Source organism: Rhodococcus sp. NPDC058521 (assembly GCF_042719695.1).
In the GTDB taxonomy this organism is placed as follows: domain Bacteria; phylum Actinomycetota; class Actinomycetes; order Mycobacteriales; family Mycobacteriaceae; genus Rhodococcus_F.
In genome coordinates, this window is sequence record NZ_JBHXNL010000007.1 from 1 (window position 1) to 57,036 (window position 57,036).

Annotated in this window: 54 protein-coding genes, 1 tRNA gene and 1 pseudogene (1 of these 56 only partly in view); 20 read left to right on the forward strand and 36 right to left on the reverse strand. The window is 64.2% G+C overall.

The features are described from left to right. Window positions 1–184: 184 nt before the first annotated feature. From ACFWO3_RS12850 to ACFWO3_RS12865, 4 genes are all read right to left on the reverse strand, one after another. Entirely contained in the window at window positions 185–1,561 is a 1,377-nt protein-coding gene (locus ACFWO3_RS12850; protein ID WP_378577896.1) for an FtsX-like permease family protein, read from the reverse strand. Further along, the gene (locus tag ACFWO3_RS12855) at window positions 1,558–2,319 is read right to left on the reverse strand and encodes an ABC transporter ATP-binding protein (RefSeq protein WP_378577898.1); all 762 of its coding nucleotides are present in this window, start codon (window positions 2,317–2,319) and stop codon (window positions 1,558–1,560) included. Before ACFWO3_RS12855 ends, ACFWO3_RS12850 begins: the two co-directional genes overlap by 4 nt. A 109-nt stretch (window positions 2,320–2,428) precedes the next feature. Beyond that, the gene (locus ACFWO3_RS12860; protein WP_378577900.1) at window positions 2,429–3,103 is read right to left on the reverse strand and encodes a response regulator; all 675 of its coding nucleotides are present in this window, start codon (window positions 3,101–3,103) and stop codon (window positions 2,429–2,431) included. Continuing rightward, entirely contained in the window at window positions 3,100–4,338 is a 1,239-nt protein-coding gene (locus tag ACFWO3_RS12865) for a sensor histidine kinase (protein WP_378577902.1), read from the reverse strand. Before ACFWO3_RS12865 ends, ACFWO3_RS12860 begins: the two co-directional genes overlap by 4 nt. Before the next feature lie 231 nt (window positions 4,339–4,569). Here ACFWO3_RS12865 and ACFWO3_RS12870 point away from each other — a divergent pair, with 231 nt between their 5' ends. The 7 genes from ACFWO3_RS12870 to amaP are packed head-to-tail and all read left to right on the forward strand — an operon-like array spanning window position 4,570 to window position 7,468. Beyond that, window positions 4,570–5,034, forward strand: coding sequence for an Asp23/Gls24 family envelope stress response protein (locus ACFWO3_RS12870; RefSeq protein ID WP_378577904.1), 465 nt, complete (start codon window positions 4,570–4,572; stop codon window positions 5,032–5,034). 43 nt (window positions 5,035–5,077) lie between these two features. After that, window positions 5,078–5,389 carry a hypothetical protein gene (locus ACFWO3_RS12875; protein ID WP_378577906.1) on the forward strand — a complete coding sequence of 104 codons (312 nt, stop codon included), beginning with the start codon at window positions 5,078–5,080 and terminating at the stop codon, window positions 5,387–5,389. Beyond that, the gene (locus ACFWO3_RS12880) at window positions 5,386–5,667 is read left to right on the forward strand and encodes a hypothetical protein (protein ID WP_378577908.1); all 282 of its coding nucleotides are present in this window, start codon (window positions 5,386–5,388) and stop codon (window positions 5,665–5,667) included. Before ACFWO3_RS12875 ends, ACFWO3_RS12880 begins: the two co-directional genes overlap by 4 nt. A gap of 56 nt (window positions 5,668–5,723) precedes the next feature. Continuing rightward, on the forward strand, window positions 5,724–5,903 hold the full coding sequence (locus ACFWO3_RS12885) for a hypothetical protein (protein WP_378577910.1): 180 nt from the start codon (window positions 5,724–5,726) through the stop codon (window positions 5,901–5,903). Beyond that, complete coding sequence (locus tag ACFWO3_RS12890; protein WP_378577912.1) at window positions 5,896–6,300, forward strand: Asp23/Gls24 family envelope stress response protein; 405 nt, start codon at window positions 5,896–5,898, stop codon at window positions 6,298–6,300. The genes ACFWO3_RS12885 and ACFWO3_RS12890 overlap by 8 nt, the downstream gene beginning before the upstream one ends. Beyond that, window positions 6,297–6,896: a DUF6286 domain-containing protein gene (locus tag ACFWO3_RS12895; RefSeq protein ID WP_378577914.1), complete on the forward strand. Its 600-nt coding sequence runs from the start codon at window positions 6,297–6,299 to the stop codon at window positions 6,894–6,896. The genes ACFWO3_RS12890 and ACFWO3_RS12895 overlap by 4 nt, the downstream gene beginning before the upstream one ends. Beyond that, on the forward strand, window positions 6,896–7,468 hold the full coding sequence (gene amaP, locus ACFWO3_RS12900; protein ID WP_378577916.1) for an alkaline shock response membrane anchor protein AmaP: 573 nt from the start codon (window positions 6,896–6,898) through the stop codon (window positions 7,466–7,468). The genes ACFWO3_RS12895 and amaP overlap by 1 nt, the downstream gene beginning before the upstream one ends. A 49-nt stretch (window positions 7,469–7,517) precedes the next feature. Here the strand turns inward: amaP and ACFWO3_RS12905 are convergent, their stop codons facing one another. The 9 genes from ACFWO3_RS12905 to ACFWO3_RS12945 form a co-directional block, all read right to left on the reverse strand. Then, window positions 7,518–8,465 (reverse strand): exopolyphosphatase, encoded by a 948-nt coding sequence (locus ACFWO3_RS12905; protein WP_378577918.1) that lies wholly within the window; start codon window positions 8,463–8,465, stop codon window positions 7,518–7,520. Then, the gene (locus ACFWO3_RS12910; protein WP_378577920.1) at window positions 8,462–9,004 is read right to left on the reverse strand and encodes a DUF501 domain-containing protein; all 543 of its coding nucleotides are present in this window, start codon (window positions 9,002–9,004) and stop codon (window positions 8,462–8,464) included. Before ACFWO3_RS12910 ends, ACFWO3_RS12905 begins: the two co-directional genes overlap by 4 nt. Beyond that, the gene (locus ACFWO3_RS12915; protein ID WP_378577922.1) at window positions 9,001–9,720 is read right to left on the reverse strand and encodes a septum formation initiator family protein; all 720 of its coding nucleotides are present in this window, start codon (window positions 9,718–9,720) and stop codon (window positions 9,001–9,003) included. Before ACFWO3_RS12915 ends, ACFWO3_RS12910 begins: the two co-directional genes overlap by 4 nt. Window positions 9,721–9,738: 18 nt before the next feature. Beyond that, complete coding sequence (gene eno, locus ACFWO3_RS12920) at window positions 9,739–11,025, reverse strand: phosphopyruvate hydratase (RefSeq protein ID WP_378577924.1); 1,287 nt, start codon at window positions 11,023–11,025, stop codon at window positions 9,739–9,741. Between the two features lie 162 nt (window positions 11,026–11,187). Further along, window positions 11,188–11,916, reverse strand: a complete 729-nt coding sequence (locus ACFWO3_RS12925; RefSeq protein ID WP_378577926.1) for a lytic transglycosylase domain-containing protein — start codon at window positions 11,914–11,916, stop codon at window positions 11,188–11,190. Between the two features lie 77 nt (window positions 11,917–11,993). Continuing rightward, window positions 11,994–12,836 (reverse strand): MazG family protein, encoded by an 843-nt coding sequence (locus tag ACFWO3_RS12930; protein WP_378577928.1) that lies wholly within the window; start codon window positions 12,834–12,836, stop codon window positions 11,994–11,996. Window positions 12,837–12,840: 4 nt separating this feature from the next. Beyond that, window positions 12,841–16,419 (reverse strand): transcription-repair coupling factor, encoded by a 3,579-nt coding sequence (mfd, locus tag ACFWO3_RS12935; RefSeq protein WP_378578331.1) that lies wholly within the window; start codon window positions 16,417–16,419, stop codon window positions 12,841–12,843. A gap of 212 nt (window positions 16,420–16,631) precedes the next feature. Then, window positions 16,632–17,786 (reverse strand): acyl-CoA dehydrogenase family protein, encoded by a 1,155-nt coding sequence (locus ACFWO3_RS12940; RefSeq protein WP_378577930.1) that lies wholly within the window; start codon window positions 17,784–17,786, stop codon window positions 16,632–16,634. A gap of 107 nt (window positions 17,787–17,893) precedes the next feature. After that, window positions 17,894–18,445 carry a YdcF family protein gene (locus ACFWO3_RS12945; RefSeq protein ID WP_378577932.1) on the reverse strand — a complete coding sequence of 184 codons (552 nt, stop codon included), beginning with the start codon at window positions 18,443–18,445 and terminating at the stop codon, window positions 17,894–17,896. A gap of 146 nt (window positions 18,446–18,591) precedes the next feature. On the opposite strand from ACFWO3_RS12945, the gene ACFWO3_RS12950 reads away from it, so the two are divergent. After that, window positions 18,592–20,241: a hypothetical protein gene (locus ACFWO3_RS12950; RefSeq protein WP_378577934.1), complete on the forward strand. Its 1,650-nt coding sequence runs from the start codon at window positions 18,592–18,594 to the stop codon at window positions 20,239–20,241. On the opposite strand, the gene ACFWO3_RS12955 is transcribed toward ACFWO3_RS12950, so the two are convergent. Continuing rightward, the gene (locus ACFWO3_RS12955) at window positions 20,211–20,789 is read right to left on the reverse strand and encodes a hypothetical protein (RefSeq protein ID WP_378577936.1); all 579 of its coding nucleotides are present in this window, start codon (window positions 20,787–20,789) and stop codon (window positions 20,211–20,213) included. The two genes, ACFWO3_RS12950 and ACFWO3_RS12955, sit on opposite strands and share 31 nt — an antisense overlap. A gap of 56 nt (window positions 20,790–20,845) precedes the next feature. Here ACFWO3_RS12955 and ACFWO3_RS12960 point away from each other — a divergent pair, with 56 nt between their 5' ends. After that, window positions 20,846–21,937 carry a glycosyltransferase family 4 protein gene (locus tag ACFWO3_RS12960; protein ID WP_378577939.1) on the forward strand — a complete coding sequence of 364 codons (1,092 nt, stop codon included), beginning with the start codon at window positions 20,846–20,848 and terminating at the stop codon, window positions 21,935–21,937. On the opposite strand, the gene ACFWO3_RS12965 is transcribed toward ACFWO3_RS12960, so the two are convergent. The 3 genes from ACFWO3_RS12965 to ACFWO3_RS12975 are packed head-to-tail and all read right to left on the reverse strand — an operon-like array spanning window position 21,926 to window position 26,452. Continuing rightward, the gene (locus ACFWO3_RS12965) at window positions 21,926–22,969 is read right to left on the reverse strand and encodes a glycosyltransferase family 4 protein (protein ID WP_378578333.1); all 1,044 of its coding nucleotides are present in this window, start codon (window positions 22,967–22,969) and stop codon (window positions 21,926–21,928) included. The genes ACFWO3_RS12960 and ACFWO3_RS12965 overlap by 12 nt on opposite strands. 7 nt (window positions 22,970–22,976) lie before the next feature. Then, a complete protein-coding gene (locus ACFWO3_RS12970; RefSeq protein ID WP_378577941.1) occupies window positions 22,977–24,941 on the reverse strand; it encodes a glycosyltransferase in 1,965 nt (654 codons plus the stop codon). Then, a complete protein-coding gene (locus ACFWO3_RS12975) occupies window positions 24,938–26,452 on the reverse strand; it encodes a flippase (RefSeq protein ID WP_378577943.1) in 1,515 nt (504 codons plus the stop codon). Before ACFWO3_RS12975 ends, ACFWO3_RS12970 begins: the two co-directional genes overlap by 4 nt. A gap of 86 nt (window positions 26,453–26,538) precedes the next feature. Here ACFWO3_RS12975 and ACFWO3_RS12980 point away from each other — a divergent pair, with 86 nt between their 5' ends. Next, the gene (locus ACFWO3_RS12980; protein ID WP_378577946.1) at window positions 26,539–27,606 is read left to right on the forward strand and encodes a glycosyltransferase family 4 protein; all 1,068 of its coding nucleotides are present in this window, start codon (window positions 26,539–26,541) and stop codon (window positions 27,604–27,606) included. On the opposite strand, the gene ACFWO3_RS12985 is transcribed toward ACFWO3_RS12980, so the two are convergent. After that, window positions 27,566–28,435 carry a WecB/TagA/CpsF family glycosyltransferase gene (locus tag ACFWO3_RS12985; protein ID WP_378577948.1) on the reverse strand — a complete coding sequence of 290 codons (870 nt, stop codon included), beginning with the start codon at window positions 28,433–28,435 and terminating at the stop codon, window positions 27,566–27,568. The two genes, ACFWO3_RS12980 and ACFWO3_RS12985, sit on opposite strands and share 41 nt — an antisense overlap. Continuing rightward, on the reverse strand, window positions 28,432–29,082 hold the full coding sequence (locus tag ACFWO3_RS12990) for a GNAT family N-acetyltransferase (RefSeq protein ID WP_378577950.1): 651 nt from the start codon (window positions 29,080–29,082) through the stop codon (window positions 28,432–28,434). Before ACFWO3_RS12990 ends, ACFWO3_RS12985 begins: the two co-directional genes overlap by 4 nt. A 116-nt stretch (window positions 29,083–29,198) precedes the next feature. Here ACFWO3_RS12990 and ACFWO3_RS12995 point away from each other — a divergent pair, with 116 nt between their 5' ends. Together ACFWO3_RS12995 and ACFWO3_RS13000 are read left to right on the forward strand one after the other, a co-directional pair. Beyond that, window positions 29,199–29,894, forward strand: coding sequence for a hypothetical protein (locus ACFWO3_RS12995; RefSeq protein ID WP_378577952.1), 696 nt, complete (start codon window positions 29,199–29,201; stop codon window positions 29,892–29,894). Continuing rightward, a complete protein-coding gene (locus ACFWO3_RS13000) occupies window positions 29,895–31,358 on the forward strand; it encodes an O-antigen ligase family protein (protein WP_378577954.1) in 1,464 nt (487 codons plus the stop codon). It begins immediately after the preceding gene. Here ACFWO3_RS13000 and ACFWO3_RS13005 read toward each other — a convergent pair. The 3 genes and pseudogenes from ACFWO3_RS13005 to ACFWO3_RS13015 all read right to left on the reverse strand — a co-directional run. Then, window positions 31,242–32,510, reverse strand: coding sequence for a hypothetical protein (locus ACFWO3_RS13005; RefSeq protein ID WP_378577956.1), 1,269 nt, complete (start codon window positions 32,508–32,510; stop codon window positions 31,242–31,244). The genes ACFWO3_RS13000 and ACFWO3_RS13005 overlap by 117 nt on opposite strands. Continuing rightward, window positions 32,507–33,847, reverse strand: a complete 1,341-nt coding sequence (locus ACFWO3_RS13010) for a glutamate-1-semialdehyde 2,1-aminomutase (protein WP_378578335.1) — start codon at window positions 33,845–33,847, stop codon at window positions 32,507–32,509. The genes ACFWO3_RS13005 and ACFWO3_RS13010 overlap by 4 nt, the downstream gene beginning before the upstream one ends. Before the next feature lie 111 nt (window positions 33,848–33,958). Further along, a pseudogene (locus ACFWO3_RS13015) lies at window positions 33,959–34,960 on the reverse strand (class I SAM-dependent methyltransferase); the annotation flags it as partial. Between the two features lie 68 nt (window positions 34,961–35,028). Here ACFWO3_RS13015 and ACFWO3_RS13020 point away from each other — a divergent pair. Then, on the forward strand, window positions 35,029–35,607 hold the full coding sequence (locus ACFWO3_RS13020; protein ID WP_378577958.1) for a dTDP-4-dehydrorhamnose 3,5-epimerase family protein: 579 nt from the start codon (window positions 35,029–35,031) through the stop codon (window positions 35,605–35,607). On the opposite strand, the gene ACFWO3_RS13025 is transcribed toward ACFWO3_RS13020, so the two are convergent. The 4 genes from ACFWO3_RS13025 to ACFWO3_RS13040 are packed head-to-tail and all read right to left on the reverse strand — an operon-like array spanning window position 35,604 to window position 39,385. Then, window positions 35,604–36,635, reverse strand: coding sequence for an NAD-dependent epimerase/dehydratase family protein (locus ACFWO3_RS13025; RefSeq protein ID WP_378577960.1), 1,032 nt, complete (start codon window positions 36,633–36,635; stop codon window positions 35,604–35,606). The genes ACFWO3_RS13020 and ACFWO3_RS13025 overlap by 4 nt on opposite strands. Continuing rightward, window positions 36,635–37,288 (reverse strand): PIG-L deacetylase family protein, encoded by a 654-nt coding sequence (locus tag ACFWO3_RS13030; RefSeq protein ID WP_378577962.1) that lies wholly within the window; start codon window positions 37,286–37,288, stop codon window positions 36,635–36,637. Before ACFWO3_RS13030 ends, ACFWO3_RS13025 begins: the two co-directional genes overlap by 1 nt. After that, window positions 37,285–38,076, reverse strand: coding sequence for a glucose-1-phosphate cytidylyltransferase (locus tag ACFWO3_RS13035; RefSeq protein WP_378577963.1), 792 nt, complete (start codon window positions 38,074–38,076; stop codon window positions 37,285–37,287). The genes ACFWO3_RS13030 and ACFWO3_RS13035 overlap by 4 nt, the downstream gene beginning before the upstream one ends. A gap of 10 nt (window positions 38,077–38,086) precedes the next feature. Next, on the reverse strand, window positions 38,087–39,385 hold the full coding sequence (locus ACFWO3_RS13040; protein WP_378577965.1) for a class I SAM-dependent methyltransferase: 1,299 nt from the start codon (window positions 39,383–39,385) through the stop codon (window positions 38,087–38,089). Window positions 39,386–39,704: 319 nt separating this feature from the next. On the opposite strand from ACFWO3_RS13040, the gene ACFWO3_RS13045 reads away from it, so the two are divergent. Then, window positions 39,705–41,219, forward strand: a complete 1,515-nt coding sequence (locus tag ACFWO3_RS13045; RefSeq protein WP_378577967.1) for a sugar transferase — start codon at window positions 39,705–39,707, stop codon at window positions 41,217–41,219. 7 nt (window positions 41,220–41,226) lie between these two features. Here the strand turns inward: ACFWO3_RS13045 and ACFWO3_RS13050 are convergent, their stop codons facing one another. From ACFWO3_RS13050 to ACFWO3_RS13060, 3 genes are all read right to left on the reverse strand, one after another. Then, window positions 41,227–42,351: an acyl-CoA dehydrogenase family protein gene (locus ACFWO3_RS13050; protein ID WP_378578337.1), complete on the reverse strand. Its 1,125-nt coding sequence runs from the start codon at window positions 42,349–42,351 to the stop codon at window positions 41,227–41,229. 243 nt (window positions 42,352–42,594) lie between these two features. Next, window positions 42,595–43,230 carry a ScbR family autoregulator-binding transcription factor gene (locus tag ACFWO3_RS13055; protein ID WP_378577969.1) on the reverse strand — a complete coding sequence of 212 codons (636 nt, stop codon included), beginning with the start codon at window positions 43,228–43,230 and terminating at the stop codon, window positions 42,595–42,597. Window positions 43,231–43,404: 174 nt separating this feature from the next. Next, window positions 43,405–44,004 carry a TetR family transcriptional regulator gene (locus tag ACFWO3_RS13060; protein WP_378578339.1) on the reverse strand — a complete coding sequence of 200 codons (600 nt, stop codon included), beginning with the start codon at window positions 44,002–44,004 and terminating at the stop codon, window positions 43,405–43,407. 237 nt (window positions 44,005–44,241) lie between these two features. On the opposite strand from ACFWO3_RS13060, the gene ACFWO3_RS13065 reads away from it, so the two are divergent. The 4 genes from ACFWO3_RS13065 (at window position 44,242) to ACFWO3_RS13080 (ending at window position 47,721) form a co-directional block, all read left to right on the forward strand. After that, a tRNA-Gln gene (locus tag ACFWO3_RS13065) sits at window positions 44,242–44,312 on the forward strand. A 59-nt stretch (window positions 44,313–44,371) separates the two neighbouring features. Beyond that, on the forward strand, window positions 44,372–45,844 hold the full coding sequence (gene glmU, locus ACFWO3_RS13070) for a bifunctional UDP-N-acetylglucosamine diphosphorylase/glucosamine-1-phosphate N-acetyltransferase GlmU (protein ID WP_378577972.1): 1,473 nt from the start codon (window positions 44,372–44,374) through the stop codon (window positions 45,842–45,844). Continuing rightward, window positions 45,841–46,821 carry a ribose-phosphate diphosphokinase gene (locus ACFWO3_RS13075; protein ID WP_378577974.1) on the forward strand — a complete coding sequence of 327 codons (981 nt, stop codon included), beginning with the start codon at window positions 45,841–45,843 and terminating at the stop codon, window positions 46,819–46,821. Before glmU ends, ACFWO3_RS13075 begins: the two co-directional genes overlap by 4 nt. A 210-nt stretch (window positions 46,822–47,031) precedes the next feature. After that, a complete protein-coding gene (locus tag ACFWO3_RS13080) occupies window positions 47,032–47,721 on the forward strand; it encodes a hypothetical protein (protein ID WP_378577976.1) in 690 nt (229 codons plus the stop codon). Window positions 47,722–47,728: 7 nt separating this feature from the next. Here the strand turns inward: ACFWO3_RS13080 and ACFWO3_RS13085 are convergent, their stop codons facing one another. Both ACFWO3_RS13085 and ACFWO3_RS13090 read right to left on the reverse strand, forming a co-directional pair. Beyond that, window positions 47,729–48,586, reverse strand: a complete 858-nt coding sequence (locus tag ACFWO3_RS13085; protein ID WP_378577978.1) for a hypothetical protein — start codon at window positions 48,584–48,586, stop codon at window positions 47,729–47,731. After that, window positions 48,586–48,996: a DUF2628 domain-containing protein gene (locus tag ACFWO3_RS13090; protein WP_378577980.1), complete on the reverse strand. Its 411-nt coding sequence runs from the start codon at window positions 48,994–48,996 to the stop codon at window positions 48,586–48,588. The genes ACFWO3_RS13085 and ACFWO3_RS13090 overlap by 1 nt, the downstream gene beginning before the upstream one ends. A 551-nt stretch (window positions 48,997–49,547) precedes the next feature. Between ACFWO3_RS13090 and ACFWO3_RS13095 the strand changes: the two genes are divergently transcribed. After that, window positions 49,548–50,534, forward strand: a complete 987-nt coding sequence (locus ACFWO3_RS13095; protein WP_378577982.1) for a hypothetical protein — start codon at window positions 49,548–49,550, stop codon at window positions 50,532–50,534. Between the two features lie 67 nt (window positions 50,535–50,601). Next, window positions 50,602–51,483, forward strand: coding sequence for a cyclase family protein (locus ACFWO3_RS13100; protein WP_378577984.1), 882 nt, complete (start codon window positions 50,602–50,604; stop codon window positions 51,481–51,483). A gap of 22 nt (window positions 51,484–51,505) precedes the next feature. Here the strand turns inward: ACFWO3_RS13100 and ACFWO3_RS13105 are convergent, their stop codons facing one another. The 5 genes from ACFWO3_RS13105 to egtB all read right to left on the reverse strand — a co-directional run. Then, window positions 51,506–52,657: a PQQ-dependent sugar dehydrogenase gene (locus tag ACFWO3_RS13105; protein WP_378578341.1), complete on the reverse strand. Its 1,152-nt coding sequence runs from the start codon at window positions 52,655–52,657 to the stop codon at window positions 51,506–51,508. 207 nt (window positions 52,658–52,864) lie between these two features. Then, window positions 52,865–53,728 (reverse strand): PRC and DUF2382 domain-containing protein, encoded by an 864-nt coding sequence (locus ACFWO3_RS13110; RefSeq protein ID WP_378577986.1) that lies wholly within the window; start codon window positions 53,726–53,728, stop codon window positions 52,865–52,867. 359 nt (window positions 53,729–54,087) lie between these two features. Beyond that, window positions 54,088–55,059 carry an L-histidine N(alpha)-methyltransferase gene (egtD, locus tag ACFWO3_RS13115; RefSeq protein ID WP_378577988.1) on the reverse strand — a complete coding sequence of 324 codons (972 nt, stop codon included), beginning with the start codon at window positions 55,057–55,059 and terminating at the stop codon, window positions 54,088–54,090. Next, window positions 55,056–55,802, reverse strand: coding sequence for an ergothioneine biosynthesis protein EgtC (egtC, locus tag ACFWO3_RS13120; protein WP_378577990.1), 747 nt, complete (start codon window positions 55,800–55,802; stop codon window positions 55,056–55,058). Before egtC ends, egtD begins: the two co-directional genes overlap by 4 nt. Beyond that, window positions 55,803–57,036 carry the 3' portion of an ergothioneine biosynthesis protein EgtB gene (gene egtB, locus ACFWO3_RS13125; protein WP_378577992.1) on the reverse strand. The gene runs 71 nt beyond the window's last position, so the window shows 1,234 of its 1,305 coding nt (coding positions 72–1,305); its start codon lies off the right edge, out of view; its stop codon occupies window positions 55,803–55,805.

Below are 57,036 nucleotides of genomic sequence, written 5' to 3' on the forward strand. Positions count from 1 at the left end.
CTCAAACGCGCCGTCGCCCGCGAGATCTACCAACTCCTGACCCACCGAACGACACCCCAACCCGCCCTTGACGAAACATAGGAGCATCACCGGTTGCGCCGAGCAGAACCGGTGTGACATTGGTCGGGGCCGGGGGCGGAACTGCGGTCGATATCAATTGGTCAGGCTCCCCTCACGTCTTCCGTCAGAGTTCAGCGAGTGCGACCACGGGCGAAATGGTCGTTGCCCTCCGCGATGGTGCAAGTGAGGCAATCGACGCCAGCAACGCCGCACTCAGCACGGTCGCCACGAGCAGCATCCAGGGCACTGTCGGTGCCACAATCGCCTTCTCGCTCACACTCGCGAGAAGTGACTGAGCTGCCACCCACCCGTAGGCGGTGCCCAGGACCAGCCCGAACCCCACCGACGCGATCACCATCTGCGCGCTCTCGAACACCACCATCGACCGCAACTGCTTCCTGGTGAATCCGAGAGCACGCAGCAACCCGAGTTCACGAGTGCGTTGCAGGACACTGAGCGACAAGTTGCTCACCATGCCGACGCCGGCTATTACCCCGGAGAATCCGACCAGTCCCGTGAGCACGCCGGTGGTGATCGTGAGCGCCCGACCGAGTTCTTCCTCGCTGAACGTCTCGACGAGCATCGACTCGTACGTGGACATGGCGACCGCAAACATCACCACCAACGTCACTCCGATGACGAGTCCGACCGCGGTACGAGTACTTCGTTCCGGATAGCGAAGGGCGTTGGCCGACGCCAGTCGCGCGGCCGGCGAACGCCCGAACAGGTTGCCGGACAACCGAAGGGTGCCCGGAATGATCCGGTGTGCGCCCACGAGGATGCCGGTGAAGGATGCCGCACCGCCGAAGAACGCAATCACGACGCCGAACGGAGAAACCAACCCGACCAGCACGCCGAGGGCGAGCATCAGCGCGCCGCCGACCAGAAGAACCGCCGCCACCACGCCCCGTGTCGTACGGTGCCGTAGGTCCCCGACTGTGGGGTCCGCCGCCTGACCCGTCCCCTGAATCGGAGTGACTTCGAGAACCCGTCGGGATCCGACGTAGGCAGCGATCCACGTCGTGACGACAACGATTCCTGCAGGCAGAAGGACCAGGGGGTGGACCATCCTGTAGTCGACGTCCGGAAGGACGCCGGACACGACACCCATTGTGCGCGCGAGCGCGCTGCCGGTGATCCCGACGACGAGACCGACCACGGCGCTCGCAGCGCCAACCATCAACCCTTCACGGGCGACCGACCGCCGCATCTCGCGGGCGCTCGCGCCGATCAGCCGCAAGAGGGCGATGGTGCGGGTCCGTCCGGCGACGATGGTGCCGAACGTGTTGGCCGTGACGATTGCCGCCACATACATCGACAACAGGACGAACACCATGGCCGTGCAGTAGAGCAGATTCGTCCCCGCCAGGCCGTCTGCGAACACGTCCGACACGAGCGACGTCGCCTGAATCAGGCCGACACCGAACGAGGCGGCCAAACCCGCGACCAGCATCGTCGACCCGTGCTCGCGTGGCGTTCCCATGGACTTTGCGGACTTCATGCGACCTGCTCCATTCCCAGCATGTACGAGGCGATCTGTTCCGGTGTCGCACGGTGCATCTCGTTGACCAACCGGCCGTCGGCCAGGAAGAGGATGCGGTCGGCGTAGCTCGCGGCGACCGGGTCGTGCGTGACCATGGCAATGCTCTGGCCGTATTCGCGTGTTGCTGCGGCGAGTAGCGACAACACCTCTCGACCGGATCGAGAGTCGAGGTTTCCTGTGGGCTCGTCGGCGAAGATCAATTGCGGTCGGCTACCGAGGGCGCGGGCGACGGCCACCCTCTGCTGCTGGCCGCCCGACAATTGGTGAGGGCGGTGGTCGACACGGCCTGCGAGGCCGAGGGAGCTGATCAGGTGATCGACCCATCGCCGTTCGTCGCCGCTCGGGCTTCGACCCTCCAGTTCGAAGGGAAGCATGATGTTTCCGCGAACGTCCAGGGTGGGCACGAGATTGAACGACTGGAACACGAACCCGACGTGACGACGCCTCAACTGGGTCAGCGCATCGTCGCCCAAGGCCGTGATATCGACGTCACCGAGCCACACGCGTCCGGAGGTGACCGAATCCAAACCTGCCATTACGTGCATGAGAGTCGATTTTCCAGAACCGGACGGTCCCATGATCGCCGTGAATTCACGCCGCCGGATGCCGATCGAAACATTGTCGAGTGCGGTGACGGGATTCGTGGCGTCGCCGTACTGCTTGCGTACGTGTGCCACACCGGCGACGAACGCCTCCCGAGGATCTGTGTTGTTCATACCGAAAACGTTATGAACACGGGCAGTCCCGCGAATCGGGCGCGAGTCGCCTCCGGGTACATCTCGAGGATGATCCTCGATCGGGTCGCCTACATCTGCGGTTCGCCGGTCACCCGGCCGTCAGGTCGTGCTCGAATGCGTACACAACCAACTGCACACGATCGCGCACTTCCAGCTTCGTGAAGATGCGGCTGATGTGGGTCTTCACCGTTGCCTCGCTCAGGAACTCGGATGCGGCGATCTCGGCGTTGCTGAGTCCCTTCGCTGCCAGCCGGAAGATTCCTCGTTCGCGGTCTGTCAATCGCTCGAACGCAGCCGGGGTCACTGGTTCTTCGACGACCGGGACGAAGTGTTCGAGCAGTTGCTTCGTCGCAGAGGCTGCGATCACCGAATTGCCCGCGTGCACCGTACGAATCGCTGCGAGGAGAAACTCCGGATCCGCGTCCTTCAGGACGAATCCGCTGGCGCCCGAACGAATTGCGCGGGCGGCACTTTCGTCGAGGTCGAAGGTCGTCAGAACGAGTATGCGAGGAGCAGTGGCCCCGTACGCATCGAACCTGGTCAGTATGGCTTCGGTTGCCGCAATTCCGTCGAGGACGGGCATGCGTACGTCCATGAGCACCACGTCCGGCTTTTCGCGGTGCGCGAGCTCGATTGCCGACTGACCGTCGCCCGCTTCGCCGACGAACTCGAGGTCGGGCTGGGAGGAGATCAACATTCGCACCCCGGCACGAAAGAGCTTCTGGTCGTCGACGAGCGCAACTCTGATTCGGTCACACGTCACTGGTTCGATTCCTCCTGCGGGGTACTCTCCTGTTTGTGAGGCATGGCAGGCAGCCACGCCGAGACTCGCCACGCATCGCCTTCGGGGGCGGCAGCGAAGATACCGCCGGACAATCCCGCCCGCTCCCGCATCCCGACGAGACCGTGCCCTGGTGAAGCATCGGCGGCGTGCTCGGCCCAACCTGGCCGTAGCGGATTGTGCACGTTCACGTGTACGCCCTCCCGATCGGACTCGATATCGAGGTGAACCCGTGCACCCGGCGCTCCGTGCCGCAACGAATTGGTCAGCGACTCCTGAACAATCCGGTACAACGCAAGCTGCTGCGCCGCACCCAGCTGCTCGATGTCGGTAGCCCTACTATCGGTGGCGTACTCGATGTCCAGGCCCGTGCCGCGCATCTGCTCCACCAGTCTGTCGATGTCGGCATCACCGAGCGCGGGCTCGCCTGCCTGCGTGTGTCGAAGCTGCCCGAGGAGGGTTCGCACATCGCCCAGAGCTTCCCGCGCCGTGGCGGAGATGGTGCGCAGTGCCTCGTCCGTCGATTCGGGGTCGACGTCCCGCGCGTACCGCGCTCCATCGGCCTGCGCAATCACGACCGCGAGCGAATGCGCCACGATGTCGTGCATGTCTCGGGCAATTCTGTTCCGCTCCTGCTCGACCGCAATCTCGTGCTGCGCCTTGGATTGCTCGAGCTCGGCCAGTTCCCTGGCATGGCGCGATTCGATAGCGGTTCGCCGCGATTGTGCGAGCCTGCCGAGTGCCCACGCGAGCCCGAGAACCCCCCATGAGGCGACGAGAATCACGGCGAACTGCGGAAGTACGGACCGCCAGCCCCCATCGGCTGCTTCCGCGATCTCGGCGGTGGCGTCACGGGACACGAACACCAGATACGAAGCCGCCGTCACGCCCCCCACGAAGGCCGACGCCAGGCCGATTCGTTGCAATATCCGATTGCCGTACGAGCCGACGCAATACAGGACGACGAGAACCGCGAAGTCACCCGGAAGGACGGTCAGCGAACCGAACATCTGGACGATCGCGAACACCCAGGCAGTCGCCAACGCCAGCGCAGGCGACCAACGTCGCAGGAAGAGCGCTACAGCGAAACCGAACAGTGAGGTGAGGGCGAACCCGCTGTGCTCCTCCGTAGCGGCGGATGCCGCGAGCAAGAGCACGAGCAGTGCCGCCCAGACGGCGTCCGTCGCGATCTGGTAACGCGCCATCGTCCGAAACACGGCAACACCGTACCTTCACGAAGCTCCGCGGATTCCGCTCCAGCACGAAAAGAAGCACTCCATATCCATCCGTTTGCTCGATCGTTGCCAAATGCACGCATACGCTGCTAAAACACTGCATGCCGATCAAATACGTGATATAGCTCAGGAGCCGGACTGTACGGTTGTTCGTATACAACGTTGTCCGTATACGACACCGCGGAATCTCGCCGCATCCAGAAGGAGTGACTCATGACCAGCACCACATCCTCGACTTCTTCCGACGTTTCGAAGGACACGTCCAGCAGCTCCGCACTCGTGAGCTCGCAGGGCAAGACAACCATCGCCGACACCGTGGTCTCGAAGATCGCCGGCATCGCCACCCGTGAGGTCAACGGCGTGTACGCCGTGGGCGGCGGCGCCTCGCGCGTCGTCGGTGCACTCCGCGAACGCATTCCGGGCGCCAGTGTCAACCACGCCCAGGGAGTCTCCGTCGAGGTCGGCGAGAAGCAGGCAGCAGTCGACATCGACATCGTCGCCGAGTACGGCGTCTCGATCGCCGATCTGGCCACCGGTATTCGCCGCAACGTGATCGCGGCGATCGAGCGTATGACCGGCCTCCAGGTCACCGAGGTCAACGTGACCGTGCACGACGTTCACGTCGAGTCGGACGACGACGAGTCCGCGGACGAGCCCGCACCCTCACGAGTCCAGTGACATTCGGTGACCACCACACTCTGTGAACCCGAGGAGGATACTGATGGCCGGAGGTGAAGGCATGGAAGAACCTGCTGATCTGATCGCCGCAGCGGTCCTCGACGTTCCCGGCGTGGCGGGTCTGCACGGCGGCACCTTCGGCGAAGTGGGCACCTACCTGCCCGGCCGCCGAGTGGCCGGGGTGCGCACCGACGAGACATCGACGGACGTTCACGTCACCGTGTACTTCGATGTCGCGGTCGCCGATGTGGCGCAGAGAATCCGGAAGGTCATCGGCGATCTGACCGGCACCAAGGTCGACGTCACGATCGCCGACGTCGTTCCCGTACCGACGAAGGAACTCGACTCTGCATGAGTGAATCCGGACCCTGGGCCGACTACCCGGACCGCCGAACGGCGCGCCGGGCAGCGGCCCTGTGTCTTCACCCGGACGTCGGTGGCAGCGCAGAAGAACTCGAAATCGCCTTCGCCGAGATCGATGCTCGCTTCGGTGGGTCGGCCACAAATGGATATCCGGTCGAGATCACCATCAGCCACAGCAAGAAGGCGAATGCACTGCGCACGGCAAAACGTATCTATCGCGTTGCCGGAAAGAAGTTTCCGCGTCGATCCAATCGATATATCACTCTCTGAGCCATCCATCTCGTGACCGCGACACAATTCTCGGCCAAAGATAATCGGAGGATAGAATGAAGACTTCCACACTCGGCCTGTTCGCGGGACTCCTTCTCGGAGTTGCTGCGGCGGCAGGCGGATTCACCGGTTTCCTGATCGCCTTGGTGCTCGGCTTGATCGGATTCGCCCTCGGCGGACAGCGGGACGGCGACTTCGACGTCACCACTATCCTGCGTGGACGCGGTCGTGGGTAACCACGAAGCCTCGCCCGACATCTCGGGTGAAGCGACCGCCACCCCGGATTCCGGCGATCGCGGCACCCTCGTCATTCGCGACAAAGTTGCCCAGAAGCTCGCCACCAAGGCTGCGCTCGACACCCCTGGCGTCGAGAAGCATTCGGCAGGCCTCGCAAAGCTGACCGGACGCGACCTTCCGCGTGCTCGTGTCTATATCGCCGGCGACCGCGTGCGGGCGCACGTCGATGTCGCGGTGGAATGGCCCAATTCCCTTCCCCGAGTGGGCGATGCCGTCCGCAGCAACGTCGCGTCCGCCCTGTCCGACTACGCCGGGCTCAATGTGGACGGCGTAGACGTGTCTATCCCGAGTGTCGTCTCCCCCAGTGGCGAGGACACGGGAAGGAACATCCAATGACGAGCGATACCGCCGCTGACACCGAAGGCGCCCCCCGCGCCGAGGACTCGGCACCAAAGGTGTATCCCGCAGCTGGACGTCAACCCGTTGCCGCACCGGCCGCAGGACTCGTAGGCGCCATCCTGTCGCTCGGCCTGCTGGCAGCGGGAATCGTCGGCATCCGTGACGCGTTCGTCGCCGCCGGCTGGCTCGACGGCGAAATGTGGACGAAGACGGCCGCCAACTGGATCGACGGACTCACCTTCGCCAACTGGATGATCCCGGCCGGAATCGCTGCAGTGATCGTCGGCCTCTGGTTCTTGATCGCGGCCCTCAAACCACGTCGCAAGACGGCGATCCCGGTGGACGCCCAGACTAGCGTGTGGATCCCGCCTGCCGACGTTGCTCGCATCTCCTCTGTCGCAACGGAACCCGTGTCGGGTGTGATGTCCACGCGCACCACGGCGTCGCGAAAGAAGGTCGTCGTGGCCTCCAACGTGACCGGGGCAGACACCGCCACGATCAAGATCGGCATTGCCGAAGCCGTCCGGGAAGCGCTCTCGGGGTTGAAGTCCCCGCCGAAGATCACTGTCCGCACGAAGTCGGGAGGTCGCTGATGAGCCGCTCTGCTGCATTCTTCGACCGCCTCCTCGCACTCCTGATCGGCCTGGTGCTCGTCGCCGTCGGAGCGGGTGCGTTGATCTGGAACACCTCACTCTTCTCGAACAAGCCCGAAACGATCACCGCTCCGTGGCTGGTGAACGCAACGGAGTCGCCGTGGTGGGGATGGGCCGCCGGAATCGGTGGCGTCGTCCTGATTCTGCTCGCGCTCAGATGGCTGTTCGCGCACTCACCGGCGTCGAAGGCGAAGAGTCTTCAACTGGCAGGGAGCGGCAGCGAAGGTGCACTCGTCGCGGACATCGGTTCGGTCGCGGATGGTGCTGCACGGGCGCTCGAGGCGAGCCCCGGCGTGCACAGCGCGAAGGCCAAGTCGATCGTCGACCGCGGTACCCGCACAGTCGATCTGTCGGTCACCCTCGACACTGCTGCCGATCTGCGGCGCGTGACCGAGCGGATCGACGAGGTGTGCGCCGATTTCGCGCAGATGCTCGGAACCGACTCCGTCGCAACCAGAACCACCATCCACTTCGACAAGGCCCGTCACGACGCGGGCAGCCGCGTGGTCTAAGCGCTCCGCGCCTGTGAGTGGTTGACGAGTCCAGGGACTCGTCAACCACTCACAGGGGGATGGAGAGGGCGATCCCGTCGAGGATGTCGTGTTCGCTCACGACCAGTTCGGTGATCCCCGCACGAGCGGCGAATGTTTCGGCAAGCACCTCGGTGACTATCGCTCCCCCACCGATCACGTCGACTCGGCCAGGATGCATGGGCCCCAAAGCGGCTCGGTCCTCATGAGTCATCGCGAGAAGTCGACTACAGACCTCGTGCACACCTTCCAGCGGAATCCGCGAGAGGTGCACCTGGTCGGCGTCGTACTCGGGAAGGTTCTTCGCAATGGCCGCAAGTGTCGTCATGGTGCCTGCCACACCGACCCACGTCCGTGCCTTGTCGATGTCGACCTTGGCGAAGGTCGTGGCAAGCTGCGCAGATGCGAAGGCTCGGGCCGCCTCGACCTGCTCGGCAGTCGGCGGGTCGTCGTGCAGGCAACGTTCCGTGAGCCGCACGCAGCCGATGTCCGCAGAGCGCGCGCCCTCCACTCCATTCGCGTCGCCCAGAACAACCTCGGTCGAACCGCCTCCCAGGTCCACCACGATGTACGGCCCCTCGGCTGCGCTGAGCTCACCCACCGCTCCCGCGAACGAGAGGTGAGCTTCCTCGTCTCCCGTGATGACCTCCGCCTCGGCGCCGGACACGACCGCCCCCAGAACCTCGCGCGTCATCGCGAAGAAGTCCTCACGGTTCGCGGCATCTCTGGTGGCGGACGTGGCGACCATGCGAATCGCGGTGGCGCCGCTGTCACGGATCATGTCGGCGTACTCGCTCAGAGCCACTCTGGTGCGTTCGATGGCTTCCGGTGCGAACGCCCCGGTAGCGTCCACGCCCTGCCCGAGCCGTACGACGCGCATTTCGCGACGTACGTCTGTGAGGTTCCGCTGCTCGTCCACGTCTGCGATGAGAAGCCGTATCGAATTGGTTCCGCAGTCGACGGCGGCGACCCGGGTCATTCCTGACCCTCATCGATACCCGGCCAGTCCGCCGGAATCGCCGTGCCGCGTAGTTTGCCGCCGGCCGCTCGCGCAGCGAGTACCACGGATTCGTCACCGAGAGGGTTCACACCGGGCCCCTTGGCAAGGGAGTGAGCCATCAACACGTGCAGACATTTCACACGGTCGGGCATTCCACCACCGGTGAAGTCGGTACCGAGCGATTCGATGGCATCACGTTCGGCGAGGTACGCCTCGTGCGCCGAGGTGTACGCAGCAGCCAGATCGGAATCGGAGCCGAGCCGCTCGGTCATTTCCTTCATCACCCCTGCCGATTCCTGCCGACTTGCCTCTGCTGTCAACCGCGGATCCGTCAGGTAGTAGAGCGTGGGGAACGGAGTTCCGTCGGGCAGCTTCGGAGCCGTCTTCACGACCCCGGGTAGTCCGTCCGGAGAGCGATAGGCAATCGCGAGAACACCACGGGGTTCGCGGCCCAACTGGGCAGCGACAGCCGCGAGATCTTCGGGCGCAACATTGCTGGATTCGGATGGATGTGTCACCCGGCGGGTTCTCCTGGTTCGAGGGGTGGTGGAATTTCCGGTCCCGGCGGCGCGGCAGGCCCTGGTAGCGGAGGCTCCGGCGGGGCCGGCACGGGCTGTGGTTCCGAAATCGTCTTCCACAGATCCCGATACCACGGTCCGGGAAGCTTCTCGTCTTCCTCTTCCGGCCTGACCGGTTCCTTGTAGTCACCGGGGAGTTGCACCTGGAACGGGGTGTCCCCTGGTTTGACGAACCGCAAACGCTGACGTGCCTGCGCCTCGACGTAAGCGGGATCGGTGTAGCGCTCCTCGAGTATCCGCAGTTCGGCGAGTTGCGTTTCGAGCTCGACTCGTTCCGCGGCCACTCGCTCGGCTTCGCCGCGCTGGGTCATGTAGTTGCGCAACGGGACTGCGAGTGTGAGTGCGAGGACCAGAACGACCACCGCGAGGATCAGGGCTCGGCCGGTGGAGAGTCCGAGAATGGTGTGTTCGGGCGCTAGATTCTTGGACTTCGGTTTCGCGTCGACCTTCCGCGGCTTCGCCCGTCCCGGGAGAACAGTGCCGGCCTCGGCAGGATCAACCGCATCTGCCCGCGCATCACCGGCGGCCGACTTCGACTTTCGGGGTGAGCGTGCACCGCCCGAGGTGACGCCGCGCGTGCGGCGGCTCCGCTCCGGACGGCCGGAACCGCGACCACCCGGACCGCCGGGTGATCGCGGTGTACCGCGTTGTGCCACTGGAAGATCAGCTCCACATCAGCTGTCGAAAGCGAACCGCGGGAACGCAACCTCTCCCGCATACCGTGCCGCGTCACCGAGGTTCTCCTCGATACGCAGCAACTGGTTGTACTTGGCGACACGCTCGGAGCGCGCGGGGGCACCGGTCTTGATCTGACCACTGCCGACGGCAACTGCGAGGTCGGCGATGGTGGTGTCCTCGGTCTCGCCGGAACGGTGGCTCATCATCGTCTTGTACCCGTTGCGGTGCGCGAGATCGACCGCATCGAGGGTCTCGGTCAGGGTGCCGATCTGGTTGACCTTGACCAGAAGAGCGTTCGCAGCGCCCTTGACGATGCCTTCTTCGAGGCGGTCCGGGTTGGTCACGAACAGGTCGTCGCCGACCAGCTGGACCTTGTCGCCGATGCTGTTGGTGAGCTCGACCCAGCCGTCCCAGTCGTCTTCGTCGAGCGGATCCTCGATGGAGACGAGCGGGTAGGCGTCGACCAGTTCGGAGTAGAACTTCGCCATCTGTTCGGCAGTGCGGTTCTCGCCCTCGAACTTGTAGCCGGTGCCCTTCGTGTAGAACTCGGTGGCTGCGACGTCGAGTGCCAACGCGACATCGCTACCCAGCTTCAGCCCCGTCTTCGCGACCGCCGTGGCGATCAGGTCGAGAGCTTCCTTGGTGCCTGCGACGTCCGGAGCGAAACCACCCTCGTCACCGAGGCCGGTCGAGAGACCTTTCTCCTTCAGAACGGCCTTGAGAGCGTGGTAGACCTCGGCGCCCCAGCGCAGCGACTCCTTGAAGCTCGAGGCGCCGACGGGCGCCACCATGAACTCCTGGACGTCCACGCCGGTGTCCGCGTGCGCGCCACCGTTGAGGATGTTCATCATCGGGACCGGGAGGATGTGGGCGTTCGGACCGCCGACATAGCGGAAGAGGTCGAGTCCCGAAGAATCGGCACCCGCCCGCGCAACGGCCAGCGACACACCGAGAAGGGCGTTCGCACCGAGACGGGACTTGTCGGCCGTGCCGTCGGCGTCGAGCAAAGCCTGGTCGACGGTCCGCTGCTCGGTGGCGTCCAAGCCGATGATGGCAGGCGCGATCTCACCGAGGACGGACTCGACGGCCTTCTCGACGCCCTTGCCGTTGTAGCGGTCTCCGCCGTCACGAAGTTCGACGGCCTCGTGCTCACCGGTGGAGGCGCCGGAAGGAACGGCCGCGCGTGCAAAGGTGCCGTCGTCCAGGAGAACCTCGACTTCCACCGTGGGGTTACCGCGGGAATCGAGAATCTCGCGGGCGCCGACCTGCTCAATAATGGCCACTTTGTGGTTCTCCTTCGATGGGCTTCGCACTGGGCATCGACCGCTCGGGGTCGCGTGGACGGCCGAGTCTCCTACCTGGGCTCGGGTCGTGCCAGCACACAGCCTAACCGGAGTGCGGTGCCCGTCGTCACCGACGCGCCCTCGTCCACCCTCGACACGGGATCAGTCGGCGGGCACTCCCACCGAATAGGACGAGGCTCTGTCCCGGACCTGGCCCAGGTACACACCGGACAGGTTGTACGCCATCAGGGCGTTGTGCCAGCCTTCCGCCGTGGTGAGGTCTCCCCCACGTTCGCACAGGTAGCGGGCTGCCGTGAGGGTTGCGTCGTCGATGTTGTCAGGGTCGACGAACCCGTCTCCGTTGGCATCGACACCCCACCGCTTCCAGGTTTCCGGAATGAACTGCATCGGCCCCATCGCGCGGTCCTGGACCGGGTCGCCGTCGAATTCTCCGCCGTCGGTGTCGGGTATCTCGGCGACGCCCGGCCCGCCGTCGAGTGGAATACCTCGGATGACGGGATCGACACGGCCTTCCGCTGCGACATATGCGCCGCCGTGCGTGCCGTGCCGACTTTCGACGCCACCGATACCGGCCAACGTCGTCCATCCGATACCGCATCCCGGTCGCGATGTCGCCATCACGGCCGCCGCATATCCGTACGCCTCGAGCGCTGTGGTGCCGATCCCGAGCGCTGCGTCCTGCTCCTGTGCCCACACGTGCAATTGGTCGGCGGAACGTCCCGGCGCTTCGACGTCGATCGGTGGAAGGGGTGCCCCGGTGCCGGGCGGGATTCCTGCCGGGACGTCGATCGGTGGCGTGCGCTCGGCACAAGCTGCGAAGCTCGCGGCGGCCACAGCAACGACTACGGCTGCGACAAGCTTTCGGGGCACGACCTCCATCATCCACACTCTGCGAGCGTCGAATCAGGATCGAGACAAGGCTCACTCGATGCTCGCCAAAGAAATGGTCAAGACAAGTGGCCGCGCCATTCCGACTCTTCGCGTTCCCGAGCAGCCGCCTTCTCGGCGGCGCGAATGCTGTCCATAAGCGCGGTGACAGCTGTACGCAATCGACCCTCGGCCTCCGCCACTGCCGCGATACCCGCTGACACCTGGTCGGGAACGGAATCCTCCGGCAGACCGGCGCGGTCGATCACCTTGCGGGCAAGACCGACAGCCGGCTGACTCACGGCAATCCCGTCCATGGTCGAAGTGCGAGCCTTCTCGGCGGCCTTGCGGGCCTCCCAAGCGCGCTCCTGCTCAGCGATGTCGATCGGACCGACCACGTCGTCGGCGAGGTGCGGACTGCGATGTACCAGCTTCGCGACGAGCGTCGACGCCACGTCGTCCACGTCGAAGCGGCCGTTCGCTGCCGCAATCCGAGAATGGAAGAGAACCTGCAACAGCAGATCACCCAGTTCCTCTCGGAGTGCATCGGCGTCGTCCACCTCGATGGCGTCGACCACTTCGTAGGTCTCCTCGACCAGGTAATGCGCCAGCGACTTGTGCGTCTGGGTGACTTCCCAGCCGCGGTAGCTCCACAGCCGATCCATCACCTCGACAGCTTCGGACAGGTCGTCTCCGGGCACCGTCGGAACGGCGATCACCGTGTCCCCTGACTCGATGCGTCGACGTACGGACTCGTGCTCGCGGTCGGTGGACACGAGCACATCGGAGCCGGCTACCTCGGGCAGGTGCATGCGAGTGGCCTCCGGCACTTCCTCGGTGAACCGCACCCCCGCATCCACGAGGCCGATTGCCTGCAGTGGGATCAACGACGGCCTACGCGGGTCGAGCAGTATCACCGGCATCTCCTCACACCTCCATGACGACCGCGTCGGCGGCCCGGCCGTCCATCGCAAGGATCAGGTTGGCGATGTATTGGAGAAGTTCGACATCGCGTACGCGGTCGGCGCCCACACCACCCGTGCCGGACCGAGGCAGCGGCAACTGCACCATCCCGGTCGTGGCGCGATACTGAGCGCTCGGATAGATGCGTTTGAGCCGCATCTGCTTCGAGTCCGGCAACTCCATCGGCGAAATCTTGATCTGGGTGCCCACCACGGCGATCTCCTCGACTCCGTACTCGCGGGCGAGCAGACGCAACTTTGCGACCGAGATCAGGCGGCGTACCTCCTCCGGCAGTGGACCGTAACGGTCCACCAACTCGTCCACGACCGCACCGATTCCGTCGTGATCCGTCGCGGCCGCCAACTTGCGGTAGCCCTCGAGGCGCAGCCGATCACTGGTGACGTAGTCCGGAGGTATGTGCGCGTCCACCGGAAGGTCGATCCGCACCTCTTTCGGGGTGTCGTCGGTGGTGATCGGACGCCCGTCGGCCGCCGCACGGAAGGCTTCGACTGCTTCACCGACCAGTCGCACGTACAGGTCGAAGCCGACACCCGCCACGTGCCCGGACTGTTCGGCACCCAGAACGTTTCCGGCACCGCGGATTTCGAGGTCCTTCATGGCCACCGCCATACCGGCGCCGAGGTCGGAGTTCTGCGAAATGGTTGCCAGGCGGTCGTAAGCAGTTTCCGTGAGCGGCTTCTCGGGCGGATACAGGAAGTAGGCGTAACCGCGATCACGACTACGGCCCACTCGACCACGCAACTGGTGCAACTGCGACAGGCCCAACGAGTCGGCACGCTCGACGATCAGGGTGTTGGCATTGGATATGTCCAGACCGGTCTCGATGATGGTGGTACAGACGAGAACGTCGAACTCCCGTTCCCAGAAACCCTGAACCGTCTTTTCGAGGCGGTCCTCGTTCATCTGGCCGTGCGCGACGACGACGCGAGCCTCTGGAACGAGCTCACGAATCTTCTTGGCCGCCTTGTCGATCGAACTGACCCGATTGTGAACGTAGAACACCTGGCCGTCGCGCAACAGTTCACGCCGAATGGCCGCGGCTACCTGCTTGTCCGCGTATGCGCCCACGTAGGTGAGGATGGGGTGCCGCTCTTCCGGTGGGGTGAGAATCGTGGACATCTCACGGATGCCCGCCATGCTCATCTCGAGTGTACGGGGAATCGGGGTAGCCGACATCGTGAGCACGTCCACGTGCGTACGCAACGCCTTGATGTGCTCCTTGTGCTCGACGCCGAAGCGCTGCTCCTCGTCGACGATCACCAGACCGAGGTCTTTCCACCGAACCCCGGTCTGCAACAGCCGGTGCGTGCCGACGACGATGTCGATCTCGCCGTCGGCCATCCTGTCGACGATCTCCTTGGACTCGCCCGGATCGGTGAATCGCGACAGTCCGCGAACCTTTACGGGGAACGACGCCATACGTTCGGTGAATGTCTGTAGATGCTGCTGTGCGAGAAGCGTGGTCGGCACAAGCACCGCCACCTGCTTCCCGTCCTGCACCGCTTTGAACGCGGCACGCACCGCGATTTCGGTCTTGCCGTAGCCGACGTCGCCGATGACGACGCGGTCCATGGGAACGGCCTTCTCCATGTCCGCCTTGACCTCGGAGATGACCGTGAGCTGATCCTGTGTCTCGGTGAACGCGAACGCGTCCTCCATCTCCTTCTGCCACGGGCTGTCCTGCCCGAACGCATGCCCGGGGGCCGCCTGGCGGGCTGCGTAGAGTTGCACGAGTTCGCCTGCGATCTCACGAACCGCCTTGCGCGCCTTGCGCTTCGTGTTGGCCCAGTCCGATCCGCCCAGCTTGCTGAGTGCGGGAAGTTCGCCTCCCACGTAGCGCGAGAGTTGATCGAGAGACTCCATCGGGACGAACAACCGGTCGCCAGGATGGCCACGCTTGCTCGCGGCGTACTCGATGACGAGATACTCGCGCCGGGCACCACCGATGGTGCGTTCCACCATCTCCACGAATCGACCGATGCCATGCTGATCGTGCACCACCATGTCGCCGGCGGCCAGGGCCAGCGGATCGACCTGATTACGACGCTTGGCCGGCAGCCGTTTACCGTCACCGACCGCGGCAACTCGATTACCGGTGAGGTCGGCCTCGGTGACGACGACGAGGCCCGGTATCGAGTCGTCGCCCGGTAGGACGATGCCGTCGTGTAGGGAACCGCACAGGACCCCCACCTGCCCGCGGGGCGGACGCTGACCCGCCGGAAGCTCCGCGGCCGGCACCTCCGCCTCGCGAAGACGCTCGAGGATGCGGTGCGCCGTTCCGGAACCGGCCACGACCACAGCGGCCCGCCCGCCGGTGGTGACGTGGGCGCGCAGACTGACGAACAACTCCGACAACAGTTCTTCCGAGCCTCGCACCTGCGGCGCCGCTTGCAGCGCCAACTCGAGCTGATCACCGCTGCCCGACGCCAGGGGACTCACGGTCCACCACGGCCGACCCGCGGCTTCCGCTGCCTCGTGAATCTGCCGCAGCGAACGGTAGGCGGACGCACCGAGGTCGATACCGTCACCCTTCAGTACGGAAGTGTCCAACGGTGCCGCCCCACCGATCGACGCCGCCGTCCACGACGCCTCCAGGAACTCCTGCCCGGTACGCACCAAATCCGTTGCACGGGTGCGGATCTTCTCGGGATCGCAGAGGACCACGTGTGCGCCGTCGGGCATCACTTCGGTGAGCAGCTGCAGCCGTCCCGGACGCAGCACCGGAAGCAACGCTTCCATGCCCTCGACCGGGATCCCGCCCGACATCTTGTCCAACATCTCGACCAGCGCAGCGTCTGCGGGATTGTCCTCGGCGAGACGGGCCGCCCGGTCTCGCACATCCTCTGTGAGCAACAGTTCACGACAAGGCGGAGCGACGACGGTGTTCTGATCGAGCTCCGGTAGGGACCTCTGGTCGGCGACGGAGAACGCTCTCAGTTCGGTGACCTCGTCGCCGAAGAACTCCGCACGCACCGGGTGGTCCGCAGTGGGTGGGAACAGGTCGAGAATTCCGCCGCGTACCGCGAACTCACCACGCTTGCCGACCATGTCCACCCGGGTATAGGCCATTTCTACCAACCGCTGGATCAGACCGTCGAAATCGGTCTCCGTTCCCACGCGCAGTACGACCGGCTCGATGTCGCCGAGACCAGGCGCCATCGGCTGGACCAGCGAACGAACCGTCGTGACGACGACTCGGAGCGGTTCGCCGTACAGTTCGTCGTCCGGCCGCGCGAGACGCCGCAGCACCTCCAGTCGGCGTCCGACCGTATCTGCGCTGGGCGACAGCCTCTCGTGCGGCAGCGTCTCCCACGAAGGGAACTGTGCGACGCCACCACCGATCATCTCCCGCAGTTCGGCAGTCAGATCGTCGGCTTCCCGTCCGGTGGCCGTGACCAGCAACAACTGTGTTCGTGCCGCGAGCGCGGCAGCGAGGAAGGAGCGAGCCGAACCAGGCGCGACGATGTCCAGTTCGGGTGCGCCGATCCGCTCGATCACCGCACCCATCACGGCGTCTTCCATCGCGACCGATGCCAGGCCCGCGAGTGGAGTATCGGCCGAGTGCGATCCGACGGCGGACGGTGAAGACAAGCGAAACACTCCTGAGCAGTGATGACGAACAGCGTGATGACGAACAGCGTGGTGACGAACAGCGTGGTGACGAACAGCTCGGACCACTCGAGGCGGCCGGTGGCGGACTGACCCAGGGTAGTCGATTCGGCCGACACCGCCGGTTACACGGGATCTGTGACGATCCGGTAGTTGTTCATGAGCAGGGCAACTCCGTGCGCATCTCGAACGTGCCGTTCGGCCGAGAAGTCCCCGTTTTTGCGGTAGCCCTCCACCCCGCAGATCGTCAGTGCGGATCCGACGACGTCGACGACGAATCGCGAGGCCATCACCTCGAGGTTGTCGACCTCGAGCGATTCGGCCACCGAACCGAGTGATCCCGGCTCGGGGACGCTACGGCACACGCTCTCGTCGTATCTGTCGGCGGCCCGGTCGACGAGCTCGGCGAACTCCGTCCTCACCGCTTCCGCGTCGGACAATCGCAAACGACTCTCGCGGCGCTCGGGCACCGTTCCTGCTTCCCCTGCGGCAATGAAACGCGTTGCCTTGGCCAAAGCAGCATCGACGATTCCGAGGCACACGGCTGCCCACAGCGTGTGGGCGACGGGGCGCACGGTCTCCGTGAACGCTCGCGCGTACGGGGTCGGGATCACAAGATCTCGGCTCCCGGTCGCACGTATTACGAAACTGGGGGCACGCACGCCGCGCAAGCCCAGGACGTCCCAGTCCGACGTACGTTCGAGCGTGAGGTTCTGTCTTCTGCACACGGCGAGAACCTGACCAGCCGATTTCCCGAGGGTGGCCGGCCGCGCGCTCGCGAGGATCGCGTCGCAGTATTCGGCGTATGCAACCATTCGGGCGTGTTTCGTGAGGTCGAGGAAACCGTTGCGATCGTCGATGACCCCCGCCCCTCTCGCGAACTCGGAGTACGCCGCAGTCAGCAGGTACTGCCGTTCGAGCATTTCACCGAGAAACTGGTCGAACTCGGGACCCGGAGCGTGTCGGAGCAGGGTGAACACCTGGGTGTTGTGGAGAGCGAAGACCATTCCGCTCGCCGCACATCGGTTGCTGATCGTCCGCACCGCCGCGGCAACCTCACTCAGAGTCATGCCGTACCCGCCGCGATATCGCGGAAATGCACATGTCAACAGCTGGTGCTCGCGCATGGCCGCAACTGCCTCCCGCGGGAAGCGTGATCGGGCGTCGACGTCCTGCGCCCACGCTCCTGCCATCTCTGCGACCTGGCCGACACCCCGTTGCGCACCGGAAATACGCGCGAATCCCCCATCCGGCCGCACGATCTCCTCGTAGTCGCTCATGTCACTCCCCCAAGCGCCTGGATATCGGACGCACGTGGTTGCGTCGTAGGGATATCGCGCCGACAGGTGGTCGCCGTTACCGCACAGCCAACATTCTTCGACGTTCGTCAGCAGCCCTGGAACACCGAACGCACGTAACCCGCGCTCTGGTACATGTAGTTCCACGCTGTCGCGGCAACGGACACGGACCCGCTGGACACCATGAGAACCTCACCGGACCAGCACTCTTCGACGATGTCACGGGCTCTGGAGACATGCGGGTCGTAGGTAACCACGATGACACGGTCCCACCCCTCGGCCCGGGCCAGATCTCGCAGCTCCCGGGCTTCGCCTCGAGTTGTCACGGGGTCGGGCCGGAAGCAGCTCACCTCGAATGCGTACGTCCCACGACAGATTCGCTCCAGGTGCTTGTCTCCTCGATACGGGTCGGAGAAGACCACTCGGGGCGCGAAACCGTCCTCGGCCAGCTGCAGGGCCAACGACTCGCGTCGCTGGGCGTCGTCCCCCCCGAGCACGAAGATCGCGTCTGCCTGCTCGGGCGGGTCCACATGCGGACGGACGTACACGGGCCAACCCGCAGCCATCACGAGACCAGCGGCCACGAGTACCAGTGCGACGAGAACGCGTCTCCTGATTCGGCCTCGGGTTCTCGCGTGCATGTGTTCGAGACTAGATACCGAACCTCGAACAGCGAAGCAGACCTCGGTCCCGTTACTATCTCCTTCCGGATACTTGCTCCTTGTTTTACGGTCCAATCGCGTTTCACGGTGCCGTGCAACCGAACGGAGCCCCGAAGGGATGGGCCGTGAGCCGACATGCGTTGCGTTTCACCGGGCGCAAACACGGCTGGGCACGCGCGGCCACCGTGGTTGCCCTCACCGCAATCCTGTGCGCCTCCGGATGGGTCGGCGTCGGACCGCGTGCCGAAGAACCACACTGGCCCATGACACCACTGACCGCACCGGACCTGATCAACCCCCAACGCGGCCAGTTCGCCAACATCGGCACCGAATTGTTTCCCCAGGCGAATCCCGCACAAGCTCGATACCCGGACTGGCCGGGTACCCGGGACGCCGCAATACGGTTCGACTGGCGCACACTGCAACCCCGCGATCCCCGTTCGATTCCCCCTGACGCACCGGACACGGAGCGGTTCGACTTCTCGAAGATCGACGAAGCACTCGACGTGTACGGAAACGCAGGCATCCGAACTGCGCTGCGGATCTCTTCGTACGACTCGTGCTGCGAGAAGGTCTACGAGAACGCCACCAACATCGGTGTCCCGGACTGGCTACGTGAACTGCCAGGAAGCACCCGGTCATACGTTCACGACGGCGTCAAGCAGATCGTTCCGGAGTGGAATCATCCCGACTACCTCGGACACTTCACAGAGCTACTTGCAGCGCTCGGACGCCGATACGACCTCGACGAGCGCCTCGCCGTATTCGAGATGTCCGGGTACGGCGACTTCAGCGAGAATCATGTCGCCGTTCTCCGCGACCACCTCGGCGCCCCCGGGCCCGCACCTGAGGACAGTGAGGCCGCACTCGGGTACTACAGCCAGTACGCGGACCAGACACTCACTCAGCGGGCCGCCGAACAGTTGGTGTCTGCCAATCTCCGGGCGTTTCCCCACACCAGAATCGTCACGGCGGCGGGCAATCCGGCGATCACGAAACTTCTGCTTCGGGACAGCCCGGAACTGGCCGTTGTCGATCACCTCGTGGGCCTGCGGTCGGACTGCCTCGGGGTGTACGGGGTCGTTCCGACGTGGGCCGTCAACCCGTATTCGAAGTACGTCGAACGTGCCGACCCGATCATCGGCGACCTACTGGACCGCTATGCCGTCGCACCGGTGCTGACGGAATGGTGTCGGAAGCCCAGCGACGTGAAAGCCGAGGACTATTACACGTTCGCTCTACGGGAGGTGGTGTCCAACCACGTGTCGCTGGTCGCGAGCACGGGATTCCCGGATCAGCTGCCCGACGAACCCATGCCCCCGGCGCTGTACGAAGGACTCGCACGGACATTCACCCTCTCCGGTTATCGATACGCCGCACACGGTCGCACACTCGGACCCGGCGAACTCGAGGTGACCTGGAAGAACCTCGGGAGTGCTGCGACACATGACCGTTGGAAGGCGAACTTCACGGTCCGCGACGAATCCGGCGCCGCCGTAGGAGTCGTCCCCGCGAAGACGTCGCTGAACAATCTGGTGGCTACCCGGACCGCCGGCAACGACCGGGAGACACCCATCCCCGCCGTCACGACCGAAAGAATCGTGTTTCCCACCACGAACCTGAAACCGGGCAGATACACGGTCGTCGTCACCGTCGAATGGGACGAGCACAAGCCCTCGGCCACCCACACGGTGAACTACCCACCGATGCAATTGGCGATGTCCGGCCGAGGACCCGACGGCAGCTATCGCGTCGGCGAATTCGACATCGGATGATCGTGCCGCACGGACCCGTGTGAGGTGGAGCGGACGTGGGCCCACAGTTCACGCCGCATTCCGAACTCGTCGTCCACATGGCCTGGAGTCATGCCTTCGTGCGCGAAGTTCAGCGATACCAAGGCAGCACGCACAGGATGATCCTCGGCGAGCACCGCGGTCGAAGTCCGGCGAACCCACGGCTCGGACGACGTCAGGCGTTCCATCGCCATCACGACCACCGCACGAACGACGTCGACGTCGCTCCGAGGAAACCTGTCTCCGAAGACGACGTGGGCAGTGTCGGTGCCGCGATCGAGGAGCAGCCTGACCGTGCCCCGCATTCGCCCGTCCAAGTACACGCGGTACGGGTACGAATCACCTCGGACGGCGGACCACCGGTCCCGCAGTCGCCGTGGTGGCCGCAATTCGACCGAGCCACGTGTGGTCGGCACCGGCCCGAGCACCTTCGCCCAACCTCGATGTGGGCGAAATCCGGCGCGCAACGCCCGCCGTACCAGCTCGACGACCACCAAGGTGGTGACCAGAAGAAACGATTCGATACTCATATCGACCCCCTGTGCACGGACCTGACCGGCCGAAACCGACCCCGTACACTCATTTCATGCCCAAAACAATCTCGGTGCTGGTGATCGGCCCCGCGCCGGCCGGTGCGAACAGCCGCGGCGGAATGGCCACGGTCTCGAGATTGATGATCGAGCACCCGGACGAACGGTTCGTAGTGCGCGCGGTACCGACCTACGTCGATGGATCTCGGACCGCCAAGATACGAACAGGAATTGTCGGCACCCTCACCGCGGTGTGGACGATCTTGCGCGGCAGGGTGGACGTCGTTCACGTACACCTCGCGCACGGCGGAAGTGTGCTGCGGAAGTCCCTGCCTCTCATGGCAGCTCGACGACGCAGAGTCTCGACGGTGGTGCACGGCCACAGCTACGACTTCGTCGGTTGGTTCGACTCCCTGGCGGATCCCGTCGCGAGACTCGTTCGCATGGGCCTGCGCGCCGATCGCTGGCTCGTTCTCGGCGACGAACTGGCCGACGAGTACTCGGATCGCCTTCGCATACCGCGGGATCGAGTGGGCGTGCTGTACAACCCGGTACGCCTCCCGAACCGGGTGTCCGAGCAGGTCGACCTCGAGGTCGTGCACATCGTCACTCTCGGACGCCTCGGCGAGCGGAAAGGCTCCTACGATCTCGTGCGCGCCCTTGCCATGCTGGAACCCTCTGTCACGGAACGTATCCGGGTCTCGATGTGCGGAGACGGGGAGATCGGCGAAGTCGAGGCAGCGATCGAGGCCGCGGGGATCTCGAATGTCGTCACCGTGCCCGGATGGTTGTCGGCAGAGGACGCCGACGAACTTCTCTCGGCGGCACAGATATTCGTCCTGCCGAGCTACCAGGAAGGTCTGCCCATGGCACTGTTGGAAGCGATGGGTCACGGTCTCGCCCCGATCACCACTGCGGTGGGCAGCATCGGCGAGGTGATCACACCCGGACGCAACGGCGTGTTGGTCGAGCCCAGCGACATCGACGCGCTCACGCGTGCCGTCACGACACTCGTGACCGATGACGATGCCCGCCGCACTCTGGCCCGCAATGCGCGTGAGCAGGCAGAAAACTTCGATCTGGACTCCTGGTACGCGGAAATCGCCCGTGTGTGGACCGCCCTGTACGGGGACCGGTCAGCTCGTTGATCCGACGACATCACCGATCACCTCCAACCACGCCGCGGCCGCTGATTTCGCCGAGTAGACGGCTTCGTAGTGCGCCCGCGCGCGTTGTCCGCCCTCGGCGGCCACGACCGGGTCGGCGTACACGTCGAAAGCAGCGGCCAGTCCGGACACGTCGTCCCGGTCCACCACGGGGCCGCCGGTCGGTTGAAACTCGGGCAAGGCACCGCAGTTCGATGCGATCGGAACGACCCCCAACTGCATCGACAAGACCTGCACACCACTCTGCGATGCTCTCCGGTAGTGAACGAGCGATGCCTTCGCCCGCGCCAGGATCGGCAGCACGTCGGAGTAGGTGTAGGGACCACGAATCCAACGCACATGGTCTGGAAGTGGGCCGCGAACGTCGCCGGGGCCGATCATGACCAGTTCGTCGCCCTGCCAGTGCGACCCACGCGTGTGCTCGGCCCAGGCATCGAACACCACTTCGAGATTCTTGTACGGGTTGAGCCGGCCAACGAGCACCATGTCGCGCCGCTCCTCCCGGCCAACGACTGCAGGCACTCGCGCGTCGGTGACGTCACTGGTCAACGGGACCACCCGGACGTCGCCGCCGGCACCTCGCACTCGCCGCGCCCGCACCGCGTTGCCTACGTAGTCGCTGAAGGTGACGGTCGCCCGCGCAGAAGAACCCCAGGTATCGAAGACACGCTCTTCCCAACGTGGCCGCAACTCCGACGCATCGTGTGGCAAGTCGTCGTGAACGACCTGAATCCGTGGGGCCAGCGCTCCGAATGCCAACCAGCGTGGATCTCTGACCAGCTCGGTGACGACAACGTCCGGGCCGAACCTGCGCGCCTCGGCCACCGCCCCGGCGAAGGGCTTCCAGGTTCTCGGGACCTTCGGGCGAGCATCCAGGACCAGCTCGTAGTCTCGTGATCCGTCCGCCTCGGGATGTTGGTTCGTGGTCACCAATTTCACGTTCACACCGAGTTCGCGGAGGACTTCGACCTGCACACGGGCAAGGGGTCGCATCCACGGTGACAGCCACAACACGCGTAGATCATTCACGGCCCACCGCCTGGAACGCTTCCTCGTAGGCGTCGGCCATCGCCTCGATCGTGTACTTCTCGCTCATTCGCGAGAAGCCTGCTTCCCCCAGCTCCGGTAGGGCTTCCGGCTGCTGCAGAACGTCGGCCAGCGCCGTCCGCCACGCCGCGACGGTGATCGGTTCCACGAGCCGACCTGCTCTGCCGCCGTCGAGCATGTCCGGGACGGCACAGACCGACGACGCGATGACCGGGATTCGCCGCGCCATTGCCTCGAGAATCACGAGCGGAAAGGCTTCGGCTCGGCTGGGAACGCACAGCAGATCACATTCTGCGAGTGCGTGTTCGGGACCGGGCGACCATCCGCACCACCGCACGCGCTCACGCAGATGCTCCGGGGTGAGAGCCTCGAGCCGTTCGCGGTCTGGTCCGTCACCGTAGATGGACAACTCCCATTGCAGGTCCTGCAGTCCGTCGAGTGCTTCGACCAGTAGGTGCGGATTCTTGTGTTCGACGATGCGGGACAACATCACCAGCCGCAATGGTCCACCGGAACGCTCGCGAGTGGGAGAAGCCGCGGGCAAGGAACTGGCAGAGGCGACCCCGTTCGGCGCAGTGAACCAGCGCTTTCCGAGGTTCTGGTGAGCGGTGGCCTCCCGCCAATGCATGTCCGACAGTGCGACGAAGCCGTCGGCTCTTCGCATGGCGGCGGCAAGCGGACGAGAGTACGTGGGGCCGTCGAGCTTCGGGGGAATGTGCGCCGCCACCAGCCACTTGCGATGTCTGCCGGCTGCGCGCCACAGCGAGGCGAAGCCCGTCTCGGTGTTCGTGTCGCCACTCACCACGATCGAGGGACCGGGCGGAAGGTCGATCGCCGGCGCCCACCATGGCTGGCGTACCACGTCCACGGAGTGCGGTATCTCCGACACGAGCGGGCCGAAGCGCTGCATCGCCGCTATCGTCACGGGGTATCCGCGCCTGACGAGTTCTGTTGCCAGAACGACATGTTGCCGTTCGGCACCGCCGTACACCAGCCGATTCACCGTGAAGACGATCGAAGGTTTCTCCGAGCGCGGCAGGCGCGAACGCGCTCGCCGACGGGAACGTTGTACGCGGTCCAGAAGGGAAGATCCTGCGAGATAGAGGTCACCGCGGCGGCTACCGTACTGCCGGTCCAGGCACAGCGCGACGTTCGTCCGCAGCAACCGACCCGACCTCGTCGTACCGAGGGAATCGTTCGCCACGGTGCCCTGTGCGGAGTGCACTACACCCGGCTCGTGGACCAAGCGCAACACCCAGCCTGCCGCACGAGCCCGCCGCTGCCAGTCCGCTTCTTCGCCGTACAGGAAGAACTCTTCGTCGAACTCCCCGATCCGGTCCCATGCTTCTCGACCGATCGCCAGGCACGCACCCGTGAGATAGCCGTCCACCCGTTCGGGCGCCGATTCGTACAGGTCCGAGACAAGGGTGCCGCGAAGCTTGTCCGCGTATCCGGCCTTGGACACCCATGCACGAAGAAGTGTGTTCTTGCGGTGCGCCACGTCCCACTCCGGTACGTCCACTCCCCCGTCTTCTCCGGAAGACAGGACCAGCGGGGCGACGGCAGCGACAGAGGGGGCGGCGATGGCAGCACGTGTAGCGACGAGCGGACCCAACAATTCGGCGTCGGGGTTCAGCAGCAGAAGATCCGACCCCGGCACCTCGCGTGCGAGTGCATTCACGCCCGCAGCGAAGCCACGATTCGTACCGTCGCCGAACCACCGGGTGTTCGGATTGTCGACGCGAACTCGGTCCATACCCGGGAATTCGAACCCGGAGTTGTCCCACACCAGAACTTCGAGATCGGGTAGGTGCTCACGAACCGATTTCAAGCAATTCGCAACGAGGTCCGGGCGCCGATACGCGACGATCAGCACGGCAAGTTCGCGCCCCGCCACAGACCGGTCCGCGGCGGTATCCAACGCATCCGTGTTCGTCATCGTTTCGCCTCCTCGAGAGCGCTGTCCGCGGGTTCGGTTGCGGTGTCGTCCGTACCCGTCATCAGGTCCTTGATCACGGAGATCTTCGCCGGACCGACGGCCAGGTTCACGGCGAAGTACACGCACATGGCGAGTGGGCCACTGATGAGAATCGACCAATCACTCGTCAGCGCAGCGACACCTCCGGCGCAGGCGACCGGAACCATCACCGTGGCGAACCGCAGATAGGGCGTCCGGTACGGAGTCTTTCGTTGAAGCCTCCAGGTCGTGATCACGAGTCCGGTCACCTCGGCAACGACCATTGCCGCGCCTGCACCCAGGGCTCCGTACTGCGGGATGAGTACGAGGTTGAGTGCGATGTTGACCACGAGGTTCGCGATGTTGAGCCGCAACAGGAACACCTGATCGTGAGCCGCGAACAATGCCTGGCCGAGAACTCCGTTCAGGAACGTTGCGCCGACGGCCACGAACAACAGCGCCAGTGTCGGGCCACCCACCTCCACGAACTCGTCCGAACCGACGAGCCGCACAACCGGGCCCGCCAGAATCACGCCCACGACGGCGATGGGCGCGGCCACCAGGAACATAGTGCGCATGCTGTTCTGGACGAATACCGCGAACGCGGCTTTGTCCGTGCTGAATCGTGCTGTCATCGTGGACAGAGTCGACGAGAGAAAGAACTGCGACACGACGGACACCGTGAATGCGATCGTGAACGCCAGTCCGTATACACCGACCTCCTCCGGGGTGCTGAGCAGACTCAGCAGCACTCCATCGGTTCGCCAGTACAGAACTCCGATGATCAGTACACCTGTCTGCGGCAGGCTTTCTCGCAACAGGTGCCAGCTTTCCCGGTACGCGAACACGGGCCAGAATCGCACCGTCCGCCAGGCCGTGATGCCCTGGACCACCAGCTGGACCACGAACGGGACGACCTGAACCACGGCGAACCAGATCAGCGGCGCAGATGCTGCAATGAGCGCACCGGTCGCGGCGAAGGCGACCAGTCGGCCCAGAAAATCCGACACCGCGGCGGCCCGAAAGTCGACTCGGGCAATGAAGATCGGCTCGAAGCAGGACAGAACCGTTGTCACTGCGAGCAAGGCGACCATTATCAGCAGCATCGCCCGCACCTCGGGCTCGTCCCGATAGATCGCTAGTCCCGAGACAGCGGCCATCACGGAGAGGGGAACGCAGTAGACGAGCGACATCCCCACATTGACGCGAATGAGTCGCTGCAGGTCACCGGTACCCGAAGTCACGCGACGAACGATCACCGACCCGATCCCGAGTTCCGTGAAACTCGTCCACAGACCCACGAAGACGATGGCGGTGGTGAGGTGACCGTAGGATGTGGGCCCGAGATGCCGAGTGGTCAGGGCAACCGTGAAGACGGAAGCGATCATGCCGAGCACACGAAAGACCAACTGTGTCGAGAAGGCATGCACGATTCGTCGAGTGGACACGTTGTGCCCCAGCGTTTCTCCCCCGTCGCTGGCTGGTTGTTCCATTGCGGATGTACTCTCGTTCGCGTCGCCGGGTGTCAGGGGCATCGGCTCGTCTCTCGTGATCTCATGGACCGAAGGAGTCCGTTCCCATGCGCGTTCACATTCCACTCGCCGGTGGCCTCGATGCCTCCCAGTGGCAGGCACGGTTCGGCCGCGGCGAAGTACCGGATTCGACGCCCTACGGACTTCACCACCTCGAGGACGCCGGTATCTGTCCTCGATTCGGCGCCGCAGGGCGGGGTCGGGGTATACGTCGTCTGGAGAGTGCCGTTAGTTACCGGGTCGACGGACTCGAAGTGCTCGAAACTCTCGGAGACCTCCTTTCGAGAACGACCCGTTCGACCGACGCGGTTCTGTGCTACGACGAGCGCACCGGAATACCGTCGTCCCTTCTCGCCGCGACGTCCCGTCGATTTGCGCCGGTGGTCACCGGTATCGGGTGGATCACCGACAAGGGCGGCACATATCCGCGGTTCGCTCGCCTCGTGGAGAGTGCGCTCGCGCGCACCCCCGGGGTGTGGACTCAGTGCCGGCCGGTGCTGACCGCCCTGCGGGACCAGTGGGGTGTGCCGAACTCCCGACTGCATTTCGTGCCGCTCGGAATCGACACGGACTTCTACGGTCTTCAGCCCGTCGCCGCCGAGCCCGGGCTGGTCGTCAGTGCGGGCGAAGATCGGTTCCGAGACCACGATCTGCTCACCACGGCGATGAGCCTCGTCCAGAGCAAACGTCCCGAGGCGCGCTTGGAGCTCGCCACCTCGCTTCCGGTGGACGTTCTCGCCTCCCTCGGAGTCGTTCACACCGAACGTATGGACGGCCGGATGCGCGATCTCTACCGACGCTCGAGCCTGGTGGCTGTCGCTCTGCGCCCCACAATCTCCGGATCGGGTCTCACCGTTGTGCTCGAAGCGATGGCAAGTGGACGGCCGGTCGTCGTGACGGACAATCCCGGAATGGCCGATTACGTCGAGCACGGTGTCACCGGCCTTCTGGTGCCGGCCGGCGACACCGAGGCGTTCGCCGACGCGATCGAGGAGCTGCTCGTCGACCCGGGCCGGGCGGCGGAAATGGGCAGTGCGGCTGCGGTTCGCGCACGGACCCATTTCACCTCTGCCGTCATGGCTTCCCATTTGGCACGGATCCTGCTCGAGTTGTGAAAGCTGCTGTATTCGTGCGCATCTCGATGAGCGGTGACGAGGTCGCCAACTCGATGTGAGCTCGCTGAAGCCGGACGAACGCGCGGGGTGCTTGCACCAGATACCGACGTGAGAGACGCCTCGGGTCACGCGTCAGGCGATGCAACCATTCCAGGCCGTGCTCTCGGTACCACTCCGGCGCTCGTGTTGATCGTCCGGAAAGGAAGTCCGCAGACGCGCCGAAGGCCAGGAGAACTCCGGCATCGGTTGCCTCACCGTACCTTTCGATCCAGTTCTCCTGACGAGGCTTGCCCAAGCCCACTACGAGCACGTCCACGCCTGCGGCGGCGATCTCCTCCGCCCGCGCAGCGCAGAGTCGACGGTCGGTCAGCTCGGCGCGCTCGGGCGCCCAGAAACCGCCGATACGCAGGTCGGGCCATCGTTTCAGCAGTGTGCTCCGCAGGTCCACGTGCATGTCCCGAGTACCACCGAGAAACCCCACGGCCCGAGCATCTGTCTCGGCGAGACCGATGATCTCGGGCAGCAGGTCCGCACCGGTCAGCCGCTCCCACGCGGCACCGGTGAGGGTGCGCGCCTTGCGCACCACAGGTTGGCCGTCCGCCAGAAATGCCCAATCCACACTGCTCGTACCCGCACGGACGTTGTCGGCGCGAAAGTGATGCAGATGATCGAGGTTGACCGAGCCCACAGCCAACGGGCGACCGCCCGGCGCGGCTCGGGTACGGACCAAGTCCAGGACCTGACGGCGCGAGCACAGTTCGACAGTCGTGCCGGCCGCAACCATGCGCAGCAGCCCACGTTCCACGGCTTGCTCCACTCCCGGGCTCACGCCAGTTCCTCCCGAATGCGCGAAACCGCGGCCGGAGAATTGAGCAGAACCCAGAGGTCGTGGTCCGCCGGGACGCCTGCGTATCGGCGTTGGGAGCGCATCGTCGCCTCCTTCTCGAATCCGATCGCCGCCAATTGACGAACAGGTCCCGGATTGTTCGCCGATACCGGAGCGACCATCCAGGACAACGGGTTCGGACCGGTGAACGACCGGAGAATCAGCGCGCGCGTCGCCCAGGCCGCGATGTCCACACCACGCCGTGAGGGAAACGCCCACCCACTCAGCTCACCGGCATTCGACAGTCGGTCGACGCCCGCAACACCCATCTCCCCGATCACGGCACTTCCTGCGCCCGAGTCTTCCGTGATGACGTACATCGGAGACCGACGCACCGCGCCGATCAGCACGCGTTCGGCCCACACCGCACGGGTGTTCATGTCGCCCCAGCTCCGGCCGACCTCACCGAAGGTGGGTTCGAGCAGGCGCGACCTGGCGAGCCGCACTGCACGCCAGGTCCCGAAGTCTTGCCGCCTGGGCACCCGCAATTCGTACGAGCACCCGGTCTCGTAGCGCCGGGCGACCACACCCCGGACGACCGGTTTTGCCATGCCGACTTGTGGTCGGTTTTGTACGACTAATGCGGACATGAGGTCAGAATAGCGTCATATACACGACTGCAATACTCTTGATCCCGGTTGTTGCCGTCACAATGACCTATGCGACGCCTTGTAATGATCCCGCCGTTCGAAACGAAGGTAATAGCGTGAATGTCGACGATCTGGTCCGCGCCGTCCTGAGGCGTCGGGCTGCGTGCGTCGTCGTGGTGGTACTTGCGGTGTTCGCCGGTATCTACGGTGCCGCCACCTCGACCACCTCCTACCAATCGACCGCGGTGGCAGTTGTATATCCGCCCGGAGCGGGTAACACCGATGCAGGGCTGAACCCGCTGGCCAACCTCAACAACAACATCGGTCAGACCGCCGTCCTGCTCAGTTCCGTGATGAGAAGTCCCGATGCCGTGGCGGCCGTCGAAGGTGCCGGTGCCTCGGACCAGATCACCGTGAACTCGATTGCCGGTGACGCTTCCTCGTTCGCCCAGCTGTCGCCTCAGATCGTCGTCACGACGATCGGCGACTCGCCCGAATCCGCACGAGCAGGTGCGCAGGCATTGGTGGACTATGGAAGTAGGCAGTTGAAGGCGCTACAGACAAAGATCGGCGTACTCCCCCGCACCGAAGTAATGATGACGACGGCTGTCGAGCCCACACTCGGCACCGAATCCAGCGACACCTCGCTGCGTGCTGCCGGGGCATACGCGATCGCGGTCGGAGTCCTCGGGCTGCTCGTGGTTCTCGCGGTGGGTACCTATCTGGACAGACGGCCCGCCCCAAAGCGCACGACCGGCGAGCCGGTCACCGGTACGGCGGACGAGGCCTCGCCGAGCACGATCGACGCCTGAATGGCCGTGCAGTACCTCACCGAGCGAGTGCACCGCGCCGGTGTCGGCACCACCGTGTTGATGGTCGTCGCGATAGCCCTTCTGGCCCTCCGGCAATCGTTCACGGTCCCCATGGGCCTCGGTATGACGCCCGCCCTTCTCCTTGCGCTGATGGCAGGCTCGCTGTGGGTTCTCACCCGTGCAGTCGGTCAACGTTCTACGGCACACGTCGTCGCACTGTCCTGCCCGATCCTCCTGTTCGTCCTCGCCGACCTCGTGTCCTACGGTGCCCTGATGTCGCGAGGCACCACCCCGGACGTCATCGCGGCGACTCGAAGCAGCCTCCTGCTCGATGTCGTGCTTCTCACCACGTACTTCTTCGTCGTGACAGTGATCCGATCGACGAACTCGGTCGTCCGGGTCGCCCAGGCCGTTGTCCTCGGGGCCTCGATCAGCGCAGTGTTCGCGATCATCGAGTACGGAACAGGCATCGACTTCGCAGCGATGGCAAAGCCACCACTGCTCCGCGATCACGGTACCGTTCTGTCGGCAACCCTCATGCGCGAAGGTTTCGCACGCCCACAGGGCGCCGCCGGTCACCCACTCGAACTCAGCGCCGTACTCACAGTTGTCAGCCCGATCGCGCTGGGCCTGGTGTACGGAATGCGGATGTCAGGTCATCACTGGTGGCCATGGGCAACCCTCGCAACGATTCTCGTGGCGGGCGCGGGTCTCACCCTGTCACGGTCTGCGGTCGTGGGAATCGTCGCGGCCGTACTCGTCATGTGTTGGGCATGGCCCGTACGCCGACTTGTCGTCCTTGTCTGTCTCGGAGCGTCCGTCGCGGTACTCGCGTACGTGAGCAATTCGCGCTTTCTTCAGGCTTTCGTGGACGTGTTCGCGAAGAGCGAGTCGGACTCGTCACTGCAATCACGCAGTATCGGGCGTGAATTCGTCTACCAGAATTTCGCGCGACACCTCTGGTTCGGCGAGGGGCCCAGCACGTATTCGGCACTCGACCATCCGGTGTTGGACAACCAGTATCTGGCCCGGCTCATGGAAACAGGCGTGGTCGGTCTCGCCACCTACGTGGCCCTGCTGATCTCGGCGTTCGTATGTGCGCTCGTCGCGTCCGGGCGCTTTTCGCGAGCGCGCTTCGACGCACCGACGCGCGCGATGCGCCGAGATGCCGTTGCGATGCTCGAACTCACTCGTGGTGTCGCCGGCGCCATGGCGGCACTCATCGTCATCAGCTCGATCCTCGATGTCGCCGGGTTCGTCCAGATCTGGTTTCTCACATGGATACTCGTGGCGCTCACCGGTTCGACACTTCACGTGAGTCGAAAATTCGTACCTGTTGTCGAGGCGTCAGAGGAGTGCCCGGACAAGGGGCAGTCCGACGATGCCCGCGGAGAGAACCACTTGCACGAGCGCGACGACCACGAATGGCCACCGATATCCGACAATGCCCGCGCGCAGAGCTGAACAGGCACACATCACGTACATGACGAGGATCGGCAGCTCGAAGTACTTCTGGTAGAGCCTGGCACCGAACGTCAGCACCAACACCAGACCCAGGAATGCGGAGACCACGACGAGCGCCGTGCGGCGGTCCAGTCTCCTGACGAGCACAGAGCACGCCATCCCGCCGAGGAAAGCCGCGACCACCAGGCCCGACGAACGGTCCGTGATCGAGGGAGTTCGTCCGACGATCGACCACAGCCAGCCACCGGTGCGGGTGTCGTCCAGGGTGACGGAACTCGCGAAGATCACGGCTGGAAGTGCGGCGACAACGCCCACGGGCGCTGCCCACCACAGTTCTCGAGCGCTCAGGTTCGGTCGGATCGACAGCAGCAGCGCAAGCGCGAACACGCCGGCCAACACGACACCATAGGAGACGGCGGCGCCGGAGACGGCCAAGCCGTTGATCTCGGCGAATCGAGGTGGTGTGGCACCTTTCCACACCCAGAACACCACCGCGAGGACAGCGGTACCGGGAACTGTCGCCGCAGCCAGATCTCGTGCCCTGGTGCAGGATGGATTGCCGGACACCGCAACGACCGCTGCGGGCAACAGCAGCCAGGCACAACTCTGCCGAGTGAGGATCGCGAGCGCACACAACACACCCACGATCCAGAAGCGCGGCTGGGAACGAACCAACGAGAACATCACGCCGACGGTCAACAACGTTGCGGCACAATCCGTACCGATCCACAGCGCGGATTCCCAGAAGTACGTGCTGAACATTACGGAGACGACGAGGACCAACTGCATCGACAGTGACTCGACGGCGCGTACCGAGTAGGCGACCACGACCGCCAGTGCCGCCGCGAACAGTGAGCCGATCACTTGGACCACGACCGTACTGCCACCCAACGGCAACGAGGTCGACGCCACGAACAGGTGATACAGCGGAGTGGTCGCAGTCTGCACGTCGACGATGTCCGGCCATGGGAGCTCGCTTCGGAACTTCTCGATGGTCGGCAGATGAAACAACGTCTGGTCGACACCGCCCGCGGTCACCACCACGCCCGATACCGAGACGAACACCGTTGCAAGCATTGTCAGAAGGCCGAGCAGCCACGGCATCAGCCCCGCGACCGTGCTCGTCGCGGGACGGTGATCCCGTACGGTCACGGTTCTCTTCTGGGGTGTGCGTGGCGCCGTAGCGCGGGCGCAACACTGCGGCCGGAAAGGAAGGGTTCGGCACTGCCTCGATCGATCGCCGCCCGGTACACCACCATCGCACGACGACTCGCCTCGATGGTGTGTGCGATGTCGTCGTCCGTATGCGCGGCAGAGACGACGAACGATTGTCCGAGCACGCCGCGTCCGATCATCTCCTGCAGAAACAGAGTCCGAAACGACTGTGAGGCAGCGCAGTCGGCGTCCCGTGTCACGAAGACCTCACACGAGGGCCGGCCGATCACCTCGAGATGTCCGGCCAGCCCGAACTCGTCCGCCGCGGAATTGAAGCCGGCTGCAAGCAGAGAGCCGACACGTTCCATCCGGGCCACCGGGCCGCCGTTCCGATACGCATCCATCACCGCTCCCGCCGCGGCGAGCGAAGTCGTCTCCGGCCCGTGAGTAGTCGACAGAAGGAAAGTCCGTTCGCGATCGGTCCGGAGACCGCCGTACTCCATGTACTCCCGTCGGCCTGCCAGCGCAGAGATCGGAAATCCGTTGCCCAAGGCCTTGCCCCAGGACGAGAGGTCCGGCGTCACGCCGTACACCGACTGGGCTCCGGCCGCAGCCCAGCGGAACCCCGTGATGATCTCGTCGAACAGGAGTAGCGCGCCATTGTCGTCACACAGTGCACGAACACCTTCCAGGAAGCCTGGATTCGGCTCTGCAGTTCCCGTTGCGGCCTCGAGGACGACGCATGCGACGCCTCCGGGGTTGCGGTCGAAGACCTCTTCGAGTGAGGCGAGATCGTTGTAGTCGAAGCGCTCGGTGAGGCTCGCCACGTCCTTCGGAATGCCGGAGTTCATGGGAGTGCTGCCGATGAACCAGTCGTCCACGGAGAAGAACGGCTGGCGGCACACTGCCACCATTTCCCGACCGGTCACCGCCCTCGCGAGCCGCACACCCGCCGTCGTCGCGTCCGAGCCGTTCTTCGCGAACTTCACCATGTCCGCCGTCGGCACGATCTCGAGGAACTTTTCGGCGACCTCCGCTTCGAGAAGGGTGGGCCTGCTGAAGTTGTGTCCGGCGCGAGCGGCTTCGGCGGCCGCTTCCACGACGGGACCATAGGCATGACCGAGCGTGACCGAACGCAATCCCATGCCGTATTCGACGTAGCAGTTTCCATCGACATCCCAAACCCGTGCGCCTCTGCCCTCTTTCAGGACCGGTGCCATGAACTCCGGGTACTGATCGGATCCACGCGCATACGTGTGCGCGCCGCCCGGGATCAGGTGGTGCAGCCGGTTCTGAACGCGATTGGATTCGGCGAAGCCGCGATGCCCGGACAACGACGGGGCCGGGGTGCGCCCCAACTTTTCGATCGGTAGCCAACGCCCGGCCAATTCCGGCAGTGAATCCTCGAGTTCGGGCAGTAGGTCCGACAACGTGAGCACCACGAGGTCAGGGTCCGCGTCCACCAGCGTTTCCGGTGAGACGATCGGGATGTCGGTACCGGGCATGCGCCGACCCTGCTTGGTAGGCGACGCGTCCGCAACGGAGGCGAGCAGACTCCGATCGACCTTCGACCGGCACAACAGTGCCACCGCCCGGGATGCTGCACCGTACGCGTGCACGGTCGATCCCTTCGCCCGTAGCTCGGCGAGGCCGTTTCGCAGGTCTTCTGCGTCGAAATCAGCCGCATCCTGCACGGTTCGCACCCAGGAGGCGTCTGTGACTCCCAGACGCGCTTCCTGCTCGAGGATCGCGGTGACGCTCGGTCCCGGCCCTCCCGCACGAGTCGCGGCCACCAGCACCGTCCCGCCGTACAGGTCGAAGGTCCACGCCTGCCTCGGTACGAGACCGGCCGAATGCAGCAGCCGGGCGAGCGAGCTGAGACTGTAGTACGCGAAGTGTCCGTGGCGCAGTGCATTCCATTGGCCACCTCGCACGATCGACACGAGAGAGTGAAACTGCAGGAGCAGGACACCACCCTCGGCCACCGCCGCCGCACGCCGTGCGAACGCCTCCTGCTGATTCGGCTCGTGCATTATTCCGAAACAGTCGACGACTACGTCCGCCGCCTGCCCTTCTGCGCTGGGCAGGAGCCCCGAAGTCGCCAACAACGGCAGCCAGGACCCCCCGTGTGGACTGCCGAACTCTCGGACCGTCGTCCCGGACAACCATCCTTCGCGAGCGACCCGCTCGACAGCGTCGGCAGCCTGCCTCTGCAATGCCAGCGGTTCGACCCCTCGAGGTTCGTCGGCGACGGTGTCGTCGTCGAGGAGTTGGGCGAGTCCGCACTTTCGGCACACCCCCATCGCCAATGGATACACGGTGTCGACCGCTGCTTCGGTCATCACCGTCGGGAAACTGTCGGCGGCCGGCACCGCCCCGAGGTCCAGGACCGGCTCGGGGTCGGGCTCGCCACACCCACGGCAGCGCCCGTTCGTCGGCTCGATCATGCGAACGCGCCCTCTCCAAAGCCGCGAACAACTCGCATCGACCGGCCCCTGTGCGCAATGATCCAGATATGCGCGTACAGACCAGCGATCTCGCCGGCATTCTTCTGTTCCTGCCCGAACCGTTTCACGACGAGCGAGGCTTCTTCACTCGAACCTTCGATACCGAGACGTTCGACCGTGCCGTCGCCGAACACAGCACGGACGCAGTGGACAACAACGCGAGGGCCGCGCGGTTCGTTCAGGATTCCCAGTCCCGGTCCAGTCGCGGAGTGATCCGTGGCATGCACGGTCGGCGCGGTGCGGGCGAGGCAAAGCTCGTTCGGTGTGCCCGCGGAGCCGTCCACGACGTCGTGGTGGACGCGCGACCGCAATCGCCGACCTTCGGGGAGAGTCGAGCCTTCGTACTCGACGACAGCACGTTCGCCCATCTGTTCATTCCTCCCGGCTTTCTGCACGGATTTCAGGTTCTCTCCGAAGTCGCCGACGTCTGTTACCGCATCGACCGTGCCCACGATTCGAGCGAGGACATCGCCGTTGCCTACGACGACCGCGATCTCGCGATCGACTGGCCGTCTGCTCCCACTGTCATGAGCGAAAGGGACCGCAACGCAGGCACTTGGCACGAGGTCCGGTCACTTCTGACCTAGGCGCCCACGGCAACGAAACGCATCGAGTCGTCCAGCGAGCCGGACTCCTGCAGCGTCTTCAGTCTCGCGAGCCGAGTGAACCGTCCGTCGAAGTCGGCCTTCGTGAGTCCCGCCGCCACGTATTCGCTATGCAGTTCGCGGGCACCGTCGAGAATCGACCACTGCGCGCGGTACCCCGGAAATGCGGCGCGGATCGCAGAGAAGTCGACCCGATACGAACGCGGGTCGGCACCGTGCTCCCCCGTGATGCGCAATCGCGACCCGGGAACGGTGTCGACGACGGCGTCGGCGATCTGAGCCACCGTGACGTTGTTCGACTCGTCCCCGACGTTGAACGCCTTGCAGTGAATCTTCTCGATCGGTGCTGCCAAGGCGTGCACGTTCGCCGATGCGATGTCCTTCGCGTGAACCAGCGGACGCCACGGGGTTCCGTCCGACAACACCAGCACCTCCCCGGACAGCACGGCGTGACCGACCAGATTGTTGAGCACGATGTCGGCCCGCAAACGGGGCGAGAAACCGAACGCAGTCGCGTTCCGCAGGAACACGGGACTGAACCCCGAGTCCGCAAGGTCGGTGACGTCGCTTTCCACCCGAACTTTGCTTTCCGCGTACGGAGTCAGCGGCCGCAACGGCGCCTCCTCCGACACGAGGCCCTCCCCTGCTGCGCCGTACACCGAGCAGGTCGACGCGTACAGGAATCGTCGCACGCCGGCGTCCTTGGCCAGTGCTGCCAGCCGAACCGAGGCGTGATGGTTGATGTCGTAGGTGATTTCGGGCGCGAGCGCACCGAGCGGGTCGTTCGACAGTGCGGCAAGGTGAATCACCGCTTCGAATCCGGTCAGATGATCGACTGTCAGATCCCGAAGATCGACCGCCAGCGTCTCGGGATCGGTCGGGCGCGAACCGAGAACGCAGCCCGCGAAAAGCCCGGAATCGAGCCCGACCACCTCGTGCCCCGCAGCCACCAACTGCGGAACCATCACCGTGCCCAAATACCCCTGATGACCGGTTACCAGAACCCGCATTACCCTGCTCCTCCGAAATCGACGACACACTTCTCCACGACGAACGCTTCCGCGTATCGCGCCTTGCACTGAACTCCACGCAATCGCGCCAATCCCACGAACGACTCCCGGTCGAACCAATCGCGGTCGAACTGCGACGGATACGCCGCGTGCAGGATCTGCACCTTCTGCTCGACGACCTCGCTCGTGAGGGGTTGGTGGACGACGGGAGTGGGTAGATCCGATTCCCATTTGAGGATCTCGTACCCGAGAACGACATGGTCCCTGAACTCGGTGAACACCAGTTCCGCGAGCGTGCGGTGGTCCTGGTGAGCATCGTGGCGTCCGGGTGCGAACACGATGTCCGGCTCACACGATCTCCGAAACTCCGCCAGTGCGTCCTTCGCCTCGTCCCAGTGCGCCGGAACCCTTCCGTCCGGTAGCGCGAGAATCGACGCTCGAACCTCGTTTCCGGGGAAGAGCGCGGTCAGAGCGGCACGTTCTTCGTCCTCACGTTCGGACCCCGCGCCGGTGAGCACCAAGGCGTGCACGCGAACATCCGGGTTCGTTCGAGCGATGTGAAGCAAGGTTCCGCCGACCCCGATCGCGATGTCGTCGCAATGGGCTCCCAGCACCGCGATTTCCCGCATCGGTCCAGAACGAAGAGCGATCACGCCGTCACCAGGTCATCTCGCTCCCAGAGCATCCAGGGCCGTATTCCCTTGTAGTAGTTGGAATCGAGTTCGGCGCGTTCCTTGAACGTGTCGGCCGGCTTCCAGAATCCGTCGTGCTGATAGCCCAACAGGCGACCCTGGCCTGCGAGAGTGCCACACGCATCGGCGACGAGGTCACCACCCGGCGGAATCAGATCGAAGACTTCGTGCGTGAGAGTGAAGTAGCCGCCGTTCTCCCAGATTGGGAACTCGCTGACCGGGGTGATCTGTTTGACCTCACCGGTCGGAGTCACGTCGATGCAGTGGAACGAGGACTGCGGTGGCACGGCAAGCAGAGACGCTGCGGCACCGGTGGTTCGCGTCTTCTCGATCATCAGATCGAGCGGCGCATCGGTGAGCGTGTCCGCATAGTTGGCCAGGAAGTACTCGTCGTCACCCAGATACTTGCGTACTCGCCGAAGTCGTTCACCGATCGGTGATTCCAGCCCCGTGTCCACGAACGTGATCGTCCAGTCGGCGATGTCGGCGCCGAGCAGATCGACCGATTCACCGCGCATGACGAAGTCGTTAGACTCCGTCTCGTCGTACTCGAGGAAGTACTTCTTGATCTGTTCACCCCCGTAGCCGAGGCAGAGGATGAACTCGTTGTGACCGTAGTGCGCGTAGTAGCGCATCACGTGCCAGAGAAGTGGACGTGGCCCCACCAATTGCATCGGCTTGGGCAGCGAATCGCCGCCATCGGCGCGCATGCGCATGCCGTACCCACCGCAGAACAGAACTACCTTCATGTCGAGCCCTTCAGAGTTTTTCGGATCCGAGCGCGGAGACACCTGCGGCTTCGAGCGCGCGGTGCAGTCGAGGAAGCGGGTACACGATTTCTGCACCCCAGTCGCGGACGTACTGCAGCTGTGCCGTGATCTCGTTCTCGAGATTCCACGGCAGCACCAGAATCACATCGGGGCGATCTTCGGCGATGCGCTCCGGTGGGAGGATCGGAATTCTGGTGCCGGGAGTGAATCGCCCGTGTTTGTAGGGATTGCGGTCGACTGTGTACGCGAGTAGATCCGGCCGGATGCCGCAGTAGTTCAGCAAGGTGTTGCCTTTGCCGGGCGCCCCGTAGCCCACGACCGTACGACCGGCCTTCTCGCAGTCGAGAAGGAACACGAGCAGGTCACGCCTGATTCTGTTGGCCTCTGCCTGCAGACCCAGATAGCCGGCCGGATCGTGCAGGCCGGCCTCGGCTTCCACGGCGAGGACGCGGTGGACCTCGGGCGAAGGCTCGATTCCGCGGTCGGCCGGGGTCGCCCACACCCTGATCGACCCACCGTGGGTGTCGAGAATTTCGACATCGACCACCGAGAGCCCCGCGGTAGCGAGGGCACGCTGCGCCGACAGGACCGTGTAGTACTGGAAATGCTCGTGGTAGATCGTGTCGAACTGAGCCTTGGTCACCAGTTCCAGAGCGTGATGTACCTCGATACTCACGTAGCCGTCGTCGGCAAGCAGGGCCCGAAGCGATCGCGTGAACCCGAGAAGGTCCGGGATGTGTGCGTACACGTTGTTCGCGACCACGAGGTCGGCCCCGCCGTGGTCGCGCCGCACCCGAGCCGCCGTTTCCTCGGTGAGGAATGCGGTCAAGGTGGGAACTCCACGATCGACCGCTGCCGCCCCGACGTTGACCGAGGGCTCGATACCCAGGCAGGGAATGCCCGCACCCACGGCATGTTGCAGCAGGTAGCCGTCGTTGCTCGCGACCTCGACCACGAACGAGTCGGAGCTCAGGCCGAGACGTCCGACTGCCGAATCCACGAAAGCCGCTGCGTGTGCAACCCAACTCGTCGAGTACGACGAGAAGTACGCGTACTCGGTGAAAGTGTCCTCCGGTGTGATCAGCGCCGGAATCTGCAGGAGCAGACACTGCTCGCACAGCCTCAGGTGCAGCGGAAACGTCGGTTCCGGGGCGTCCAGTTCCGATGCGGACAGAAACTTCTCGCACGGAGGAGTTGCGCCGAGGTCGACCACGCTGGTCAATCCGACCGTGCCACAGAGGCGGCAGGTCGCCTGGTCGACTGCATCGAACGCTCCGGGTTCGAGCATCGCGAATCCCCTCCCTACAAGGATGTCTTGTTCACCGAACTTCCGTCGGATTCGCTGACTCGCATCCACCCAACCCCGCTCTCGAGCGAGTGACGGTCTGCCAGTTTCGCGTTTGCAATCCTTGAGTCGGTTTACGTCGACAAGACGTTACACCGAATGCGACACACATCACTCTTCAAAGATTTTACGTTCCGCTGTAACGTTTCGGCCGCCCGAAACAATCTATCGGTAGGTTTCTTGGGCGGATCCACGAACCCCCCTGCAAACCATCCTCGCCATCAGGGGGTGTCGGCTCCAAAGCAGCAACGAAGGGCGTTCCATGGTCACCGAACTACAGCCGACGCGCGGTGCTACCTCGAAACGACGCCTCGCAGGACGCGTCCGTCCCGTTCGCTCCACCGAACAGCCGAACTCCTGGCGTCGCGAGTACACCAACGGACTGCGCGTGACGGATGCGGTGGTGGTCGTCGGAGCCGTGAGCGTCGCTCACTTCGTCCGTTTCGAAGCCCTCGACGGTGCCGAGTCGGGCGCCCTCGCAACCCTCGCCATCAGTGCAAGTATCGCCGTCGCCTGGCTGGCCCACCTCGTCATCCACCGAACGCGATCGCCTCGAGTCGTCGGCGCCGGCCCGGAGGAATACCGAAGGGTTGTTTCATCCACCGTGGGACTCTTCGGAATTCTCGCCATCGCCTTGGTTCTCCTCCGCGTCGACATTGCACGTGGGTACCTCGCGATTGCCCTCCCGCTCGGGCTGTTGGGGCTTCTGCTCACTCGGCGGGCATGGCGAAAACGGCTCGCGCGTCTACGCCGGTCCGGCAAGTGCTCGACGACAGTCCTCGTCGTCGGAGGCCGTGATGCGGCAACGAGTCTCGGGGAATCGTTCGCCCGCGACACCTCCACAGGATTTCGAATAGTCGGGGTGTGCGTTCCCGGAGGGGAAGTGCCGACGGGGGCGGACTCCGTCTCCATAGTGGGCGCGGCGGTCCCAGTGTTCGGAGACGAGAGACACGTCGTCGATGCGCTCGCCGCCACCGGGGCGGACACGGTTGCCGTGACTGCAACGGAGCAACTGGGGCACAGCGGAATCCGTCGCCTCATCTGGGACATCGAACCGCACGACGTGGACCTGGTGGTCGCACCCGGGGTCGTCGACGTAGCCGGGTCACGGTTGGCGATGCGACCTGTCGGAGATCTTCCGTTGCTGAACGTGGAGAAGCCCCAATACCACGGCGCCGCGCGGTTCACGAAAACGGCATTCGATGTCGTGTTCGCCTCTGGGGCACTGATCGCCACCGCACCGATAGCTGTGGCGATCGCCGTGGCCATCAAGCTCACCAGCCCCGGACCGGTCTTCTACCGATCCGAACGAATCGGACTCGACGGCAAGCCCTTCCAGATTCTCAAGTTCCGCACCATGGTCGTGGATGCGGATGCGCATCTCGCAGCACTGCTCGAACAGAACGAGTCCGACGGGGGCGTCTTGTTCAAGATGCGCAATGATCCGCGAGTAACCAGGGTCGGTCGTGTACTTCGCCGCTACAGCCTCGACGAATTGCCGCAGTTCTTCAATGTGCTCAAGCGTGACATGAGCGTGGTGGGCCCTCGCCCACCGATTCAGCGCGAGGTCGACGAGTACCAGTCGCACGTACGCAGGCGTCTCCTCGTCAAACCCGGAGTGACCGGACTGTGGCAGGTCAGCGGACGCTCAGACCTCTCATGGGAAGAGTCGGTGCGCCTAGATCTCTCATACGTCGAGAACTGGTCGATGATCCAGGACCTGCTGATCGTCGCGAAGACGGTGCGCGCCGTCACCAGATCGGAAGGCGCGTACTAGACACCGGTCAGGACGCGGTTTCGCCCGGCACCTCCGGCCACACGCCCGCCCAGGCATCGAACGGAAACTCGTCCAGAAAGACCTTCGCGCCCAATACATCCCGAATTTCCTTGCCGAGACTGTAGGACCCGTTCTCGTCGTAACCTGCCATGCCGCACACCACGAGCGCGTCCGACACGACTCCCCTGACGCCTTTGGTCGCAGCGTCGACCATGTCGCCGAGGGCTTCGTACTCGGTGCACCCGGCTCGGTGCCCTTCGCCACGCAAGGCGCAGTCCTGCGCGTATTCCTGTATCCGCCCGACCAGGGTGTCGTGCACCGCGCGCATCTCGCTGAGCCGGCGACTGTCACGCCGATACTTGCCGGGCCGTTCGTCGCCGTATTCGGCGACGTATCTGTCGACGGTGGCGATCGCCGCATCGCCGATTCCCAGCCAGGCTGCGCTCGCAAGCAGATGGACGGCCGGATAGAGGGTGTCGAGTGCGACCGCCCGATAACCGTCGGCAAGCGGCAGCCCGGTCTCCGGCACCCACGAGAGGGAGTACGAATCCCAATCGATCCCTCGGAACCCCAGTCCCCCGCGCTTCTGGTCTCGGATCAGCGAAACGTCACACGAACGCAGCGCCCGAAAGCCGCTGTCGTTACCTGCACTCTCGGCCCCCACCCGGACGAGAACGACGTCAGCGTTGGTTCCGAAGGGTGCGAAATGTACGTCGCTGGCGCCGTCACGGTGCGCCGTCCGAATTCCGTCCAACGGCTCGGAGACCGGCTCGAGAAAGGTGAGCAGAAGTTGATTCTCCGCGATGTCGCGAAGGAGACCGGAGACCGACTCGTCTCGGGTATGACGAACCAGCGCGAACACGCACGCCGTGTGCACGGCGTAGACGAGGGCCGTGGATGTGCAAGAACGCGCCAGAGTGCGCACGATTTCACAGGCATCGACGCTGGTCACGCCATCGCCGCCGTACTCGACGGGCACAGTCGCGGACAGTAGCCGTGAGTGGCACAGTGCGTCTACCGCCTCGTGCGGAAACCGACCCTCGCCGTCCACGTCTGCTGCCCAACGCCGGACGACCGTGTTGCCGACCATCGTCGCCCTGTCCACAGCAGGCCTGCTGTCGATGCTTCCCATAGCCACCCGTGCCCCCTAAGACAAGGATCAAGTCCACGCCGCCGATATTGTGCAAGTTTCGACCGACCTGACCGAACCCCACTCGCGCCGCCCCCGCAGGCGCCCAACCTGCCTCGTTCCTCGGTTTGGCGCGACCGAAGGACGTTACCGGCAGGTTGTGTGAGTAGAAGGTAGCACCGTTTCCGCGGTTCGGCCATTGAAGATTCCACCAAAAATGACCGTTAACACGACAAACGGTCGTGGTCAGACCCGTAGACGACGTGCCGCGAACTGACGGAAGTAGTCGACCTTCGAATCGGGTACCAGCACGGGAAGCATCAGACTCCACGCCGCGTTCATGTCGGACGCGACGCGCTCACGTGAATCGGTTGCCGCCGCCACCAGGCGGACGCCGCCCAGAACTGCAAGAAGCAGGCGGGCGAGCTGGTCGGTCGCAATCTCGGGCCGCAGATCCTCGTCCTCGGCCGCAGATTCCACGAGCGATTCGAACATTTTGTTCCACTCGTCGAAGACCGGCCCGTCGGACCCCCGATAGTCGCCGATTTCGGCGAGGAGACGCAGCGTGGCATGCCACGGCAGATCGAAAGCAGCCGTTTCCACTGCAATGCAGGAAATCCCGATGATAGCTTCGAGAGCGGGTGTTCTGCTGTCCATCCACTGCGCGGATTTTCGAGCAATGTGCGCGCACCCCGCGTCGATCACGGCACGGGCAAGCTCTTCCTTCGACCCGAAATGAAAGTACAGCGCGCCCTTCGTGACGTGGGACTCGGTGATGATCTCGCTCAGACTGGCATTGGCGTATCCGAGCCGAGCGAAGACACTTGCGGCGCCCTCCAGCACGGCTTCGCGTGTCGCTTCCGCGCGCTCCTGCCTCACCATGTCCAGTCCCTCTCGACCTCGTCGGCGCCTGTTCGTGCCTGCATTACGTCACGATGTCGATACTTGTCACGTAACAGTGCTCTTCGCGCAGTGAAACATACCCCAGTCCATGTTTTCGTTGGGTGACGCTCGATCCGACGCGGAGTGCGCGTCGGATGTGCGCCCGGCGACCGGTCACCGAGAAGCGTCTTCGATCTCGGGATCGGCCTCGAGATTGGTGAGTCCGTTCCAGCACAGATTGACCAGATGTGCGGCGACGACCTCCTTCGACGGTGTTCGAACATCCAACCACCACGTAGCCGTCGTCGACACCATGCCGACCAGCGCTTGCGCATACAACGTAGCGAGACCCGGGTCGAAACCACGTTTCGAGAAGTCGCTGGCGAGCAGGTGTGCGACCTTGTTGATCGCCTCGTTCAGAAGACTCGAGTACGTGCCGTCCGGAGCGGACACCGGTGAGTCACGAACCAGAATCCGAAACCCGTCCGTATGCTCCTCGACGTAGGTGAGAAGAGCGAGGGCAACCCGCTCGACGCGAACCCTGGATCGGTGCTGAGTCAGGGACGACATGACCATCTCGAGCAGCCTGGACATCTCACGATCGACAACGACGGCGTACAAGCCTTCCTTGCCCCCGAAGTGCTCGTAGACCACCGGTTTGGAGACGTTCGCGCGCTGCGCGATCTCCTCGATCGATGCGGCCTCGTAGCCCCGCTCGGCAAAGAGCGCCCTTCCGATCTCGATCAGTTGCTGTCGACGTTCCGTGCCGGTCATCCGAATACGGACCGTGCGCTGTTCGACCCCGTCCGGCCGGGCTGGTCGAGACACTGCTGCCACCGTTCCTCTCGAGTCGCATGCGACGGGGCGGAGACGATCGACCGCCGATCGCCGCAGGTCGCACCCACTCTAGCCGCTCGGCCGCCCGCGAATGTCGGAGCAGTTCGACCTACGGCGGGTCTTCGTGCGAGGATTCTCACGCGCGGACGAGTCTCACGCTCGCCCGGGCGGTATTCCGCCGTGGTGTAATGGCAGCACCTCTGATTTTGGTTCAGATAGTTCAGGTTCGAGTCCTGGCGGCGGAGCGGGTTCCACCAGAGCCAGACGAACACCCCGAGCAAGCTGAACGACCCGAGGGAGCTTCATGCCAGTGCAGACCGCCGTGGTCGTCCTAGCCGCAGGCGCCGGAACTCGGATGCGGTCGAAAACCCCCAAGGTTCTGCACACACTCGGTGGGCGCACCATGCTCTCTCACTCTCTGCACGCGGCCGCGGCCGTCGATCCGGCACATCTGGTCACGGTCGTCGGTCACGACCGAGAACCGGTCACCGCGGCCGTCGAGGACTTTGCCGCGCGCTCGGGAACTGCAGTCGTCACTGCCGTTCAGGAAGAGCAGAACGGCACGGGGCACGCCGTCGGGTGTGGCCTTGCCGCCCTCCCCGATGACTTCGACGGAACTGTGCTGGTGACAGCGGCGGACGTGCCCCTCCTCGATGGCGAGGCTCTGGCCGCACTGATCGACACGCACAACGAGGCACCGGCAGCCGCCGTGACGGTCCTGACCTCCACCGCCCCCGAACCCAAGGGATACGGCCGCATCCTGCGAACGACCGACGGCGAGGTCAATGCGATCGTCGAAGAAGCCGACGCGACCGAATCGCAGAAGTCGATCACCGAGGTCAACTCGGGCGTCTACGCCTTCGACGCCGCGACACTTCGCACCGCGTTGTCCGAACTCCGTTCCGACAACGCGCAGGGCGAGCTGTACCTGACGGACGTCATCGCCATCGCCAGACGGGCCGGGAAAACGGTCCGCGCCCGAATGGTCGAGGATTCTCTGCTTGTCGCCGGTGCCAACGACCGTGTCCAGTTGTCCGTACTCGCCGGTGAACTGAACAGACGCGTACTCGAGCGCTGGATGCGGGCCGGTGTCACGGTCGTCGACCCGGCCAACACCTGGATCGACGTGGATGTCACCCTCGCCCGCGACGTCACTCTGCAGCCGGGCGTCCAACTCCACGGCAACACCACCGTCGGGGAAGACGCCGTCATCGGACCGGCCACCACCCTCGAGGACGTCACGGTGGGCGAGGGCGCGACGGTCGTACGCACACACGGCAGCTCGTCCACCATCGGTGCGTCGTCCACCGTCGGACCGTTCACATACCTGCGACCGGGCACCGTCCTGGGACAATCCGGGAAGCTGGGCGCGTTCGTCGAGACCAAGAACGCAGAGATCGGCGCACATTCCAAAGTCCCCCACCTCACGTACGTCGGTGATGCCACAATCGGTCGGCACAGCAACATCGGTGCGTCGAGCGTGTTCGTCAACTACGACGGCGTCAGCAAGAGCCGTACTGTGGTGGGGTCGCACGTCCGGACCGGATCGGACACCATGTTCGTCGCTCCGGTGCAGGTCGGTGACGGTGCTTACACCGGCGCCGGCACGGTGTTGCGCAACAACGTACCGCCGGGGGCGCTCGCCGTCTCCGGAGGTCGCCAGCGCAACATCGAAGGATGGGTGGAGAGAAACCGCCCGGGTACACCCGCGGCCGAGGCAGCCTCGGCAGCGGCAAGTCAGAATGCAGCAGATCAAAAGGATGGCAACGAGCAGTGACCTCGAATTGGATCGACAACCAGAAGAACCTCATGCTCTTCTCGGGTCGTGCGCATCCGGAGCTGGCAGAGCAGGTCGCGAAGGAACTCGACATTCGGGTTACGCCGCAGACCGCACGTGACTTCGCCAACGGCGAGATCTTCGTCCGCTTCGAGGAGTCGGTGCGAGGCTCGGACGCCTTCGTCCTGCAGAGCCACCCGGCGCCGCTGAACACCTGGGTGATGGAACAACTCATCATGATCGACGCACTCAAGCGTGGATCCGCGAAGCGCATCACCGCGATCCTGCCGTTCTACCCGTATGCCCGTCAGGACAAGAAGCACCGCGGCCGTGAGCCCATCTCCGCTCGCCTCATCGCCGACCTGCTCAAGACCGCCGGCGCTGATCGCATCATCACGGTCGATCTTCACACCGATCAGATCCAGGGCTTCTTCGACGGCCCCGTCGATCACATGCACGCGCAGGGTCAGCTGGCCGATTACATCCGTGCGAACTACAGCACCGACAACATCGCCGTGGTCTCCCCCGACTCCGGACGTGTGCGCGTTGCCGAGAAGTGGGCGGACACCCTCGGCGGCGCGCCGCTGGCGTTCGTCCACAAGACCCGCGACCCGCTGGTCCCGAACCAGGTCAAGTCCAATCGCGTCGTCGGTGACGTCGAGGGGCGCACCTGCATCCTGATCGACGACATGATCGATACGGGTGGCACCATCGCCGGCGCCGTGAAGATCCTCAAGGAGGCCGGTGCAGGCGACGTCGTCATCGCTGCCACGCACGGTGTCCTGTCCGACCCGGCCGCCGAGCGGCTCGCGAATTGCGGTGCGCGTGAGGTCATCGTGACCAATACACTTCCGATCGACGAGGCGAAGAAGTTCCCGACCCTGACCGTTCTGTCGATCGCCCCTCTGCTCGCGCAGACGATCAAGGAGGTCTTCGAGAACGGCTCCGTCACCTCGCTGTTCAACGGACACGCCTGACCGACCCCACCTGTGCGCCTTTCGGTAGCTTCTGCTATCGAAAGGCGCACAGTCGTTTTCAGACCATGCGGTCGGAAAAGTGTGTGCTGCACAGGCTTTCCGGGTTCCCGATACCTCCCGGATGATCTTCGTCACGCCATCCGGAAGAACTGCAGGTCGCAGTTTCACGGTTGTGGTTCGAGAGCGCCGAGTCCCCTACTGTGGCTCGTCGTGATCGACGCGCAAACACTCTCTCCGGGCACCGACATCCACGCGATTCGCAATATTCGGAGGTGGACGCCAGGAGACTGCGTCTGGTGCGGAGACAACCGGTCGGTGGAGATGTTCCGCAACGAACCCCGCTGCGGAACGTGCCGTGAACAAGAGTCGATCATCGACGAGGCCCGCAAGTTCGTCGGCATGTACGGCCTACGCCCCATCGGCGGAACACTCCAGGCGGACGACGACGAAGAGTACGAACATCGCCTCGGCGCCCGCGATGCCCGCCGCGCACTCAACGAGACTCGACTCGACGAACTCCCCGATCCCGCGGCGGTTCGCAAGGCGCTGCGTCCGCGTGCCGCGACCGTGGTCGCAGAGTCTCCCGGTGCCGCCGCTTCGAACGGCGAAGCCGCCGCGCCGAAGTCCCGCTCCGGTGCGACCAGTCGTCCGGCCGCACCGCGTCAGCAGTCACGCTCCGCTGCTTCGTCACCCGCCGAATCGGTCGATGTGAAGGCTCTGGAAACTCGCGTCGCCGGACTGCTCGATCAGCTCGGAAGCATCGATGCCGAAACCGCGAAGATCGGCGAGCCCGCCGGCCTGGCAGCGCGCGCCCGACTGAGCGACCTGACCAAACAGCGCGCCACGGTGTTGCGCACCCTGGCCGCCCTCGAGAAGGCGCGCATTGCTGCCAGCAACTGACGCAGGTTCAGTCCTGCAGCTGCGCGGGAATTTTCGTGTAGTAGGTCAAGACCGCTTCGTAGAGTGATTTCACCTTGTCCGGCGTGAACCCGGCGAACTCGGCGATGTACTTCATCGCGGGTACCCAACGCGAGCGCAGTAGTTCGTTCAGTTCGCGGGGGATCTGTTCGATCTGCTCGTCCATCGTGAGGAACTTCGGCAGGAAGCACTGAGTGACCGTCTGCAACGACATCGTGCGGGTGTCCCCGAAGAACAGCCAGTACGGGAATCGGTCGTCGAGCTTCCCGACGTAGTCACGGATCTCGTCGATCTCGAACGGCTCGTCCGGTTCGTCGTCCCACCCGTCGAATCGGAGATCCACCGTTCCCTGCGCCCGACGGGCGATTTCAGGGGTGTCGGTGAGCGCGTTCAGAAGTGCCAGAACTCGATCGGTATCGCCTGTCTCGATCTCCTCGCGCGTGACCACCACGAACGTCGAGTCTCGGACCACCGGCTCCGACCTCCCGGCTTCCGGGACCGGGTCCGGCTGTTCCGGGTCCGGGTCCGGCCGGACCGGATCCGGTGACGCCACCGCGAACCCATATGTCGAAGCCGCCTGCTCCACGAAGGACGCGGCAAGCTTCGTCTCGATCTCGGCCATCTCGATTGTTGCGATGATCCATTGGCGAGTCCCCGGTGCGGAATTCGCGTAGTCGCGAAGCGACGCGACCTTGGTGTCACACCACTTGTATGCGGGCGTATCGGGATGCATGCGCTCCTGCGCATCCCGGTAGACCGCGACGAGCCCGTTCAATGCTCCGGACAACGCCTTCTCCACCGCAGGAACGTCGGCGTGCAGTAGATGCTCACGACCTTCGGCATCCATCACAGTCCCCAGGTCTTTCGCCCCTCGGCGACGCGCTCGTAGTAATAGATGTTGGTCCTCATCCCGATCCAGATCCACCACGCCATGCTGATCGCCGTGTCGAGACCGTAGGGAACGTTCAACGCCACCGTCGTTACACCCAGCGCGACGGCCACGACCAATACGACGATCGCCTTTCGCCAAAGCCCCAGGTAGAGCAGGTAGAAGACCGTGAAGAACGCCGCGCAGAAGTTCATCGTGATCTTGATGCGATCGCGGAACGAGAGCGCCCTGAGCGCCGCTGCGTACTCGACGTCCGGTTTGCCCCACCCCGGAGTTCCGTACGTATCGAAGAAGCCGAATCTGAACTGCCACTTGCCGCTACGTACCGGCGCGGGCGCAGCTGTGAGCCCCGTGTGTTCGTGAGCCATGAGATCCCCCCGTAGAACATCGATCGAAGGTCAAACACTACCTGTTGCGCAAATCCGAGCCCGAATACGTACTCTTCTCCCAGCATCAGGGACGCGTCTGGGGTCGCATTTCGCTCCGGCTCACAGAATTCGGTATCTGCAGTTCGGTCGAGTTCAGGACAGGTCACAGATTTCAGCTAATTGTTGGTAATTGCAGTGGTTCGTAGCAGTTAGGGGGTAAGGGTGTTTTCACCAGCAGGATCGCAACAGACTCTTCGCTTGCCAAGGAATGGAACCGGTTCAGTCACGGCGCGGCTATTCCAATTGCAAGCTCTGGGGCGTGGTCGCGTCGACAATCGCCTGGGCAGTTCGCGTTTCGATTGCCACACGCGTTGCCAACCGAGCGGTACGCTTCACATGGGTGCACGGCCGCTCCGGCCTGCACCCGAACGGAACCGCCGAGAAATCGGCGGTAGCGATTCGTCGCAACTACGAGGCTGGTTTCCCGACCGAAGCCCGAGTCGAGATGCCGTCGAAAGCGTCTCGTCGCTGCGCGGGATGGGAGTTGCCACATGAACGACGCTTGGCTGCACCCTTACTGGGGCCTCGGGTTCGCCGGTCCGGACGCATTCGGCCGTGCATACACCGAACTCCACGGTGCACGTTTGACCGTGACCGCACTATCGGAAGAGCTCGTGGAACTGACCGCGAGTATCGGCGATGCCCACGACACGACTGTGTGTGATGCGCGGTGGGGCGTGGATCGCATTCGAAACACTCTGGGACAGGTCCTCGAGCGGGTACTCCCGGATGGTGAGTCCACTTGGCTTCGAGCCGAGTTCGCCCTGCCCGTGGAGAATTCCGAGCGCATCACCAGCGCCGCGATGAAGACGGGGTCCTGCCAGCACTTCACCGTGGAATCGCTTCCGTTGCATCCCAGTGTCGAGTACGGCCTGGACTACACGCTCGAGCATCGCGCTGCGATGACCACGGCGCGGCACGGTACCGACCCCGTCCTGGTCGGGTGGATCGCGACCGAGTACCCGAACAGCGCGGTACAGGATCAGGCCCTTCTCAACACCTCCTGCCCCGAGGAAGTTCTACTCGGCGTCGCGCCGGACGAACGTGCTGCATCGGTACTTCTGCAACGAACCAGCCTTCCCGAGAACGTGTTCCAGAACCTGGCCGATGCGGAGAGTGCACGGTACATGCGATCCGCGATGCCGAGGCACCACTTTCCGCGACTGCTCCGAATCGCTCTGCATCCGGCGTGCCCCGAGGAACTCGCACTCGGCCTGGTGGCCCATGTCGTCAGCCCCGGTGGAGGCGCGAGGGTGTCGGTGGCCACGAAGGCGTGGGAGGCAGCGCCCGGTCGTCGGGATGCCATCCACCTCTATCTGCTGAGCGGCGGGCGCGCGACGAAGTACACCAACGCCTTGGTGGACGCGGTCGTCGGGACGCACGATCGGAACAGCCGGATCGAATGGCTACGTACCCGAAGCCGCCGCCTCGAGACCCTGGTCGACCGTTGGCAGGGAGCACACGCGTCGATGGCATGAACGGACACCTGTTTCCCGTTCACTCGATATCCTGTGCTCCACGGAAGCCGAGAGAGGGAGATAGGCCGTGTGCTCTCCGCGAATAATGTCCGAGGTGTACGAACGCATCGGGCGCCGCGCCAACGTCAGCCGTCGTGCACTGTTCGGAGTTCTCGGCGGTGCTGCCGTGGGGGCCACCCTCGCGCCGGCCCTGGCTGCAAGGGCATATGCCACCCCTGCCGACGCGACATCCATCGTGGACCTCACGCATGTCCTGACTCCACAGTTTCCGGTATGGCCCGGGTCGCGACAGTTCGAGATGCACACCGTAGCCAGCATCACCACCGGAAACGGGTCGACCGGCTCACTGGGCCCGATCGGCGGGAGCGCGTTCTATCTCAACGAACTCCGCTACGAAGAACACACCGGCACTCACGTCGACGCGCCGGCGCACGCCTCCGTGGACGGAATCACCGTCGAACAGATCCCGGCTGCAGACCTGATCGCGCCGATTGCAGTCGTCGACATCGCGGCACGGGCTGCAACGGACAACGACACCCTGCTCACCAGACAGGACCTCCTCGAGTGGGAGGAACGGCACGGTCGCCTTTCATCGCGATGCATCGTCGCCATGCACTCGGGCTGGGAAAGCCGCGTCGCGGCGCCGGGCGCATTCACCAATCAGGACGCACTCGGCGTGCAACACACCCCCGGATTCGCGCCCGAGGCAGTCGATTTCCTCGTACACGAACGTGACATCGTTGCGATCGGCTCGGACACACTCAGCATCGACGCCGGCCGAAGCACCACGTACGGAGCGCATCTGGCCGCCCTCGGCGCAGGGAAGTACGGTATCGAAGTTCTTGCGAATCTCTCCACGATCCCCGCGTCGGGTGCTACCTGCATGGTTGGGGCGCCGACTCACGCAGGTGGATCGGGTGGGCCCGCGCGAGTCCTTGCCCTGTTCTGACGCTCAGACCCTGTTCTGACACTCAGCCTCGTGGTGTCACTCGCAGTACCTGATCCGAATCCCCGTTGTCGGTCGTGACCAACAGCGACCCGTCCGGGGTCGGCGTGACCGAGCGGATACGGCCGTACTCGCCTTCGAGGCCTACCGCCTGCGCGGTAACCGACTGTCCGTCATCCGCCAAGCGCTGGAAGACAAGCTGCTTGCTCTTGAGCGCACCGATCACGAGGGCACCGTCCCACGGACCCCAGGACGAACCACCGACGAACGCACCACTCGCCGTCGCCAGGGTCTCGGGTCCGGAACTCCACACCGATCCCAGCGCACCCGGCACCCGAACGGGATCCGTCATGGGGACGGATTCGTCGTACCCGAACGGAATCCGGTCGGGCCGCCAACCGTAATTGCCCCCGGGCACCAACAGATTCACCTCGTCGTCACGATCGGTCCCTTGCTCGATCGCGTAGATGCGTCCGCTGCTCGGCTGCTGCGCGAGGCCCTGCAGGTTACGGTGCCCCAGAGTGTGAACAACACTGTCCGGACGAGGGTTGTCCGCAGCAGGCGTTCCATCGGCATCGACGTGCAACGTCTTTCCGCCGAGCGAATTCGGATCCTGCGGAACGGATGGTTGCGCCGTGTCGCCGGTCCCGACGAACAGAGTGCCGTCGGCGGCGACCAGGATTCGGCAACCGCCGTGCCGACCACCCTTGACAGGAATCCCGTCGATCACGGTGTCGCCGCGCGTGAGGTTCGTCCATTCCGGATCAACCGTCCACGTCACGACACGAACATCGTTGACGGCACCGTCCTGAAACCCCTGGCACGTGAACAACTTCCGCGAACGCTCGAAGTCGTCGGCAAGGGCGATCGCCATCAGACCGGTCTCTCCCTGGGCGTAGAGATCCGACAGATCGGCGGCGACAGGTCCCGCGCTCCCGTCGCTCCGGCGCACGACGAATCCACCGGAACGCTGACCGGTCAGGATGGCACCGTCCGGCGCTTGCACCACATCCCACGGATGGTCGAGACCTTCGAGCACCGGGACCACGTCCAGGTCCGGCAGCGTGTCCTCGAAGGGTGGCTGCTCAGGGGCGGGCCCTGCCTCCAGGCTGCCCGAATCGACACTGCCGGTGTCGAAGGGCAGCGGGTCTGCACAGGCCTGCCCGAAGGGCAGCATGACGATTGCCGTGGACATGAGGGCAACGGTGACGAGAGATCTGCGCACGGTGGTCTCCGAGTGACAATTTCCGACAATTCTTCGGAGTGAGTCTAGGGACTGCACATGATCGGGGCGGTGATTCTCGACAACCAACCCTGCAGAGTCGCCTCCAGACGCTGAGCGGCGCCACCTCGTTCGAGGCGGCGCCGCTCCGAATTCGGTCGATCAGCGTTTGGTGTCACGTCCGTCGACATCGGTCTCGATACGTTCTTTGCGAACCTCGTCCGAGACGGTCTGGTTCTCGGTGACGGTCTCGGTGCCGAGACGCACCTTTTCCACCGGCACTTGTTCCTTGTTCACTGTCACACGCTCCTCGTGGAGCGTGACGTCACGGTCTTCTTCGCCGATACCTCCGTCTCCCTTCAGGTTGCGGGCCTCGTCAGCGGAGATGGGCTCGCGTTCGACCACGACCTCCTCGCGGCTGACGGGAACCTCGACCTGCTGGTTCTCGGTCACGACGTACTTGCGCAGACGCGCCTTTCCGGTCGCTTCACGCTGCTTGTCCACATTCAGCTGCTCCTCGTGACGGATCACGGCGTCGTCGCTGGATGCCTGCGCTGTTCCGCTCTGATCGGTACGCGCGTGCTGTCCGCCCGCAGCTGCGGTACCAGCTGCTGTGCCTGCGGCTGCTGTGCCGGCGGCAGCGTTCCCCGTCGGACCGCTCTGGTCTGCGTTGCCGTTTCCGGTGGTGCCGGCATGCTTGCCGGTTGACGATGGATCGATTCCGTAGTGCTGGAAGAGTTCCTCTTCCTGACGTGAGGTGATTCCGCCCTCGGCATCGAGATGCGGAGCATCCTTGACGGCGGACTTACTCGGCGCGACGTTCAAACCGTCGTCCGAAACCTCCGCTCCGGCAAGGGGAACCAATGAATCACTAGTGCCGAACAAACCGGTTTTCACGGAGACCCACTTCGGCTCGTCGGTCTGGTTGTCGACATAGATCTCGCCGATCTTGCCGATCTTGTCCCCGCTCGGGTCGAACGCGTGCGCGCCGATCAACTTGTTGAGGCGACCTTGCGAAATGCTCACGTGGAACTCCCTTCAGTTGGTTCCCAGGCAATGACACCGGGCTCCGCCACAAACGGGCGAATGTGATGCGATGCGGTTCCTGCACCGCCCAACCAAGGCAAACATATTTGTTGCCGACACGCACCATCAGCTCATGTCTCGATTCGATGACGACACAGTAAAACGATCGCAGATATGCCGGTCATCGCCGTTACAAATGGGAATCCGAATTGCAGACATTCTCGCCTGAAATCGCTACTTATGTTGCGCATCAGGAGATTTCGGGCCGAGTCGCATTGTCTATTGCTTAAGATTAAAAACCAGAGTGAATAATTACTCCGACAATACGAACGAATCGATATGGGTGACACGCACGTAATTCACATCGCAGTTGCACAGAGCAACGCGAACCGATTGTCCGGGTCAACCCAAGACTTCTCCACAGAGAATCCGGCATCGACCAATTCTGAACCGATTCCGTCTACTGTGAACTTCGCCGAGATCTCGGTACGCACGAACTCCTCGGCATCGAACGACACCGACATCCCAAGTCCCCGGATATCAACCTCGACATCACGAGTGGCCCGTAATCGCATTTCGATCCATTCGTTGGCTGGGTCCCACACCGCTACGTGCCGAAAGTCGTCCAGCACGAAATCGGCCTGCAGCTCTCGATTGAGGACCCGAAGAACGTTCTTGTCGAACTCGGCGGTGACACCCGCCCGGTCGTCGTACGCGGCGACGAGGGTGTCGGTGTCGGTCACCAGGCCGACACCGAGCACCAGACTCTCCCCGGACTCGAGTACGTTCGCGATGCCGGACAGAAACTCTGCCCGTTCGGCGGGGACCATGTTGCCCAGTGTCCCGCCGAGAAAGACGATGGTTCTGCACCCTCCGCCGGGAAGGTGATGAAGCGACTCGGTGAAGTCACTGACCACACCGTGGACTGTGAGGGCCGGGAACTCGGTCGCAATCTGTTGCGTGGCATCTTCGAGGGCGCTGATCGACACATCCTGTGGCACATATGTGTGCAAGGTGCCCTCGGCCAAGGCGGCATCGAGCAGAAGCCTGGTCTTCTCCGACGAACCGGAGCCCAACTCGACGAGCACCTCGGGCCGCGCGAGTGATGCGATCTCACCCGAGAATCGCTGGAGCAGTTCACGTTCGGTCCTCGTCGGATAATACTCGGGCAAGGTGGTGATTCGTTCGAACAGCTCACTTCCATGCGCGTCGTAGAACCACTTGGGCGGCAACCACTTCGGGATCGAGGTCAGCCCGATCCGCACATCGTCGCGCAGTGCCTCCGTCAGCTGCTGCGGCTTCAGATACACGTCGACCGTAGGCTCGTTCACAGATCTCCCGTTCGTAGTGGTGTGACGATCAGATGCCCGGGGCGAACGGACACGATGTGCCGGTCCGGGACGGATTTCCAATTCGGGTCGTCGTCGTAAGGCTCGGAGGCGATGATCGACAGATTCTCGTCCACCAGAACGGACAGCGAGTGGTCCCACGCCGTGGCCCAGAGCTCTTCGCCGTTGCCGAGCAGCAGGTTCAGCCGCGAACCGGGGGCTGCGGCATCGACGTCCAGAACGAGGGACGCGAGGGCACGCACGGGCGGCTGCTCGCGAAGTCGATGCTGAAGCAGGAGCCACAGAGCAGCGGAATCGGTAGGGGCTTCGAGCCTCGACAGATCGGTCGCCGAAATGGGGGCGGCGAGGTCCGCCATCATGTTTGGCCACCCTCTGACGACCCCGTTGTGACTGAACGCCCACCTGCCGTCCACGAAGGGAGCGCATGCGCTTCGTTCCACCGGCATCGACTCGGTTGCCGATCGCACAGCCGCAATGAGAGCGCCTGTGTGAATATGGGACAGGGTCTCGCGCAGGGGCGGGTCCGCCCACACAGGTTGCGCAGAGCGGTACCGTCCCAGACCTTCGCGTCCCCACCACGCCACCCCGTAACCGTCGGCGTTGATGGTGCCACCACCACGCATGTCCTTCGGCGCCCAGGACTGACGAACCAGAGAGTGCGATCCGAACGTCAGAAGATCGCGTACCGAACAGGGTGGTCCGACGTAGCCGAGGTGACGGCACATCTAGGATCCCTTACCGGAAACATCTCGTGCACAACGGAATCCGGAGAAGATCTGCCGCCTCACCGGATGGTCCCAGTTGCGGAATGTTCCTCTGCATGCCACCTGATCGGTCCCGAAGGAACCGCCACGCAGTACGCGGTAGTCACCACCGAAGAACACCTCGGAATACTCGCGATAGGGAAACGCGACGAATCCTGGATACGGCTCGAACGGCGAGGAGGTCCACTCCCAGACGTCACCGATCAACTGGTGCACACCCAGCGCGGAGGCACCGGCGGGATACGACCCGACGACCGCGGGGCCCAGGAATCTCTGCCCCAGGTTCGCGGCGGCCTCGTCCGGATCTGCGTCACCCCACGGAAATCGGCGCGAACGGTTCGACACCGGATCCCACCGTGCCGCCTTCTCCCATTCCGCCTCGGTCGGCAAGCGCTTTTCAGCCCACTTCGCGTATGCCTCTGCCTCGAAGTAGCAAACGTGCACAACCGGTTCACGCAGGTGGATCGGGTCCAGGAGACCGAAACGACGCCGCCACCACGTCCCACACCCGTCGTCTTCCCAGAAGAGCGGGGCTGCGAGACCTGCCTCGAGTCGATGCTTCCATCCCCGATCGCTCCATAGTTCGGGTCGCTCGTACCCGCCGTCCGCGATGAACTCGAGATACTGCTGATTGGTGACGGGTGCGGTGTCGATCGCGAATGCCGGAACGTCCACGGGGTGCGCCGGCTTCTCGTTGTCGAGAGCCCACGGCTCGCGCGACGTTCCCATCGTGAATTCCCCGGCGGGGATGCACACTTCGTCCGTGGCCAGCCCACCTCCCACCCGCGGCGCAGTCGGTGCGGACAGGACGGGCTCGCCCTCCCTCAGCTGATGGGTGGCCAGCATCGTCTCTGCATGCTGCTGTTCGTGTTGGGCGATCATTCCGAACGCGAACCCCTCGCGGGCCAACGGCCCGGAAAAGTCCGTGGAATCGAGTACTTCCCAGGTCTTTTCACGAACGGTACGTACGTATGCACGGGCTTGCGCAGGATCGAGCAGCGGCAGTGCGGGCCGATCGGCGCGTGCGTGTCGGAATGCGTCGTAGAGTTCGTCGATATCACCCCGGACAGCGTCTCGTCCCCCGACCTTGCGTACCAACCACTGCTCTTCCTGGTTCCCGATATGCACCAGGTCCCACACGAGGGGGCTCATCAGAGGTGAATGCTGGGCGGTGAGGTCGGTGTCGTCCACACTG

Excerpts from the sequence above, each read along its gene's own strand:
- ACFWO3_RS12850 (WP_378577896.1), bottom strand. The coding sequence starts at position 1,561 with ATGAAGTCCGCAAAGTCCATGGGAACGCCACGCGAGCACGGGTCGACG.
- ACFWO3_RS12855 (WP_378577898.1), bottom strand. The coding sequence starts at position 2,319 with ATGAACAACACAGATCCTCGGGAGGCGTTCGTCGCCGGTGTGGCACAC.
- ACFWO3_RS12870 (WP_378577904.1), top strand. The coding sequence starts at position 4,570 with ATGACCAGCACCACATCCTCGACTTCTTCCGACGTTTCGAAGGACACG.
- ACFWO3_RS12875 (WP_378577906.1), top strand. The coding sequence starts at position 5,078 with ATGGCCGGAGGTGAAGGCATGGAAGAACCTGCTGATCTGATCGCCGCA.
- ACFWO3_RS12880 (WP_378577908.1), top strand. The coding sequence starts at position 5,386 with ATGAGTGAATCCGGACCCTGGGCCGACTACCCGGACCGCCGAACGGCG.
- ACFWO3_RS12885 (WP_378577910.1), top strand. The coding sequence starts at position 5,724 with ATGAAGACTTCCACACTCGGCCTGTTCGCGGGACTCCTTCTCGGAGTT.
- ACFWO3_RS12895 (WP_378577914.1), top strand. The coding sequence starts at position 6,297 with ATGACGAGCGATACCGCCGCTGACACCGAAGGCGCCCCCCGCGCCGAG.
- amaP (WP_378577916.1), top strand. The coding sequence starts at position 6,896 with ATGAGCCGCTCTGCTGCATTCTTCGACCGCCTCCTCGCACTCCTGATC.
- ACFWO3_RS12905 (WP_378577918.1), bottom strand. The coding sequence starts at position 8,465 with ATGACCCGGGTCGCCGCCGTCGACTGCGGAACCAATTCGATACGGCTT.
- ACFWO3_RS12930 (WP_378577928.1), bottom strand. The coding sequence starts at position 12,836 with ATGCCGGTGATACTGCTCGACCCGCGTAGGCCGTCGTTGATCCCACTG.
- mfd (WP_378578331.1), bottom strand. The coding sequence starts at position 16,419 with ATGGAAGACGCCGTGATGGGTGCGGTGATCGAGCGGATCGGCGCACCC.
- ACFWO3_RS12940 (WP_378577930.1), bottom strand. The coding sequence starts at position 17,786 with ATGAGCGACTACGAGGAGATCGTGCGGCCGGATGGGGGATTCGCGCGT.
- ACFWO3_RS12945 (WP_378577932.1), bottom strand. The coding sequence starts at position 18,445 with ATGCACGCGAGAACCCGAGGCCGAATCAGGAGACGCGTTCTCGTCGCA.
- ACFWO3_RS12955 (WP_378577936.1), bottom strand. The coding sequence starts at position 20,789 with ATGAGTATCGAATCGTTTCTTCTGGTCACCACCTTGGTGGTCGTCGAG.
- ACFWO3_RS12960 (WP_378577939.1), top strand. The coding sequence starts at position 20,846 with ATGCCCAAAACAATCTCGGTGCTGGTGATCGGCCCCGCGCCGGCCGGT.
- ACFWO3_RS12970 (WP_378577941.1), bottom strand. The coding sequence starts at position 24,941 with ATGACGAACACGGATGCGTTGGATACCGCCGCGGACCGGTCTGTGGCG.
- ACFWO3_RS12975 (WP_378577943.1), bottom strand. The coding sequence starts at position 26,452 with ATGGAACAACCAGCCAGCGACGGGGGAGAAACGCTGGGGCACAACGTG.
- ACFWO3_RS12980 (WP_378577946.1), top strand. The coding sequence starts at position 26,539 with ATGCGCGTTCACATTCCACTCGCCGGTGGCCTCGATGCCTCCCAGTGG.
- ACFWO3_RS12990 (WP_378577950.1), bottom strand. The coding sequence starts at position 29,082 with ATGTCCGCATTAGTCGTACAAAACCGACCACAAGTCGGCATGGCAAAA.
- ACFWO3_RS13000 (WP_378577954.1), top strand. The coding sequence starts at position 29,895 with ATGGCCGTGCAGTACCTCACCGAGCGAGTGCACCGCGCCGGTGTCGGC.
- ACFWO3_RS13020 (WP_378577958.1), top strand. The coding sequence starts at position 35,029 with ATGCGCGTACAGACCAGCGATCTCGCCGGCATTCTTCTGTTCCTGCCC.
- ACFWO3_RS13025 (WP_378577960.1), bottom strand. The coding sequence starts at position 36,635 with ATGCGGGTTCTGGTAACCGGTCATCAGGGGTATTTGGGCACGGTGATG.
- ACFWO3_RS13035 (WP_378577963.1), bottom strand. The coding sequence starts at position 38,076 with ATGAAGGTAGTTCTGTTCTGCGGTGGGTACGGCATGCGCATGCGCGCC.
- ACFWO3_RS13040 (WP_378577965.1), bottom strand. The coding sequence starts at position 39,385 with ATGCTCGAACCCGGAGCGTTCGATGCAGTCGACCAGGCGACCTGCCGC.
- ACFWO3_RS13045 (WP_378577967.1), top strand. The coding sequence starts at position 39,705 with ATGGTCACCGAACTACAGCCGACGCGCGGTGCTACCTCGAAACGACGC.
- ACFWO3_RS13050 (WP_378578337.1), bottom strand. The coding sequence starts at position 42,351 with ATGGGAAGCATCGACAGCAGGCCTGCTGTGGACAGGGCGACGATGGTC.
- ACFWO3_RS13055 (WP_378577969.1), bottom strand. The coding sequence starts at position 43,230 with ATGGTGAGGCAGGAGCGCGCGGAAGCGACACGCGAAGCCGTGCTGGAG.
- ACFWO3_RS13060 (WP_378578339.1), bottom strand. The coding sequence starts at position 44,004 with ATGACCGGCACGGAACGTCGACAGCAACTGATCGAGATCGGAAGGGCG.
- glmU (WP_378577972.1), top strand. The coding sequence starts at position 44,372 with ATGCCAGTGCAGACCGCCGTGGTCGTCCTAGCCGCAGGCGCCGGAACT.
- ACFWO3_RS13085 (WP_378577978.1), bottom strand. The coding sequence starts at position 48,586 with ATGGATGCCGAAGGTCGTGAGCATCTACTGCACGCCGACGTTCCTGCG.
- ACFWO3_RS13090 (WP_378577980.1), bottom strand. The coding sequence starts at position 48,996 with ATGGCTCACGAACACACGGGGCTCACAGCTGCGCCCGCGCCGGTACGT.
- ACFWO3_RS13095 (WP_378577982.1), top strand. The coding sequence starts at position 49,548 with ATGAACGACGCTTGGCTGCACCCTTACTGGGGCCTCGGGTTCGCCGGT.
- ACFWO3_RS13105 (WP_378578341.1), bottom strand. The coding sequence starts at position 52,657 with ATGCTGCCCTTCGGGCAGGCCTGTGCAGACCCGCTGCCCTTCGACACC.
- egtC (WP_378577990.1), bottom strand. The coding sequence starts at position 55,802 with ATGTGCCGTCACCTCGGCTACGTCGGACCACCCTGTTCGGTACGCGAT.